The organism is Bradyrhizobium sp. SSBR45G (assembly GCF_030159255.1).
Classification (GTDB): Bacteria; Pseudomonadota; Alphaproteobacteria; order Rhizobiales; family Xanthobacteraceae; genus Bradyrhizobium.
On record NZ_BSCT01000014.1, the window covers coordinates 112,362 to 161,238 of the forward strand.

Below are 48,877 nucleotides of genomic sequence, written 5' to 3' on the forward strand. Positions count from 1 at the left end.
CGCCTCGTCAACGAAGCGGGCCAGGACGTGCCCGACGGCGAGGTCGGCGAGATGCTGGTGCACGCGCCCTCGGCGGGCGAAGGCTACTGGAACCAGCGCCACAAGACCCGCTCCACCTTTGAAGGCTACTGGACCCGCACCGGCGACAAATATGTCCGCGACGGCGAAGGCCGCTATACCTTCTGCGGTCGTTCCGACGACATGTTCAAGGTCTCCGGCATCTGGGTCTCGCCGTTCGAGGTCGAGAGCGCGCTGATCACGCATCCCTCGGTGCTGGAGGCGGCCGTGGTGCCGGAGGCTGATCCGGAAGGGCTGTTGAAGCCCAAAGCCTATGTCGTGCTGCGCCCGAGCGTCGACCGCTCGACGCTGCACGAGGCGCTCAAGGAGCACGTCAAGCAGAAGATCGGCCCGTGGAAATATCCGCGCTGGATCGAAGTGGTGGAGTCGTTGCCGAAGACGGCGACCGGCAAGATCCAGCGCTTCAAGCTGCGCGAGGGGGCGCAATAGTTCGATCTCCTGCTCAGGCCTCGGTGCGCTGCCTCTCCCCGTTCTTACCGGGCCGCGACGCGCTTCGCTCGCGCGTACAACACGAACTTCAGCGTGGAGATCGCGATGACTTTGACTGCATCAGGCTTTCTCACCATCGACTCCGCCGCGCTCGAATATCGCCTGATCGGTCCGCAGCCTTCCGACGCCCCATGCATCGTGCTGCTGCATGAAGGGCTCGGCTCGGTCGGCCTGTGGGGCGACTTCCCCGACAGGCTGCAAGCCGCCACCGGCGCCGCGGTGTTCGGCTATTCCCGCGCCGGATACGGCGCCTCAAGCCCGGTAACGTTGCCGCGGCCGCTCGACTACATGCACCGCGAAGCCAATGACGTGCTGCCGAAGCTGCTCGATGCGATCGGCTTCCAGCGCGGGCTGCTCGTTGGCCACTCCGACGGGGCCTCGATCGCGGCCATCTACGCCGGCAGCCATGCCGATTATCGCCTCGACGGCGTCGTGCTGATCGCGCCGCACGTCATCGTCGAGGACGTCTCGGTCTCCTCCATCGCTGCCATCAAGACCGCCTACGAGACCACGGAGCTGCGTGCCAAGCTGGCGCGCTGGCACAAGGACGTCGACAACGCCTTCTATGGCTGGAATGGCGCCTGGCTCGATCCGGCCTTCCGGGCCTGGGACATCACCGATTGCCTTGCCTACATTCGCGTACCCGTCGCCGTCATCCAAGGTGCCGACGACCAGTATGGTACCGTTCGTCAGGTCGAGATCATTCAGCAGGAGTGCTACTGCCCGGTGGAGGTCACGATGCTGCCCGGCACCGGCCACTCGCCGCATCGCGAAGCGGCCGACGCGACACTCGTGACGATCTGTGATTTTGTCGCTGCAAGTCGTCAGCCCCAGATCGCCAGAGCCTAATCGCCTTCGATCCGTGTTAGGATTGCGTTGAAACTTTGGCTGTGGTCTCTGATCCCACCGCAAGTTTCGCCTGTTGTGGTTGTCGCCGCGCGCTGGCGAACGAATTGCCGCCCGATCAGTATTTCTATTTGTTTTGGAGTTGATTGGCCTCTTCATGTCCGTTTTTCGAGGTTTTTGGCACGGATCCCAGCTCGGCCCCTATGAATTGCTGTGCATGCGGAGCGCCGTTCTTCGCGGGCACCGCTTCGAATTGTTCACCTACGACGAGGATATCCGCGCGCCTGCCTGGGTCGCGCGCCGCGATGCGCGCGAGATTCTGCCTGCATCGCGGGTGCTGGTCTACCGCAATGGAATAGGCGCAGGCAGTCCCGCGTTACATGCCAACGTCTTTCGCTACGAGATGATGCATCAGCTCGGCGGCTGGTGGGTCGATCTCGACATGCTCGTGCTGCGCGCGGATCTGCCTCGCGGCGACGAGTTCTATGCCTGCGATCCGCGCGGCGTGGTGCTGACCGGCGTGCTGCGTTTCCCGGCTGGTAGTCCGCTGCTGGCGGAGGCGATCCGGCGTTGCCAGGAGGTCGGCGAGGACACCGCGGCCTGGGGGCAGACCGGGCCTGAGCTGATCACCGATCTGGTCGCGGCCTTCGGGCGCGAGGGGCGCGTCGCCTCCGCCGCGACGGCCTATGCGTTGGACCATGGCGACCTTGAAATGGTGTTCGATCCCGCGCGGTGCGAGGAGATGGAGAAGCGCATCGAGGCGTCCTCGTTTCTGCATCTCTACAACGAACTGCGCCGCCGCGCCGGCTTTCCGCGCGAGGCGGGACCTCCGCCGGGCAGCTATCTCGACCGGCTGTTCAAGACCTCCGGGCTGGACATCACATTTCCTTACCGCCTGCAGCTGCCGGAGCTCAGGCGCTGGCTCAACAATCATTTCGACGCCAACACCTACAAGACGCTCTATGAGACCAGGCAGCCTGAGCTGAAGGGGGAGTTCGAGCGGGAGTTCGAGCGTCGAGCTCTGGCGTTGGAGCAGCAGAGTGCAATCATCCGTGAACTCGAGCGGCGTCTCGCACCGAAGGGGCCGCTCACGAGGCTGCGTGCTTGGCGACGCCAGACCCAGGATCGGGTCCGGGCGCGGCTTCACCGACTGGTCGATTGACTGCAGACATCTGATGCGCCAGGCAACCCGTGCCGTCGCGCTGTTGTTGCTGATCGCCCTCTGGGTAAGCGCGGCGCGGGTTTCAGGCGCCGGCGCGGCTCCGGCCTCGCTGCGAGCGATCGGCGAGGCGCAGTCGCTGGCTGAAGCGTTTGGCGATGGCCGCACGCTGATCGTGTTCGCCCACCAGGACGATGATCTCCTGTGGATGCTGCCGTTCTGGCCGGTCGCCGATCGGTTCGTGCTGGCGGCCTATCCCGCGGCTCCGGCGGTCCGGCGCCTGATTCAGACCTTCCCGAGTGAGCTGAACTACGCAGGTCGCTGGTCGCCGGCCTGGGGGGAGACCGACGACGACACCTTCGCCGAGATCTTCACCGACCGCTGCAAGCGTGCGGCGATCGTCAACGTTGCAACGATCGAGGCGCGGCTCCGGCCTCTCGTCACCGCCGATATCCGGCGCATCGTGACTCACAACAATTGGGGCGAATACGGCCATGCGGAGCATCGCGCCGTGAACATCGCGGTGCGCACGCTCGCGGTCGAGCGGGGGATTGACGTCTGGGCGCTTGGCGACCGGGTCACGGTCAACGGCGAAGCTCCATCGGATTACGTCGATGTTGCAGCGGAGACCGGCCTGCCGGCCATCACTGGTCATGTTGATCCCGAATTGCTTCGCGCGCTGCGCAGCCGCTATCTCGCCAGCATCCCCGTGGCTTCCACAGCCGAATTGACCACCCGCCTGCGTCGCTGGTCGCCGACCCTCTGGACCTGGTCGGGCGCGCCGGAGGCCTTCCCGATGGGCTGGCAGCCGTTCATTCAGCTGGTCGCCCGCGGCCGCGACCTGACGGTTGGAAATCCGGTCGTTACCCGCCTCGTTAGGGAGATCGCGCCGCACAACCAGTGCCCATCGCGCCCGATCCTCCCCTCGCCTTAAGTCTTCGTGAGCCTATGAAGGAAAGTGCATGTTCTGGCGTTTTTCCGTAGACGCCGGCCGTAACATGAATTATTGTGCATCTCAACGATAAGGCACTCCAACGTAAGGGTGGCTCATGGCCGGGGAAGACCGCGTGCTCGCGGGAGGCAAGACGTTCATCGATTTTCAGACCGATCCCTCCCGTTACAGGCATTGGAAGCTGTCGATCGACGGCGACGTGGCGACGCTCGCCATGGATGTCGACGAGAATGGCGGCCTGTTCGAGGGCTATCAGCTCAAGCTCAATTCCTATGATCTCGGTGTCGACATCGAACTCGCGGATGCCGTCCAGCGGCTGCGCTTCGAGCACCCCGAGGTCAAGGTCATCGTGCTGCGCTCGGCCAAGCCGCGCGTGTTCTGCGCCGGTGCCAACATCCGTATGCTCGCGGGCGCCACTCACGCCCACAAGGTGAACTTCTGCAAATTCACCAACGAGACCCGCAACGGCTTCGAGGATTCGTCCGAGAATTCCGGCCAGCGCTTCATCACGGTCGTGAACGGCACTGCTGCAGGCGGCGGCTATGAGCTCGCGCTTGCCACCGACCACATCATCCTCGCCGATGACGGCTCATCTTCCGTATCGCTGCCGGAGGTGCCGCTGCTCGCGGTGCTGCCGGGCACCGGCGGTCTCACCCGCGTCGTCGACAAGCGCAAGGTGCGCCGCGACCGTGCGGATGCATTCTGCACGACGGAGGAGGGCGTCAAGGGCAAGCGCGCCGTGCAATGGCGCCTGGTCGACGAGATCGCGCCGAACTCCAAGGTCGATGCCAAGGTCGCCGAGCGCGCCAAGGAATTCGCGGCCGCCTCCAAGCGCAACGGCACCGGCAAAGGCGTTCAGCTCACGCCGCTCAAGCGCGTGATCGACGCGACCAGCGTGCGTTACGGCTTCGTCAACGTCGACATCGACCGCAATGCGCGCATCGCGACCATCACGATCTCAGCGCCTGAAGCGGCGCCGCCGGCCGATATCGACGGCCTGATCGCGCAGGGCGCCTCGTTCTGGCCGCTGCAGGTGGCGCGCGAGCTGGATGACGCCATCCTGCATCTGCGCATCAACGAGCTCGGCATCGCGATGCTGGTGTTCAAGTCGCATGGCGAGCGCGCCCATGTCCTGGCCCACGACGCCTTCCTCGAAGCCAACAAGGCGCATTGGCTGGTCAACGAGATCCGGCATTACTGGAAGCGTGTGCTCAAGCGCATCGACGTCACCTCGCGCACGCTGGTGACGCTGGTCGAGCCCGGCTCCTGCTTTGCCGGAACGCTCGCCGAGCTCGTGTTCGCCTCCGATCGTTCCTACATGCTGGTCGGCACCATCCAGGGCGACAATCGTCCGGCGCCAGCGATCGAGCTGTCGGCGATGAATTTCGGTCCCTATCCGATGAGCCACGGCCTGACCCGGCTGGAGTCGCGCTTCCTGGCCGATACGGCCGAGCTGGACCGCGTGCGTGCGCATGTCGGCAAGCCGTTGGAGGCCGACGAGGCCGAGGAGCTCGGGCTGGTCACCTTCGCGCTCGACGACATCGACTGGAACGATGAGATCCGCGTTTATTTCGAGGAGCGCGCCAGCTTCTCGCCGGACAGCCTCACTGGTCTCGAAGCCAATCTGCGCTTCGCCGGTCCCGAGACGATGGAATCGAAGATCTTCGCCCGCCTGACCGCCTGGCAGAACTGGATCTTCCAGCGTCCCAACGCGGTCGGCGAGGAGGGCGCGCTGCGACGCTACGGCACCGGCGAGCGGCCGAACTACGATATGACGAGAGTGTAAGGGAAGCGAATAGGGAGTGGCGAGTAGCGAATAGGGAAGAAAGTGACGAACCCCCATTCGCTGCTCGCCTCCAACAGATCAGAGCCCCCGGGAGGTCTCCATGAACATGAATATCATGAACGTTGACTACTCGACCAAGATTCCGAACAACGTGAATCTCGCCGAGGACCGCCAAGTCTTGAAGGCGCTGGAAGGCTGGCATCCCGGCTATGTCGACTGGTGGAACGACATGGGGCCCGAGGGCTTCCAGCAGTCGCTCGTGTATTTGCGCACGGCCTATTCGGTCGATCCGCGCGGCTGGGCCAAGTTCGACTACGTCAAGATGCCCGACTATCGCTGGGGCATCCTCCTCGCCCCGCAGGAAGAGGACCGCAAGATCCCGTTCGGTGAGCACTACGGCGAGCCGGCCTGGCAGGAGGTCCCCGGCGAATACCGCGCGCTGATGCGCCGCCTGATCGTGATCCAGGGCGACACCGAGCCGGCCTCGGTCGAGCAGCAGCGCCATCTCGGCAAGACCGCGCCGTCGCTTTACGACATGCGCAACCTGTTCCAGGTTAACGTCGAGGAGGGCCGTCACCTCTGGGCGATGGTCTATCTGCTGCAGAAATATTTCGGTCGCGACGGCCGCGAGGAGGCCGACGAGTTGCTGCGCCGCCGCTCGGGTGACGCTGACAGCCCACGCATGCTCGGCGCGTTCAATGAGAAGACGCCGGACTGGCTGTCGTTCTTCATGTTCACCTACTTCACCGACCGCGACGGCAAGATGCAGCTGCACAGCCTCGCGCAGTCCGGTTTCGATCCGCTGTCGCGCACCTGCCGCTTCATGCTGACCGAAGAAGCGCACCACATGTTCGTCGGAGAGACCGGCGTCGGCCGCGTCATCCAGCGCACCGTGGAAGCGATGCGCGCCGCCGGCATCGATGATCCCTCGGACATTGCCAAGGTGCGCGCGCTCGGCGTGATCGACCTGCCGACCATCCAGAAGAAGCTGAACCTGCACTACACGCTGTCGCTCGACCTGTTCGGCTCGGAGGTTTCGACCAACGCCGCCAACGCCTTCAATTCGGGCATCAAGGGCCGCTATCACGAGACCCAGATCCAGGACGATCACCAGCTCAAGAACGCGACCTATCCGGTGCTGAAGTTCGTCGATGGCGAGATCAAGCGGGTCGACGAGCCGGCGCTGACCGCGCTCAACATGCGCCTGCGCGACGACTATTCGCAGGACTGCATCAAGGGCCTGCTGCGCTGGAACAAGATCATCACCACGGCCGGCTACGAGTTCGAGCTCAAGCTGCCGCATACCGCCTTCCATCGCGCGATCGGTGAGTTCAAGGACATCCATGCCACTCCGGATGGCATCTTGATCGACGAAGGTACCTGGCAGAAGCGCAAGGGCGACTGGCTGCCGTCGACCGACGACGGCGCCTACATCGCCTCGCTGATGAAGCCCGTCACTGAGATCGGCGAATACGCCTCCTGGATCGCGCCCCCGAAGGTCGGCATCGACAACAAGCCCGGCGACTTCGAATACGTGAAGATCGAGACGTGACGAGAAGCGAATAGGGAGTTGCGAGTAGCGAATAGGGATAGCAGCCTATTCGCTATTCGCTATTCGCTATTCGCTATTCGCTATTCGCTATTCGCTATTCGCTAGCTTCGGCTCCGCGCGACGGCCTCTCCAAACCTCTCCCCGCCCTTTGCGGGGAGAGGTCGGATTGCGCAGCAATCCGGGTGAGGGGCATGGCACATACGCGGCCGCGGCGCAGGTCCAACGGACGGGCACGACGGCGCTACTCAGTTTCTAACGTCCTGGAGATGAGCCAAGGTCCGGCCAAATCACTCGAGATAAGACGCACTTCCCGTGCGGCTGCCCCTTACCCCAGCCCTCTCCCCGTGAAGAACGGGGACAGGGAGCTTGCCATCCTTGTAGCGACAGCTCGGGCTCAACTATCCCATCCCGCGCCGGGAATGCCTGGGTTCGCATACACGATGCCGCCGTCGACGGCGATCGTGTTGCCGACCACGTAATCGCCCGCGCGCGAGGCGAGGAAGATCGCCGTGCCGGCCATGTCCTCATCGGTGCCGACGCGTCCCGCTGGCACGCGCGCGGCGACCTCGTCGGCGTTGTCGCGCGCCGCCTTGTTCATGTCGGACTTGAACGGACCTGGCGCGATCGCCGTCACCACGATGTGGTCGTGGATCAGCTTGGCCGCCATGCGCCGCGTCAGATGGATCAGGCCAGACTTGCTCGCCGCGTAGGAATAGGTCTCGAGCGGATTGACGAAGATGCCGTCGATCGAGGCGATATTGATCACCTTGGCCGGCCGCTCGGCGCTCGCCGCCGCGCGCAACGGGGCCGCCAGCGCCTTGGTCAGGAAGAACGGCGTCTTGAGGTTGAGGTTCATCACCTTGTCCCAACCGCTCTCGGGGAATTCGTCGAAATCGGCGCCCCACGCAGCGCCGGCATTGTTGACGAGGATGTCGAGCTTGGGCTCGCGCTTCTTGATCTCGGCCGCCAGCATGTCGATGCCGGCCATCGTCGAGATGTCGATCGGCAGAGCGATGCATTCGCCGTCATATTCTGCGGAGAGCGCCTTGGCCGTCTCCTCGCACGGGCCGGCCTTGCGCGCGGTGATGTAGACCCGCGCGGCGCCATGCGCGAGCAGGCCGGTCGCGATCATCTTGCCGATGCCGCGCGAGCCGCCGGTCACGAGCGCGATGCGCCCCTCGAGCGAGAACAGGTTCCTGAGCATGACGCCTCCCTTGATTGATTGTCGATTGCGCTTGTGGGCGTGGCGCATCGGCACTGTCAAGTGAGACGCAGTCGCATGGCCGAGCGAGCGCCTCGTCCGGGGACCTGATGGCGGTGGGAAGGAGCGATTATGCCGCGTCGATGCGGCGGAAGCCGTTCCACATTGCGGTGGCCGCGCCGGAGGTCAGCACGGGCAGCACGCGGGCGTCCTGGTAGTGGCCGTTCAGCGAAACCCGCGACAGCGCGGTGAGGTGATCGGCACTCTCGGCGAAGATCATGCCAGGGCGGGTGGTGACGGCGGTCTTGTAGCCGCTGGCGGCCGCCAGAACGAACTCGCGTTGCGCCGCGGCGGCACGGTCGCCATAGGGATAGGCCATGTGCAGCACCGGGCGTTGCAACTCGCGCTCGATCCGGGCACGGCTTTCGGCGATCTCGATGCGGGCCGTCTCCTCGGTCTGCTTGGCGAGATTGCAGTGGCTGATCGAATGCGCGCCGATCGACACCAGGGGCTCAGCCGACAATGCGCGGAGCTCATCCCACGACATGCAGAGCTCGCGGCAGATCGAGGCTTCGTCGATGCCGTGCCTGGTGCACAACGCGCCGAGTTCGCGGTGGATGTCGTGTTCGCCGGGCAGCGAACGCAGCCAGTCGTGCAGGCGCTGAAACGTCACACATTTGGCCGTCGGCGATGACGCATCGAGCCGGAGGGCGAGGCCACCGATCTCGATCTCGATCTCCTGCGCCTTGGCGACCACGAGCTCCAGCGTGACCCACCACAGCCGTCCGCGGCCTTCGGCGAACTCGCTCGTCACATAGATCGTGAACGGGGCCTCGAACTCGCGCATGACAGGCAGCGCGAAGTCGCGGTTGTCGCGATAGCCGTCGTCGAAGGTGAAGCAGGCAAAGCGCCGCTCGAAGTTTCGCTCCACGAGCCGGTGATGCAACTCGTCGAGCGTGATGATCTCGATGTCGTTGTCGCGCAGATGCGACAACATTTCGCGCAGGAAGTCGGGGGTGACCTCGAGATGGCAATTGGGCTGGAAGTCGGCGTCGCGCGGCGGCCGCACATGGTGCAGCGTATAGATTGCGCCGACGCCGGAGAAAATCGGTCGCAGCCAGACATGCGCGCCGCTGAGATACAGCGCTTCCAGGCCGGCGCGGATAAAGGTTTTGCGAAATCGCCTCATCTGAAATAAGCGGCCCGGTGGATGTCGGGACAAGGTTACCTACGAATGATTGAAGAAAACCTTAGCCCCACGGTCGCGGTGTACCGCATGGCGCTCTTCATTTCCGGTTTGACAGGCCTGCAAGGGTTTGTTTTCTCTCTGCTTCCTCGATGCGACGGTGACGAATGCGCGGACTTTTAAGGTGGAGCGGCAAATGGTGGCCTGGCGTCATCCCGCTGATCGTGCTTTGGGGCTTTGCCGCCTGGACCAGCACCGTTCCCCTCGAAAATGATCTCGCAAGCCGCAGTTCGGCCGCGCTCAGGGGCTCGGTGCTGGACAGGACCAGCATCACGGTCGATGGTCGCGACGTGTCTCTGCGGGCGGACGCGTTCTCCGAGGCCGGACGCCGCGACGCCGTGGCCGCCGTCGATGCCGTGGCCGGCGTGCGGCTCGTCAACGACCAGACCCGGCTGGTGCCCGAGGCCAAGCCCTTCGTGTGGTCGGCCGAGCGCGACGTCGTGCGGGTGACCCTGGGCGGCAATGCGCCGCTGCCGGCGCTCAAGGGCCGCCTGGTCGAGGCGACGCGTGCGGCGCTGCCCGGCGTGGAAGTGGCGGATCAGATGGGGCTGGCGCGTGGCGCGCCGTCCCGCTTCGAGGACGCCGCGCTGCTGCTGATCGGCCAGACCGGCAAGCTGAAGGACGGCAAGTTCACGATCTCCGACGGCGACGTCACGCTGACCGGCATGGCTCGCGAGCTCGGTGGCCGCGAAGCGATCGCCGCGGCGCTCGGCAAGCTGCCGGACGGCTTCAAGGTCGCCAGCAACGAGGTCAAGGCGCCGCCCTACATCTTCCAGGCCTACAAGGACCCGGTCGCCGTCACCGTGACGCTCTCCGGCAACGTGCCCGACGAGAACATCCATGCCGTCGTCGTCGGCTCATCGTCGCGCAAATTCTTCAACGAGAAGGTCGTCGACAATCTCAAGAACAGCGTCGGCGCGCCGGTGAATTTCGTCAACGCGGTGGTGCCGGCGCTCGGCGCGCTGTCGCGGCTGTCGACCGGCACGCTGGTGGTGTCCGACCGCGACATCAAGATTTCCGGTGACGCACTGTATGACGCCGCCGCCGCCCAGATCCGGACCGGGCTCGCCAAGGATGTGCCGCAAGGCTGGCAGGTGAAGGCCGACATCACGGTCAAGCCGGCGGCCGCGCCGGTCGACCCGACGGTCTGCCAGCAGCTGTTCTCGGACGTGCTCGGCAAGGCCAAAATCCGCTTCGAGACCGGCCGCAGCGACCTCGATCGGGATTCCACCGGCCTGCTCGACCGCCTGGTCGAGATCGCGTTCCGCTGCCCCGCCGCCACCGTCGACATCATCGGCCATACCGATGCCGACGGCGATGCCGCCGCCAATCAGGTGCTGTCGCAGAAGCGCGCCCAGGCCGTGGCTGACTACCTGGTCAGGGCCGGGCTGCCGGCCGACCGCTTCACCCCGATCGGCTATGGCAGCACCCAGCCGATCGCGTCAAACGATACCGGCGAGGGCCGGGCGCAGAACCGGCGCATCGAATTCCTGGTGAGGTGACGTCATGGCGTATCTTGTTGCCTTTCACTGGGGTTGGCTCGCCGGGGCATTCGCCATCGGGCTGGCGATGGGCTGGGTCGCCGTGGTGCACCGCGCCCCTGGCGTGTCGCGGCTGCTGACCTGGCTGATGGCAGCACTGGCTGTGGGGCTGGTGGCTGCAGCCGTGGCGTGCTGGATTCCCGGCCGGGCGGGCTATTGGCTCGAGCTGCTGCTGATCCTGTTCGTGCCCTATCTCGTCGGCTGCGGCATCGGCACCTGGCTGCGGGCGATGGTGGTGATGCGCAGCATGCGTCAGCGTTCGGCGTCCTGACGCGGCGCAGCGCGACCGATCGCAGGCCGTCCTCCGCCGCGCACAGCGAGACACGAAGGTTTGACAGCAGCTTGGCCTGTCAAAGCGGCAGTGGGCGCTTATCGTCTAGCCATGCGCCGTCCACCCCCGCGTGCGGGCCCCCGAAAACTGCGGAGGTTGCCGCTCCTCATCGAAGTTTAACCCGGGGTCCGCAGGTTGAACGGGGCCAAGGTCGGCCCCATGTCAGCCCCGACGACCTGCCCCATGTGCGGCAAAACGGTGCACCGCATTTTCGCGAAGCCTGCTAAGTATATCCATGTGTACGCTTTTGTTCACACGCCCCGTGTTCCCCAAGGCGCCGAAACGCGCTACCAGGGCGTTGGTTGCGCACATGACATGGCGACCTCCAGGGCGTCCCGTCCCGGCCGTCGTGATTGGATCACGGTGAGAGGTGTAGATGCTTGAAGCCATACGCAGAGCGGCCACGTTCCTGCGCGAGAAGCAGGTCCTGCACAAGCTCGGCGTGCTGATCAGCGTCGCCGTGATCGCGGTCGCCTGCTACGTGCTCTACCACATGCTGCGTGGCATCGACACCTACGAGGTGCTCGAGGCGATCAAGAGCACGGAGCCGCACCAGATCCTGCTCGCAGCGCTGTTCGTCGCCGCCGGCTATTTCACGCTGACCTTCTACGACCTGTTCGCGGTGCGCGCGATCGGCCACGACCACGTGCCCTATCGCATCAATGCGCTGGCCGCCTTCACCAGCTATTCGATCGGCCACAATGTCGGCGCCAGCGTCTTCACCGGGGGCGCGGTGCGCTATCGGATCTATTCGGCGCATGGGCTGAACGCGATCGACGTCGCCAAGATCTGCTTTCTTGCCGGCCTGACCTTCTGGCTCGGCAATGCCGCCGTGCTCGGCCTCGGTATCAGCTATCATCCGGAGGCCGCCGCCTCGATCGATCAGCTGCCGCCCTCGGTCAACCGCATGGCCGCGATCGCCATCCTGGTCGGGCTGATGGGCTATGTCGCCTGGGTCTGGACCAAGCCACGCGTGGTCGGCCGCGGGCCCTGGACTGTGGTGCTGCCCGGTGGACCGCTGACGCTGCTGCAGATCGCGATCGGCATCATCGATCTCGGCTTCTGCGCGCTCGCGATGTACGTGCTGGTGCCCGACGAGCCCAATCTCGGCTTCGTGGTCGTCGCCGTGATCTTCGTCTCCGCGACCCTGCTCGGCTTCGCCAGCCACTCGCCGGGCGGCCTCGGTGTGTTCGACGCCGCGATGCTGGTCGGGCTGTGGCAGATGGACCGCGAGGAGCTGCTGGCCGGAATGCTGCTGTTCCGCATTCTGTATTATTTGGCGCCGTTCCTCATTTCTGTAATCCTGCTGACGTTTCGCGAGGTTATCATCAGTGCCAGGTCGAAGCGGCTGCGCCAGGCGGCGCTCAGCCTCGATCCGGGCCCCCCGCCTGAGGCCGCTTATGTGAGGAAGCGCAGCGATTCCGGTGCCTGACGCGACCACAAGGGAACAGTAGGACTGCAATGGCCCTCGACGCTCCCGCCGCAACTCCGCTCTCGATCTTCACCCCCTGGCCGGACCGGCTGCGCCATTCGGCGATCATCCTGCTCGCCGCGGCGCTGGCGCTGGCCGGACTGGTGCTGCTCGACGAGCTGCTGCCGCTGCGGGCGCTGGCGGTATTCCTGTGTATCGCCGGTGCGGCCCTGGTGCCGTGGCGGCTGCACAGCGCCGTCGCCAAGCGGGAGGAGGAGCGCCACGCCAATCCGGTCGAGGCGCCGGCCGTGAGCGCCGTGGTCGAAGGCATTCCGGACCCCGCCGTGCTGCTCGACCGGGCCGGTCGGGTCATCCATCTCAATGCCGCCGCCGCCCAGCTCGCGCCCGCCTTGCGCAAGGGCGAACTGGCCCAGTTCGCACTGCGCACGCCCGAGATCATCACCGCGCTGCGCGAGGCCATCGCCACCACCGAGATCCGCCGCGCCAGCTATCACGATCATGTGCCGGTCGACCGCTGGATGGAGTTGGTCATCACTCCCGTTCCGGTGCCGACCGCGTTCGGCGGCACCGACAAATGCATGCTGATGACGTTCCACGACCTGACGCCGCTGCGCCGGGTCGAGGAGATGCGCGCCGATTTCGTCGCCAATGCCAGCCACGAGCTGCGCACGCCGCTCGCCGCGCTGTCAGGTTTCATCGACACCTTGCAGGGACCGGCCAAGGATGATCCCAAGGCGCGCGAGCGCTTCCTCGGCATCATGCATACCCAGGCGACGCGCATGGCGCGGCTGATCGACGATCTCCTGTCGCTGTCGCGGGTGGAACTGTCGGCGCATGTGCAGCCCCACACCATGGTCGATGTCGTCGCCATCATCCGCCAGGTCACCGACGGGCTGGAATCGCTGGCGCGCGAGCGTCAGGTGGTGATCGAGACCAGCCTGCCGGACTCTCCAGTCACCATCGCGGGCGACCGCGAGGAGCTGTTGCGTGTGTTCGAGAACCTGATCGAGAACGCGCTGAAATACGGCGCCTCGGGCGAGCGCGTGATCGTGTCGCTGGAGCAGGCCGTCTCCGCCGAGAACGCGCCGGAGATCAGGGTCAAGGTGCGCGATTTCGGACCGGGGATCGCGCCCGAGCATCTGCCGCGGCTGACAGAGCGCTTCTATCGCGTCGATGTCGGCGACAGCCGCGCACAGGGCGGCACCGGGCTCGGCCTCTCGCTCGTGAAGCACATCCTCAACCGCCATCGTGGCCGGCTGCTGATCGAGAGCGTGCCGCGCAACGGCGCCGCCTTCACGGCGTGCTTTCCGCAGTCCCGGCCGGCGCGCGGAGGCTGATCCCGGACATACAGCAGAAATGTAAAAGGCCCGGCGCTGGCCGGGCCATCCTCATCAGTTGTTAGTTGCAGCTTTGCGCGAGGCCGGGAGCGGAGGCGGCGTACGACCGTCCTCATTGCTCGCCATGGGTTTGCTCAGCGCGGCGTCGACTTCGACGGCTGCCGGCGGCGGTCGGCCGCAGGCTGATAGGCGACGCGCGAATGCTGCGCGCAATAGGGCAGGCCGGCGAGCGCCTTGCCGCCGCAGAAGAAGAAGTCCGGGCTCGATGGATCGCCGACCGGCCAGTGGCAGGTCGCCTCGTTGAGCTCCAGCAGCGACAGCCGCTGGTTCATCGGCACGACGTTGTCGAATGCAACCGGATCGGGCTCTGCCTCGACTTCGAAAACCTGTGCGAGCGCAGTGTTGCCCCGCGCCACCGGACGCGCCACGCGCATCATCGGCTGCGCCGGACGGGCCGCCTTGCGCTGGCGCGGTGCCGCGGTGGCCGGGCTCTTGGCGCGGCCGGACAAACCCAGCCGGTGCACCTTGCCGATCACGGCGTTGCGCGTCACGTTTCCGAGTTCCGCGGCGATCTGGCTGGCCGAAAGTCCGGCCTCCCAGAGTTTTTTCAACTGCTCGACGCGATCGTCGGACCAGGTCAATACCGTCATCGAACCCTTCCCTTCGCGGTGCGCCGGCCAATTCTGGGACGGCGCTGCGATCTCTGTCTCAAGAAAATCCCTGACGGCAGAATCCCTTATCCCTCGCCGGGAGCGCGCATGGCACCCGGACGTCACGCGAACAACGAACTCCTAGAGGGATCAGAACTGCCGCACGAGATGTCGTACTCGACGTTGAAAACGCTACAATATGGCGTGACTCTCGCGCAAGAGTCGGCGGCCACCGTCCACACATTCCGCGGTTCCGTGTGGCATGTTTGGAGCAGCGTCACGCGCCCGCAATCTCACGGACCGGCGGGGATGCGGATCGGACGACGCGTAGTTGACTCCGAGCGCCGCCAGCATACAATAGGTGCACGTGCCGCCTTGAAAAGGCGGCACATTTTGTTTTCCAGGGTGGGGTCCCTGATGCGCGATGACGCCGCATGGCGCGTGTCTCGGCCAGCCCGTCAGCTCATGTGATTGCCATGACAAGTGTTGCTGCTACGCATCTCCTCCCCGTATTCGCCCGGGTCGATCTTTCGTTCGAGCGCGGCGAAGGCGCGTGGCTGATCGCGACCAATGGCGATCGCTATCTCGACTTCACCTCCGGCGTTGCCGTCAATTCGCTCGGCCATGCGCATCCGCATCTGGTGAAGGCGCTGCAGGAGCAGGCCACCAAGCTCTGGCACATGTCGAACCTGTTCAAGAGCCCGGACGGTGAGCGCCTCGCCGCACGGCTTTGCGAGCAGAGCTTCGCCGACTACGTCTTCTTCGCCAATTCGGGCGCCGAGGCGATGGAAGGCGCGATCAAGATCACGCGCAAATATCACGCCGCCAAGGGCCATCCCGAACGTTACCGTATCATTACGTTCGAAGGCGCGTTCCACGGCCGCACTCTGGCGACGCTGGCTGCGACTGGTTCCGCGAAATATCTCGAAGGCTTCGGCCCCCCGATGGACGGCTTCGACCAGGTTCCGCTTGGCGACCTCGAAGCTGTGAAGAAGGCGATCGGCCCGCACACCGCCGGCATCCTGATCGAGCCGGTGCAGGGCGAGGGCGGCGTGCGCACCGCGCCGCTGACCTTCTACAAGGCGCTGCGCCAGCTCTGCGACGACAACGGTCTCCTGCTTGTCGTCGACGAGGTTCAGACCGGCATGGGCCGCACCGGCGACCTGTTCGCGCATCGCTGGCTCGGCGTGACTCCTGATGTCATGTCGCTGGCCAAGGCACTCGGCGGCGGCTTCCCGATCGGCGCGGTTCTCGCGACCGCCGAAGCCGCCTCCGGCATGACGCCCGGCTCGCACGGCTCGACCTTCGGCGGCAATCCGTTGGCGGTGTCCGCGGCCAATGCCGTGCTCGACGTGATGCTGGCGCCCGGCTTCTTCGATCATGTCCGCAGGATGTCGCTTCTCTTGAAGCAGAAGCTCGCCTCGGTGGTCGATCGTCATCCGGATGTCATTTCGGAGATCCGCGGCGAAGGCCTGCTGATCGGCATCAAGGCGGTGGTCCCCTCGGGCGATCTGGTGGCGGCGCTGCGCGATCAGAAGCTGCTCACGGTCGGCGCCGGCGACAACGTCGTGCGCTTCCTGCCGCCGCTGATCGTCACTGAATCGGAAATCGAACAATCGGTCGAGATGCTCGATCGCGCCTGCACGGCGCTGTCGGGCGGCCCTGCAAAGCAGGCGGCCTTATCATGAGCAAGACCATGGGCAATACGCCGCGCCATTTCCTCGATCTCACCGAGATGCCGGTCGAGGAGCTGCGCAACATGCTGGCGCTGTCCAGCGCCATGAAGAAGACCTTGAAGTCGCGCGAGCCGGCGAAGAAGCCGCTTGAGGGCAAGGTTCTGGCGATGATCTTCGACAAGCCGTCGACCCGCACCCGCGTATCATTCGACGTCGGCATGCGCCAGCTCGGCGGCGAGGCGATCATGCTGACCGGCACCGAGATGCAGCTCGGCCGCGGCGAGACCATCGCCGATACCGCCCGCGTGCTGTCGCGCTATGTCGACGCGATCATGATCCGCATTCTCAGCCACGAGGCGCTGCTCGAGCTCGCGGCCCACGCCACCGTGCCGGTCATCAACGGTCTGACGCGACGCTCGCATCCGTGCCAGGTGATGGCCGACGTGATGACCTTCGAGGAGCATCGCGGCTCGATCGAGGGCCGCACCGTGGCCTGGACCGGCGATGACAACAACGTGCTGGCCTCCTGGGCGCACGCCGCCGAGCGTTTCAAGTTCCGCCTCAACATCGCCACCCCGCCGCAGTTGTCGCCGGGCAAGCCGATGAAGGACTTTATCCGCACCGCCAAGGCGGACATTCATCTCGGCCACGATCCCGAGGTCGCCGTCGCCAACGCCGATTGCGTCGTCACCGATACCTGGGTGTCGATGGGCGACAAGGACGGCGAGCACCGTCACAATCTGCTGAAGCCCTATCAGGTCAATTCCAAGCTGATGTCGCTGGCCAAGCCCGAGGCCATCTTCATGCACTGCCTGCCCGCCCATCGCGGCGAGGAGGTCACCGACGAGGTCATCGACGGCCCGCAGTCGGTGGTGTTCGACGAAGCCGAGAACCGCCTCCACGCGCAAAAGGGCATCCTGGCCTGGTGCTTCGGCGAGCGGGCGTAGGCGCTGATACATAGGACGTACATTCGTTGCCCCCTCGTCTTGAAGGCGGCGGGATGTTCAGCATTGCTGCCGTGGGCTGACAGCTCGTTCGATGGCAGTAGGGCCTCACCAGGGCGAGTGCGTCGCGGGCGACGCACGAGATCTCTTCCCTTCCCGCCGGGACAATGGCGATCGCACAGGCCGCCAAGCGCAGCATCATCTGCCGCCTGTCCCGGACCGATGACGGCCGTCGACCGTCAATGCGCCTCGTCCCAATTGTCGGCGGCGCGGGCGTCGACGTGCAACGGCACGGACAGCAGCACGGCCGGGAACGGTGCGTCCTGCATCACATGCTGCACGACCGGCAAGGTTGCCGCGACCTCGTCGTCGGGGACCTCGAAGATCAGTTCGTCGTGCACCTGCAGCAGCATCTGTGCGGAGAGCTTCTTCGCAGCCAGCGCGTCCTCGACGCGCGTCATGGCGCGGCGGATGATGTCGGCGGCGGTGCCCTGCAGCCGCGCGTTGATCGCGGCGCGCTCGTTGAAGGCGCGCACGGAGGCGTTGGACGCCTTGATCTCGGGGTAATGACATTTGCGGCCGAACAGCGTGGTGACATAGCCGTGCTTGCGGCAGAACTCGCGGGTCTCATCCATGTAGGCGCGGATGCCGGGGAAGCGCTCGAAATAGCGCTTGATGTAGGCCCCGGCCTCCTCGCGGGCGATGCCGAGCTGGTTGGCGAGGCCGAACGCCGAGATGCCGTAGATGATGCCGAAATTGATCGCCTTGGCGCGGCGGCGCACCTCGCTCGGCATGTCCTTGATCGGCACGCCGAACATTTCGGAGGCCGTCATCGCGTGAATGTCGAGCCCGTCCTGGAACGCCTGCTTCAGCACGGGAATATTCGCGATCTCCGCGAGCAGGCGCAGTTCGATCTGCGAATAGTCCGCCGACACCAGTTTGTGACCGGGCGACGCGATGAACGCGCGTCGGATCTTGCGGCCGTCCTCGGTCCTGACAGGGATGTTCTGCAGGTTCGGCTCGTTCGACGACAGCCGCCCCGTGGTGGTCGCGGCCAGCGCGTAGGTCGTGTGCACGCGATGGGTCTGCGGGTTGACATAGGTCGGCAGCGCATCGGTGTAGGTCGATTTCAGCTTCGAGACCTGGCGCCACTCGAGAATCTTCTTCGCGAAGTCATGGCCCTGCTCGGCGAGGTCGTCGAGGATCGAGGCGGAGGTCGACCAGGCGCCGGTCTTGGTCTTGGTGCCGCCGGGAATGCCCATCTTGCCGAACAGGATATCGCCGATCTGCTTCGGGCTGCCGACATTGATCGGCTCGCCGGCCAGCTCCTGCAGTTCGGCCTCGACCCGCGCCGCGGTCTGGGCGAAGTCGCCGGACAGCCGCGACAGCACCTGCCGGTCGATCGAGATGCCCCTGCGCTCCATGCGGGCGAGCACGGTCACCAGCGGCCGCTCCAGCGTCTCATAGACCGCGGTCATGCGCTCGGCCACCAGCCGCGGCTTCAGCACGCGCCAGAGACGATGGATGACGTCGGCGGCTTCGGCCGAATGCGCCGTCGCGCGGTCGATCGCGACCTGCTCGAAGGTCAGCTTGTTGCGGCCGCTGCCGATCAGCTCGCCTTCACTGATCATGGCGTGGCCGAGCACGTGCTCGGACAGCGAATCGAGCTTCTGCGAGCCGCGTCCGGCATCGAGCGCGTAGCTCATCAGCTGGACATCGTCGGTATTGACCAGGGTGATGCCGGCCTGCGCCAGCATCACGGCCGTGAACTTGATGTTGAAGCCGATCTTGAGGATCCCTGCGGATTCCAGGATGGGCTTCAAAGCATCGAGCGCGTCGCTGTATTTGATCTGGCCGGGCGCGAGACCGGCATCGAACAGTCCGCCGCCGTCGCCGGCCTGGCGATGTGCCAGCGGGATGTAGCAGGCGTCGTTCGGCGCCAGCGCCAGCGAAATGCCGCACAGAGTGGCCTGCATCGGATCGATCGAGCTGGCCTTGATGTCGATGGTGACCCGGCCAAAGTCATGCACGCGCGAGAGCCAGGCGTTCAGCTCGGTCAGGCTGCCCAGCGTCTGATACTTGTCACGATCGATCCGAGCGCTCTTCGCAGCCTCGGCCCTGGACTCGGCGAGGCTGGCGGGCGTGCCCTTGCTCATCGCCGATTTGTCGGTGCGCGGATCGCCGCTCCGAGGTGCGGCGGGCGCCGGCTTGCTCGGTGCGCGCCCTTCCCCGCTTGTGGGGGAGGGCGGGGTGGAGGCCGCGGCTGGGCTCGATCCACTCTTCAGATGCTCATCCGCCGACACGTCGGCTGGATCGATATGCGAATACTCCGCCACACGCCGCGTCAGCGTGGTGAACTCCATCGCCTTGAGGAAGGCGATCAGCTTGCGCGGGTCGGGCTCATGCACTGCGAGGTCGTCGAGCGGCACCTCGAGCGCGACCTTGTCGTCGAGCAGCACCAGCTGGCGCGAGATCCGCGCCTTCTCGGCATTCTCGATCAGCGCCTCGCGCCGCTTCGGCTGCTTGATCTCGCCCGCGCGGCTCAGCAGGCTTTCGAGATCGCCATAGTCGTTGATGAGCTGGGCGGCTGTCTTGATGCCGATGCCCGGCACACCCGGCACGTTGTCGGTGGAATCGCCGGCCAGCGCCTGGACTTCGACGACCTTCTCCGGCGGCACACCGAACTTCTCGATCACCTCGGCGATGCCGATGCGGCGGTCCTTCATCGTGTCGTACATCGTGACGCAGTCGTTGACGAGCTGCATCAGGTCCTTGTCGGAGGACACGATCGTGGTGGTGGCGCCGCGCTCGCAGGCGAGCCTTGCATAGGTCGCGATCAGATCGTCGGCCTCGAAGCCGCCCTGTTCCAGGCACGGCAGGTCGAAGGCGTGCACGGCTTCGCGGATCAGCGCGAACTGCGGGATCAGGTCATCCGGCGCCGGCGGCCGGTGCGCCTTGTAGTCGCCATAGATCTTGTTGCGGAACGTAACCTCGGACTTGTCGAACACGATGGCCAGGTGCGTCGGCCGGTCGGACTCGGGCATGTCGCGCAGCAGCTTCCACAGCATGTTGCAGAAGCCGAGAACTGCGTTGACCTGCAGCCCGTCGGATTTGCGGTTCAGCGGCGGCAGCGCGTGATAGGCGCGGAAGATGTAGGACGAGCCGTCGACCAGGAACACGTGGTCGCCCTTGCTCGCGCTCTTGGCGGCAGCAGGCACAGGGGCGGCGGGGCTGGTAACGACGGCTTTCTCGGGGGCTTTGGGCATGGGCGCAATGTAGGGATTTTCGCTCATATTGACAGCCGTGCCGACGACGTGCGCACCGGATTTTTCCACCCCTCAGTTCGGCCGAGTGCAGCGGATCAGGAAGTCCATGACGGCCCGAATGAGGGGCGTGCGCCTGAGGTCGCGGTGAACGACGAGCCAGATATCGCGGTTGACGCCCTCGTGACCCTGGTCCAGGCGGACGAGGCCGGGATCATCGTCCCCCAAAAAATGCGGCAGGGCGGCGATGCCGAGGCCCGCTCGCGCCGCTGCGGCTTGACTCTCGAGATCGCCCGTCTGGAACACGATCGCGCGTGGGCCGGCGACGCCTTTCAACCATTGCTGCTGGGGCGCCGAGTCCATGCTGGCATCATAGGCGATGAAGCCGAACGAATGTTGCGGCGTCTCCTTGAGATAGCGAGGCGCGCCATAGAGGCTGAAACCGAAGCGGCCGACCTTGCGTGCGATCAGGCCGGGTTCGTCGGGACGCGACAGCCGCAGGGCAATGTCGGCTTCCCGGCGGTTGAGCGATGCGATGCGCTTCTCGCCGATCAGCTTGATGGTGATGGCGGGATGCTGACGGTGGAGTTCGACCAGACGTGGCGCGATCATCCTGTTGGCAAGCGTCGGCGGCGCACTGATCGAGACCTCGCCCGCCAGGCCCGGACGCGATGCGACCACGGCGCGTTCGATCGCGAAGGCGGCCTGCTCCATCGGACTGGCGGCGGCGGCAAGGTGGCGGCCGTCCTCGGTCAGCGCATAGGTCCGCGCGCGCCTGTCGACCAGCTTCAATCTCGTGGCGCGCTCCAGTGCCGCGACGCGGCGCGCGACCGTAACATGATCAACGCCGAGGGCGCGTGCGGCTGCCGACAGCGTGCCTTCACGGGCGAGCATCAGGAAGTGATGGAGGTCGGTCCAGTCGATCTGCATGTTTAAATAATCACAATGGTCGAGACGAGATGGGCAATTCCGCAGACCAACAACGCTGACCATAATCTCTCGATGCAAGCAAGATGCAGGGAGGCCGAGATGGCCGTTGTCGTTCGAGTGAAGGCGCCGGGCGGCGCAGCAAATCTGATGCTGGAAACCGTCGAGCTGCCGGCGCCGCGGCCGGGTGAGATCCGTCTGCGCCAGATCGCGATCGGTGTGAACTTCATCGACATCTATCAGCGCAGCGGTCTGTACCCGCTTCCGGACGGCGTTCCCGGTGTCGAAGGCGCGGGCGTCGTGACGGCGACAGGCGCCGATGTGACCGGCCTGTCCGTCGGGGACCGGGTTGCCTATGCCGGGGCGCCGGTGGGCGCCTATGCATCCGAGCGAAATCTGCCGGCCTGGCGTGCGATGCCGCTGCCCGACGCCGTTTCGGAAGCGTGCGCGGCATCGACCTTGCTGAAGGGCATCACCGCCGCGATGCTGCTCGGTCGAACCTATGTCGTCGGACCCGGAACGACGCTGTTGGTGCACAGTGCCGCCGGTGGGCTCGGCCAGGTGCTGACGCGGCTAGCCCACCTGCGTGGCGCGACCGTCATCGGCACGGTGAGTTCGGAAGCCAAGGCCGAACTCGCGCGCGCCGCTGGTGCGCATCATCTGATCGTCGGGCGAGACACGGACTTCGCTGCTGCCGTCAGGGAACTGACCGGTGGGCGCGGCGTCGACGTGGCCTATGACGGCGTCGGTGGCGGCACACTGGCGCGGACGCTCGCCTGCGTCAGGCCGTTTGGGACGGTCGCCAGCATCGGCCAGTCTGCCGGCCCGATCCCGGAGATTGCCGTCGAAGATCTCGGGCCGCGGCGTAGCCTGTCTTTGGCACGCCCAAGCGTGATGGCCCATGTGAACGATGTCGCTGACTATCGCAGGGACGCCGAGATCGTTCTCGCCGCGCTTGCCGATGGCCAGCTCGGCGGTGGTGGCACCGCCTATCCGCTCGCGCAGGCCGTCCAGGCCCACATCGATCTCGAAAGCGGCCGCAGTCGTGGCGCGCTGTATCTGGTGCCGTGATGGCCGCGCTATTCGGCCGGCTGCAACACGGCCTTCGGCTTCGGCGGCGCGATCCAGAAGGCGATGGGGCGCTCGAACAGGAAGCGGGCGCCGACGCGCAGCGCCAGGCGCCAGATCACGAGCGCGCCGAGGACGCCGGCGATGGTCACGAGCAAAGAGATGGTCCCGATGTCGGTGATCACGCCGGTCTTGAGCAGCACCGTGCGGGTTGCCGCCATCGGCAGGAAGAACGCCAGATAGATCACGATCGAATGCTCGCCGCAGAAGCGCAGCGCATTGAGAAGCTGGGCACGTGCCAGCAGCGTGCCGGCGATGATGATCGCGACCGCGCCGGCGTAGCCGAGGAGCAGCGAGACGGCGGGCCATTCGCTGACGCCGAGATCGACCAGGCCCTGGTTGATCACGGCCCAGGCGAGCAGTCCGATAATGGCGAGCGCGGGCCTCGCCCGCGCCCGATCGGACAGCGCAAAAATGGAGGTCGCGAACAGATAGCCGGAGTAGATGTAGACGAAGCGCGCGCAGAACTCGTCGATCACGGTCCAGCCGGTGACGATATGTGACATTTCGAGCCCCGCTGCGACACCCCAGATCACGGGCGCCGGCAGCTTTCGTGTCAGCTTGATGACGACGAAGAAGATCGGCAGCAGGTAGATGAACCATAGCGTGCCGAACGGCTCGATGAAGGACTCGAGATAGAGATAGCCGGCATGCTGCCAGCCGCCGGCGGCGGCAAAGCCGGGAGCCTTGAAGCCGAACTGGATCGTCACCCACAGCACATAGAAGTAGGCGAAATGCACCACCTTGCGGTCGAGATAGGTGCGCCAGTCGCGGTCGATTACCAGCGGCAGGAACAGTCCCGAGATCAGGAAGAAATCCGGCATCCGGAACGGCTTGGCGAAAGCGACGACGGCGTGCATGAAGCCGGTCTCGCCGGCCGCGAGCTCGACGCCCAGCACCGAGTGCATCATCACGACCATGATGATGCAGATACCCTTGGCGTAGTCGACCCAGTCGATGCGTGCCTCGGTTCCGGCCGTTTTCGGCGTGCCATTTGCGGTCATGCTGTCCCTCTTTGGCGCGGAGCTGCCGCATCTTCAGGCAGAGCCGTTAATACTCCTTCTTGTCATCCAAACGTCATGCCGTTTTCTAAATTCCCCTTGGACCGCAAATGGTTTAAGACGCCAAAGTATTAACCACGAAGGATGGATTTCGATGCGAATTGCGATGATCGGCACGGGCTATGTGGGGCTGGTGTCCGGTGCCTGCTTTGCCGATTTCGGTCACCAGGTCACCTGCGTGGACAAGGACGACAGCAAGATCGCTGCGCTCCATCGCGGAGAAATCCCGATCTTCGAACCCGGGCTGGATGCGCTGGTCGCGGCCAATGTGAAGGCCAAGCGGCTCGATTTCACCACCGATCTCAAGCAGCCGGTCGCGGAAGCCGACGCCGTGTTCATCGCTGTCGGCACGCCGTCACGGCGCGGCGACGGTCATGCCGACCTCACCTATGTCTACGCCGCCGCGCGCGAGATCGCGGCGTCGCTGACCGGCTTCACGGTTGTCGTGACCAAGTCGACCGTGCCGGTCGGCACCGGTGACGAAGTCGAGCGCATCATCCGCGAGACCAATCCTTCGGCCGACGTCGTCGTCGCCTCCAATCCGGAATTCCTGCGCGAGGGCGCGGCGATCCGTGATTTCAAATGGCCTGATCGTATCGTGGTCGGCACCTCCGACGAGCGCGGCCGCAAGGTGCTCGGCGACATCTACCGGCCGCTGTCGTTGAACCAGGCGCCGATGATGTACACCGAGCGCCGCACCGCGGAGCTGATCAAATACGCCGCCAATGCATTCCTCGCGACCAAGATCACCTTCATCAACGAGGTGGCCGATCTCGCCGAGAAGGTCGGCGCCGACGTGCAGGAGGTGGCGCGCGGCATCGGCCTCGACAATCGCATCGGCGCGAAGTTCCTGCATGCCGGTCCGGGCTTCGGTGGCTCGTGCTTCCCGAAGGATACGCGCGCGCTGATCAAGATCGCGCAGGACTACGACACGCAGCTGCGCATCGTCGAATCGGTGCTCGCCGTCAACGACAACCGCAAGCGTGCGATGGCGCGCAAGGTGGCGCATGCCGTCGGCGGCAGCCTGCGCGGCAAGACGGTCGCGGTGCTCGGCCTCACCTTCAAGCCGGAAACCGACGACATGCGCGAGGCGCCGTCGATTCCGCTGGTGACCGGGCTGCTCGACATGGGCGCCAAGGTGCGCGCGCATGATCCGGTCGGCATCGAGCAGGCCAAGAAGGAGCTGCCGGAGATCGCCTATTTCGACGATCCGTATGAATGCGCGACCGGTGCCGATGCCATGGTGCTGGTGACGGAGTGGGTGCAGTACCGCGCCATGGATCTCGATCGCCTCAAGGAGGTGATGGCCCATCCGGTCGTCGTCGACCTGCGCAACGTCTACCGGCCCGAGGAGATGGCCGCGCACGGCTTCGTCTATGAGAGCGTGGGGCGGCCGGGCGTGAAGGGAAGCTGACACCTTGTTGTCATCCCCCGCGCAGGCGGAGTATCCAGGGCGCCCGATCTTCGTGATCCGCGAGGTCTGCGTCTACTGGGTCACCCGCCTTCGCGGGTGACGACGGGTTAGGATATTGCCCCTTCGCTTCGATACGCCGCTACCCATCGATGCCGTGCTGGAGGAACTGTCCGGCACGCTCGAACGCAGCAACACCGCCGTGCTGGTGGCGCCCCCGGGGGCCGGCAAGACGACGCGGGTGCCGCTGGCGCTACGCGATGCGCCGTGGGTCGGGAACAAGAAGATCATCGTGCTGGAGCCGCGCCGGATCGCGGCCCGCGCCAGCGCCGAGCGGATGGCGAAATCGCTCGGCGATCGCGCCGGCGACACCGTCGGCTACCGCGTCCGCTTCGGCTCGAAGATTTCGCGCGCGACCCGTATCGAGGTCGTCACCGAAGGCATCTTCACGCGCCAGATCCTGGATGATCCCGAGCTGACCGGCGTCGCCGCCGTGCTGTTCGACGAATTCCACGAGCGCTCGCTGGATGCCGATCTCGGCCTTGCCTTGGCGCGCGATGCGCAGCAGGGGCTGCGCGAGGATCTCCGCATCCTGGTGATGTCGGCGACGCTCGACGGCGCCCGGGTCGCCAAGCTGCTCGGCGATGCGCCGGTGGTGGAGAGCGAAGGCCGCGCTTTTCCGGTCGAGACGCGCTATGTCGGCCGCAAGCCGGATGCGCCGGTCGAGCGGCAGATGGCCGAGACGATCGCGAGCGCGCTGCGCGCCGATGCCGGCTCGGTGCTGGCGTTCCTGCCGGGCGCGGCCGAGATCCGCCGCACCCAGACCATGCTGGCCGAGCGCGTCCATGATGCTGGAATCGAGATCGTGCCGCTGTTCGGCGCCCTCGATGCCGCGGTCCAGGACCGTGCGATCTCACCGGCGCCCAAGGGCAGCCGCAAGGTCGTGCTGGCGACGTCGATCGCCGAGACGTCGCTGACCATCGAGGGCGTCCGCATCGTGGTCGATTCCGGTCTCGCCCGCGTGCCGCGCTACGAGCCGGACATCGGCTTGACCCGGCTCGAGACGGTGCGCGCCTCGCGCGCCGCCGTCGACCAGCGCCGCGGCCGCGCCGGCCGCACCGAGCCGGGCGTCTGCTACCGTCTCTGGGACGAGCCGCAGACGTCGTCGCTCCCAGCCTATACGCAGCCGGAGATCCTCAGCGCCGATCTGTCATCCCTGGTGCTCGACCTCGCGCAATGGGGCGTCAGCGATCCCGCCACGCTCAGCTTCCTCGATCCGCCGCCGCTGCCGGCCTGGAAGGAGGCCCGCGATCTGCTGACCGAGCTCGGCGCACTCGATGCTGACGGCCGCCTGACGGACGAGGGCCGGCGGCTACGGGCGCTGGCGCTGCCGCCGCGGCTCGCCCGCATGATCGTCGATGCAGCCGATCATGGTGCGGCCCTGGAGGCCGCCGACATCGCGGCCATCCTGACCGAGCGAGGGCTCGGCGGCGACAGCGTCGATCTCGAGGTCAGGCTCGATCAGTTCCGCCGCGACCGCTCGCAACGGGCGCAGAGCGCGCGTGACATGGCGCGGCGCTGGGCGCAGCAGGTCGGCACATCGTCGTCATCGCAAGGGGCAGGGGACCTGACCACCGGGCTGATGCTCGCCTTCGCCTTCCCCGACCGGGTCGCGCGCAACCGCGGCAATGGCAGCTTCGTGCTCGCCAATGGCCGCGGCGCCGCCGTCGAGCAGACCTCCTCGCTGGCGCGCGTGCCCTATATCGCGGTCGGCGAACTGACCGGGACGGCCGCCAGCGGCCGCATCCTGCTCGCGGCGCCGCTCGCGATCGACGACATCGAGCGCCACTTCGCCGCTCATATCGAGGCCAAGGATGAGGTCAGCTTCGACCCGAACGCGATGGCCCTGCGGGCGCGCCGCAGGCGCAAGCTGCACGCGATCACAATGGCCGATGCGCCGGTTGCGCTAACGCCGTCCGAGGACACCGCGCGCATCTTCGCCGAGGGGATCTGCGCCGCGGGCCTCGACCGGCTGCCCTGGTCGAAGGCCGCCAGGCAATGGCGCGACCGGGTCACCTTCCTGCGCAAGGCGGAAGGGGACAGCTGGCCGGATCTGTCGGATGCGGGCCTCGCCGAGCGGCGCGAGGACTGGCTGGTGCCGCTGCTCGCCGACAAGACCTCGCTCAAGGATGTCTCGCCCGGCGACGTCTCGGACGCCGTGATGGCGCTGTTGCCCTGGGATCTGCGCGCCCGGCTCGATCGCGAGGCACCGACCCATTTCGAGGCACCGACCGGCACCATGCTCGCGATCGATTACGAGGCCGAGCAGGGGCCGACCATCGCCGTACGCCTGCAGGAGCTGTTCGGGCTGAATGTCCACCCGTCGATCGCGAAGGGAAAAGTGCCGTTGGTGCTGGAGCTGCTGTCGCCGGCCCAGCGGCCGGTGCAGGTGACGCGCGACCTGCCGGGCTTCTGGCGCGGCTCCTATGCGGCCGTCCGCACTGACCTGCGCGGCCGCTATCCGCGCCATCCCTGGCCGGAGGATCCGGCCCGGGCCGAGCCGACCCGGCGGGCGAAGCCGCGCGGGACCTAGCTCAGGCAAATTATACCGTCCGCAAGGCCGTCATTAACGCTTCGCTCATCGTTTTCGTCAAAATGACGGAGGCAGCCGCTCCGCTTCAGTCGCCCGTCAGCGGCTTTCATGGTCAAGTCGGTTGCGGGGTAAAGTCGGGCGTTGCGTAATGCGTAACATAATGATCTTCGCGGCCGTTCTCGTCGGCCTCGGCACCTTCATGGCGCAACTGGCCGATCGCCTGACGCCGGCCCCGGCGTCCGCGACGACGTCGGTGCGGAGCGCGACGGTGGATAGCGCGGCCGCAGGACAGCGCAGCCTCAACATCCCGACCGACCGCCGCGGCCATTTCCGCGCCGATGGCCGCATCGATGGCCAGCGCATCAGCTTCATGATCGACACCGGCGCCTCGATGGTGGCGCTCAACGAAAGCTCGGCCGCCCGCTTCGGCCTGCGCCCTGCGCGCAGCGAGTACACCGCGAACGTGACGACGGCGAACGGGACCGTGAAGGCGGCGCGGGCGAGGCTCGCGCTGGTCGAGCTTGGCGAGCTCACCGTGCGTGACGTCGATGCGCTGGTGCTGCCCGACACGGCGCTGTCGGAGAACCTGCTCGGCCTGTCGTTCCTGTCCAAGCTGAAGCGCTTCGCCTACGCCAACGGCCAGATGGTCCTGGAGCAGTAGACTGCGCCCTGGCGGGGACTTGCTCCATCCCTCGCCCGCCCCCTATACCGTTAGGCGGCCGGTCCTGAGCTGCAGTGATCGGATGGTTGTCTCATGACCGGCCTGACGGGCGGTCCTGCCTGATTGTTGCCTGCATTCATCGGCCTTCTGCCATTGTCATATGACGTCGTGCGGCGCATGGCTGCATTCTTCCATTGATGCCGATATTCCGAGGCCCCTCCTGATGTTTCCCAAGCCGAAGCCCGTTCTGTTTCCCAATACCTACGCCTTCGAATCCGAGCCGATGGTGAAGCCGACAGGCTTCCGCGAATATGACGCGCGCTGGCTGTTCAACAAGGAGATCAACCTGATGGGGGTTCAGGCGCTCGGCATGGGGCTGGGCGCGCTGATCGCCGAACGCGGCGTGAAGCAGGAGATCGTGACCGGCCACGACTTCCGCGGCTACTCCGCCTCGATCAAATACGCGCTGATCTCGGGCCTGATGGCCGCCGGCTGCAAGGTGCACGACATCGGCCTCGCCGTGACGCCGATGGCCTATTTCGCGCAGTTCGATCTCGACGTGCCCTGCGTGGCGATGGTGACGGCCTCGCACAACGACAATGGCTGGACAGGCGTCAAGATGGGGGCCAACCGTCCGTTGACCTTCGGCCCTGAGGAGATGACCCGGCTCAAGGAGATCGTGCTCAACGCCGAGTTCAAGAACGGCAGCGGCGGCTCCTATCAGTTCCATGAGAATTATCCGGCGCGCTACATCGCCGACCTCACCAACCGTCCCAAGCTGAAGCGCCGGCTCAAGGTGGTCGCGGCCTGCGGCAACGGCACCGCTGGCGCGTTCGCGCCTGACGTGCTGGAGGCGATCGGCTGCGAGGTGATCCCGCTCGACACCGAGCTCGATCACACCTTCCCGAAATACAATCCGAACCCCGAAGACATGGAGATGCTGCACGCCATCCGTGACGCCGTGCTCGCGCACAAGGCCGACGTCGGCCTCGGCTTCGATGGCGACGGCGACCGCTGCGGCGTGGTCGACAACACCGGCGAGGAGATTTTCGCCGATAAGGTTGGCGTGATGCTGGCGCGTGACATGTCGGCGATCCACAAGGACGCGCAGTTCGTCGTCGACGTGAAATCGACCGGCCTGTTCATGACCGACCCGGTACTGCAGGCGCAAGGCGCGCGGACCGCCTATTGGAAGACCGGCCATTCCTACATGAAGCGCCGGACCAACGAGCTCGGCGCGCTCGCCGGCTTCGAGAAGTCAGGCCACTTCTTCTTCAACCGTCCCTTCGGCCGCGGCTATGACGACGGTCTGGTCTCGGCGATCGCGATCTGCGAGATGCTCGATCGCGCGCCTGAGAAGTCGATGGCCGACCTGAAGAACGCGCTGCCCAAGACCTGGTCGTCGCCGACGATGTCGCCGCATTGTGGCGACGAGGTCAAATACGGCGTCGTCGATGCCGTGGTGAAGCACTTCCAGGCCCTGCAGCAGCAGGGCGGCAAGGTGGCCGGACAGCCGATCCGCGATCTCGTCACGGTGAATGGCGTCCGCGTCACGGTCGAGGACGGCAGCTGGGGCCTGGTGCGGGCGTCATCGAACAAGCCGGAACTCGTGGTCGTGGTCGAGAGCCCGGTGTCCGACCGCCGCATGCACGACATGTTCGACGCGGTCAACGCGGTGCTGCGGACGCATCCCGAGGTCGGCGCCTACAACCAGACGATCTGACGCGAGCTCAGACCGGCGGCACCGGCAGTGCCGTCACCGACTTGATCTTCTCCATGGCGAAGCGCGAGGTCACGTTCTTGAGCGGCACCGCGCTGATCAGCTTCTTGTAGAAGACGTCGTAGCTCTGCATGTCCGCGACCACCACACGCAGCATGTAGTCGACGTCGCCGGCCATCCGGTAGAACTCCATCACCTCGGGCATCGAGCTGACGGCCTCGGCGAATTTCCTCAGCCAGGCCTCGGAATGGTCGGCGCTCTCCACCGACACGAACACGGAGATGCCCAGCCCGATCTTGTTCTGGTCGACCAGCGCGACGCGGCGCAGGATGACGCCGTCGGCCTCCAGCCGCTGGATGCGCTTCCAGCACGGTGTCGACGACAGGCCGACCCGGTCGCCGATCTCGGCGACCGACAGGGAGGCATCCTCCTGCAGGACCATCAGGATCTTGCGGTCGATGGCGTCGAGCCGGCGGTTGGCTTCGGGGCCCTGGGCGGTGACATCGGTCATGGAGAAATTTGTTCCATATGAAGGTCAAGAAACCCTCATATAGAGAAAATCGTTCCAAGGCAAGAAAGCGACGTTCAGCCTTTCCGGGCAAACCTTTGGAAAGGCTTGAATGAGGTGTTTTAATACCCCTGGTCGCTTTCCTTCAGCCAGCGGCCGACCAAGTGATGAGCAATGGCGAAGGGATGCGGTCCGGCCAGCCCTTCGGGATGCTGCCGCAGCAGCATCTGCCGGGCCTCGTCGCGGGTGAACCAGCGCGCATCCTCGAGCTCGGTCCGGTCGATGACGATGTCCTCGTTCAGCGCCCGCGCGCTGCAGCCGATCATCAGCGACGACGGATACGGCCAGGGCTGGGTCATGTAGTAGGCGACATCGGTGCAGCGGATGCCGGATTCCTCGAACACCTCGCGGCGAACGGCGTCCTCGATCGTCTCCGCCGCCTCGACGAAGCCGGCCAGGCACGAATACATCCCGGCCGGAAACTGCTTCTGCCGGCCGAGCAGGCACTTGTCGCCGGAGGCGACCAGCGAGATCACCACCGGGTCGGTGCGCGGGAAATGCTCGGTCTTGCAGCTCGGGCATTCGCGCTTCCAGCCGCCCTCGCGCATCGCGGTCTTGGTGCCGCAATTGGCGCAGAAGCCGTGGCGCTGATGCCAGGAGACCATGGACTTGGCCATCGCGATGGTCGCCAGCTGGTCCACCGGGATCGCGCCCTGCATCGCCATGCCGCGCAGCTCGGTGACCGAGACGTCCTCGCGGCCGGCGAGCTTCTCGACCGCCGCTGGCGAAATGCCCATGCCGAACACGGCCGCGCCGTCCTGCAGGCCGAGAAAGATCGTCCCTGGATTGGCGCCGAAGCCGAGCGCCTCGTCGATCGACAGCAGCGGACGCAACTGGTCGCCATCACGCTTCAGCACCAGCGAATCGCGGTGAACGACATAGGCGCGCGTCGACGGCTTGCTTTCGAAGGCGAGAAGCTTGTCGTCGTGGAAGCGCAGATGGGCAGCGCGCTCGATCGGATGGCCGACGAAGGCAGGGCTGCCCAGCGGAAACAAGTCGAATGGCGACATTTCTCACCCTAACCAGATCTTGCGCCGGACAGCGCTGATAAAATGCTGCACCTCCTGCGCATCATGCGACAGGGGCGGGGCGACGCCCCACACGGGACGCGGCCAGGCCACGTCGCTCGTGCGGCGTGCGATGATATGAATATGCAGTTGCGGCACCATGTTGCCCAGCGCGGCGACATTGAGCTTGTCGCATTTCGTGATCTCCTTGACCGCCCGCGACACCCGCGTGATCTCGGTCATCAGCTGCGCCTGGGCGACCTCGTCGAGATCGATGATCTCGACCGCGCCTTCCCGTCGCGGCACCAGCAGCAGCCAGGGATAGTTGGCGTCCTTGATCATCAGCACGCGCGACAGCGGCAGGTCGCCGATATCGATCGTGTCTTTCGTCAATTGCGGATGCAGCGACCAGGCGGATTCGGGCATGCGGGCAGGTTCCTGCAGGCGGTCATGCGGGGGGAGTTCGACGGCACCTAAAGCCTTTCCTGGCTGCGGCACAAGCCCGCGGGGTGGCGGGCCGGGCCGGCGAAGCTCGCGCTTGCTTTCCGGACCGTTTGGCCCCAAATAGGCGTCGGGAGATTGGCGGTGGACGAGCCACTCGCCAACCGGGTCAGGTCCGGAAGGAAGCAGCCCTAACGAGGTCCGGATCGGGTCGCTCGTCAGTCTCCTACCTGTTTTCTCGAGCGAATCGCGCACAGATGGCGGGGACCCCGCGCAGGGCGGGCGCTCGACCGCACTCCGGTTGATTGTGTCGAGGCTGATTGCGTCGACGATCGCGATCGATGCCGGCCTGGAATGCTCACTCGCGGATCGCTCGATGACTGACGCTGGCGCCCCACCCGTTCCGCCCGACAGCGCCGACGCTCCCGCCAAGCCCTACCGGGTGCTGGCGCGCAAATACCGCCCCTCCAGCTTCGCGGATCTGATCGGCCAGGAGGCCGTGGTGCGCACCGTCTCGAACGCCTTCGAGACCGGCCGTATTCCGCAGGCCTGGATCCTCACCGGCGTCCGCGGCGTCGGCAAGACAACCACCGCCCGCATCCTGGCCCGTGCCCTGAATTACGAGCTGCCCGACGGCTCGGTGAAGGGGCCGACCATCCACATGCCGGTGCTCGGCACGCATTGCCAGGCGATCATGGAAAGCCGGCACATGGACATCCTCGAGATGGACGCGGCCTCGCATACCGGTGTCGACGATGTCCGCCAGATCAATGACAGCGTCCGCTATGCGCCGGCCAGCGCGCGCTACAAGGTCTACATCATCGACGAAGTCCACATGCTGTCGACGGCGGCGTTCAACGCCTTCCTGAAGACGCTTGAGGAGCCGCCGGAGCACGCCAAGTTCGTGTTCGCCACCACCGAGATCCGCAAGGTTCCGGTGACGGTGCTGTCGCGCTGCCAGCGCTTCGATCTGCGCCGCGTCGAAGCCGACGTGCTGATGAAGCATCTCGCGGGCATCGCGACCAAGGAAGGCGTGACGATCGAGCCCGAAGCGCTCGGCATCATTGCGCGCGCGGCGGAAGGCTCGGTGCGCGACTCGCTGTCACTGCTCGATCAGGCGATCGCGCACAGCGCCGGCGAGGTCCGCGCCGACGATGTCCGGCAGATGCTGGGCCTTGCCGACCGCACCCGCGTCATCGACCTGTTCCATCATCTCGCCAGCGGCGACATCGCCGCCGCCTTCAAGGAATTCCGCGAGCAATACGACGTCGGCGCCGATCCCGTCGTGGTATTGTCTGACCTCGCCGAGTTCGTGAACTTCGTCACCCGCGTGAAGGTCGTGCCGGCGACGGCAGACAACGTTGCCTTCAGCGAGACTGAGCGACTGCGCGCGCGCGATTTCGCCACCAAGCTCTCGATGCGCGTGCTGTCGCGGATGTGGCAGATGCTGCTCAAGGGCATCACGGAGACGCAAGGCGCGACGCGGCCTGCGGCTGCTGCAGAAATGGTGCTGGTGCGCATTGCCTATGCAGCCGATCTGCCGACGCCGGATGAGGCCATCCGCATGATCGAGCAGAACGGCGGGGGATCACCTGTTGTCACCAATGGCGGTGGTGGGCGCCCTGCGCCTGCACCGAGCATGAGTGCGGGAGCTCCGTCGGTGATGACATCTGCGCCGATGCAGGCGCCGCGCGCGCAAGGCCCGACGCTCGCCGCGGTCGGCGGCGGGATGCGTCCGCAGGCAATGTCGTCGCAGCCGTCGCCGTCACAGCAGGAGCAGCCCGCGCTGCGGCTGGGGAGCTTCCAGGAGCTCGTCGCGCTCGCCGGCAAGAATCGCGACCTGATCACCAAGAGCGCGCTCGAGATGGACGTCAGGCTCGTTCGTTTCGAGGAGGGACGGCTCGAGATCGCGCTGGAACGGACGGCGCAGCGCTCGCTTGTCTCGGACCTCGGCCGCAAGCTCGAGGACTGGACCGGCCGGCGCTGGACCGTGATCGTGTCCAACGAGGCTGGACAGCCGACCTTGCGCGAGCAGAACCTGCGCGCCAAGAGCGAGCGCGAGGCGGCCGCAGAGGCCGATCCACGTGTTCAGGAGGTCCTGGCGCGGTTCCCCGGCACCAAGGTGGTCGAAGTGCGCAGGCTCGCCCCCGAGCCGCCCGAATCGGACGCCAGTGCTGTCGAGCCGCCAGACGAGTCCGACGATGATGATGATTTCTAGAGCATGATCCGGAAAAGTGGAAACCGGATTTCCTCGCGACAAACGCCAAAGGCGTTTGCGCGGAGATCATGCTCAACAAGATGAAGGCTGATGATGAGGTGCTCCGATGGCTGACTTTCTCGGCATGATGAAACAGGCGGCGCAACTGCAAACCAAGATGCAGGAGATGCAGGCGGAGCTCGGCAATATCGAGGTCGAAGGCATTTCCGGCGGCGGCCTCGTGGCCGTGCGCATGAGCGCCAAGATGGACGTGAAGGGCATCAAGATCGATCCCTCGCTGCTGAAGCCGGAGGAGGCCGGGATCCTGGAGGATCTGCTGGTGACGGCGCATGGCGATGCGCGCCGCAAGGCGGAAGCCGCGATGCAGGAGAAGATGCAGGCCATCACCGGCAAGCTCGGCCTGCCACCCGGCTTCGGCTTCGGCTAGTCAACGAATGACATTCGTGAACTGATGGCCGTCGCCGGTCCCGAAATCGAGCGCCTGATCCAGCTGCTTGCGCGCCTGCCCGGCCTCGGGCCGCGCTCGGCGCGACGTGCCGCCTTGCACCTGATCAAGAAGCGCGAGGCGCTGATGGTGCCGCTTGCCTCGGCGATGCAGGTCGCGATCGAACGCATCCAGGTCTGCAAGACCTGCGGCAACATCGACACGCAGAGCCCCTGCACGGTGTGCACCGACCCGCGGCGCGATCCGGCGATGATCGTCGTCGTCGCCGATGTCGCCGACCTCTGGGCGCTGGAGCGCGCCAAGGCCAGCAATGGCCGCTATCATGTGCTCGGCGGCACCTTGTCGCCGCTCGACGGTGTCGGGCCGCAGGATCTCACCATCGACGCGCTGGTGCAGCGGGCGCATGCGCCCGAGGTCTCCGAGATCATCCTGGCACTGAACGCGACGGTCGACGGCCAGACCACCGCGCACTACATCACCGACCTCCTGCAGGAGGCGAACGTCAAGGTCACGCGACTGGCCCATGGCGTGCCGGTCGGCGGCGAGCTCGACTATCTCGATGAAGGCACGCTGTCAGCCGCGATGCGGCAGCGGACTTTGTTCTAAGCACAGACGGAAGTGGAATGATGACGAAACGCGGATTCGGCAGACGGCTGGCTTTGGGCGCGATTTGGATGGCGCTCACAGCGCCATCCGTGCTGGCGCAGCAGGGCGAAGCGCCGCAGAAGGCCGGCAAGCTGCTCAATGCCGGCGACGTGCTGTCGGGCGAGTTGAGCGCCCTGAAGGTCAAGGGCGCCAAGCCCGGCCAGCCGTCATCCGCCTATCAGATCACCAGCGAGCCCCGCCGCCTGCCGCCGCCGAGCGGGCTGTGCAATCTCGAGACCGGCCCGGAGACGTTCCAGCTCGTCACCGCCAGCCCTGCCCAGCTCTCGCAGCTGAAGGGTCTGCTGGGCAAGCAGATCGCGGTGAAGGTCGACGAGATCACCTGTGCCCAGGATGCTGGCCAGATCAGCGAGGCTGTGGTGACGAAGTGGAGCCTGGTGAAGCGCTGAACAAGCTCAAAACAGCCTCGTTCAAGTTGCACGCTCCAGGTCTGCCTCCTAGCATGGAAAGTGCCCGGCCATGCCTTGATGGCCGTTTTCGGGGAGGGCGGTGTGCCGTTCATTTTCGACCAGACCGAGATCGAGTGGCCTGAGGATGACTCAGAGCCTCCGGCGCCCCGGGTCAAGGATTTCGTCTACCTGCCGTCGCCGGAGTTCACTGGGATTAAGGAGCCGGTTCGATTCTCTCCCGATCCTCCTGCCGAGGTCGCTGAGCCCGGGCCTCCCGCCGCCAGCGAGCCGATTGCGACAGCCGCGCCGGCCAGGCGAAGCCTCCTGGATCGCCTTTTCAGGCGCGCGCCCAGAAGCGAATCGCCCCAGCCCGATCGCTCAACGCTCGAGGAGCGCAGGCGCCGCGATCAGTTGGAGCGCGACCGGCGGAGACAGCTGCTGCTGAGCACGATGGTGCCGGCGCTGCGGGCCGCTGGCGCGAAGCGTGCCTATTGCCGCTACGATGGCGGAAACGATGAAGGATTTTCTTGGCTTGATCACTACGTCGGTGACAATGGTGATCGTCTCGATCTCGACTTGCTGGCGGTGCGATTGTGGGACGCGGGCCTTCATGGTCAGCTGCGTGCTGCTGGATACGGCAGCCATCTGACGGAGACCTTGAAGAAGCCGCAGGTCCTTGAGCTGAAAAACTTCCTTTCCAGCTGGCTGACCGATGAATGGGCAACGCTGCTTCTCGGGAGAGGATTCGGGACCGGCGAATACACCATGTATGGCGCGTTCTGGGTGGATCTTGAGACATGCACCATCTCGGATGATCGCAACGCCGATCCAGTCGTGGAAAACATCACGATTGCTGATTAGGTCGGTCCATGGCGCATCCCTATCATCACGCCGTCCGATCCGCCCGCCTGTTCGGAGGAGAACCTGCCGACTATCTGGCGATCCACGACTGGTTCGACGAGAGCAAGGCGCATCTGGCTGACGTTCGCCACCGGGCTCTGCGCCACCACAGCGAAGGGATATTCCTGTGCGAGGCGATCTTCGGCGCCACTCTGACCAACAGCATCGGCAAGGTCGTTCCCGTGAGGACGATCGGCGAGCAGCATGTCAAGGACGATCTGGGCTGGATCCCGACCGTCAAGGATTGGCTGCAGCATCTGGAGGTCCAGCCCTGGATGGGACGAACGCCATTCCGTCCGCAGACGGACGAGCGACAGGCTGTCGGCTTATCAACCGACGATCAGAAGCAGGACGAGGCGGCTCCGCAGCGTTGAGCTGCTGATGCGTCAGACCTTGACCGGCCCCAGCTCATCGAAATGCCCGCGCCGCTGTAGCCAGGCGAGCAGCACGAGGCTTGGGATCGCCACCAGCACGCAGATCACGAAGAACGCGGGCCAGCCGGTGGCCTTGGCGACATAGCCCGCTCCCGACGACAGGTAGGTCCGGCCGACGGCGGCGAGCGCTGTCAGCAGCGCATATTGGGTCGCGGTGTGCAGCGGGTTCTTGCACAGCGCGGAGAGGTAGGCGACGAAGATCACGGTGCCGATCGCGCTGGTGAAGTTCTCGGCCGAGATCGCCAGCGCCAGCGCCCATTGGTTGACGCCGACGATGGCGAGCCAGGAGAACGACAGATTGGCGAGCGCCTGCACCACGCCGCCAATCCACAGGCTTGTCGCCAGCGAATAGCGCCGCGCGACGAAGCCGCCGGCAAAACCGCCGGCGAGCGTCGCACCTAAACCGACCCCCTTCACGATCGCGGCGTAGTCGACCTTGGTGAAGCCGAGATCGATCACGAACGGCGCAGTCATCGTGCCGGAGAAGGCATCGGTGAACTTGAACAGCACGACGAAGGCCAGCGCTGCGAGGGCGTCGCGCCGGCCGAGGAACTCGACGAAGGCGCCGGCCGCCGCATGCATCACGCGGGCGAGCGCGGTGTCCGCGCCCATCGCGGCCTCCGCCTGCTGCGACTGTGCCGGCTCGGTCGCCGCGAGGGCCGTGATCGTGCCGATCAGGACCAGACCGGCCATCGCGACATAACCCCACATCCAGGCGGATGAGCGCGCGAAGCCGCTGCTTTCGAACGCACTGACCACCACCAGCGCGCCGGCGGTCGAGACCAGCATGCCGATGCGGTAGGCGGCCACATAGGCGGCCATGCCGGCGGCCTGCTCGCTTTCCGGCAGGCTCTCGACGCGGAAGGCATCGACCACGATGTCCTGGGTCGACGACATCGCCGCCACCAGCAGCGCGGCCAGCGCGACCATGAACGGGCTGCGCGCAGGATCGGTCAGAGCGAGCAGGAGGATGGCACCGATCAGCAGCAGCTGCGCGAACACCAGCCAGCCGCGCCGCCGTCCGAAGGCGCGCGAGAGCAGCGGCACGTGCAGCGCGTCGACCAGCGGCGCCCACAGGAATTTCAGCGTGTACGGCGTGCCGACCAGCGCGAACAGCCCGATCGTGCCGAGGTCGACGCCGAGCTCGCGCATCCAGATCTGCAGGGTCGAGCCCGACAGCGCCAGCGGCAGTCCCGAGGAGAAGCCGAGGAACAGCACCACGAGCACGCGCGGCTGCAGATAAACGGCCATGCTCTCGCGCCAGGTGGGGGCGGGCTTGGCGGCGTCGGGCTTTGGAGCGGCAGCAGTGATCTCGGAAGCGGCGTCAGGTGCGGTCATCAGAACCTGCTAGCAGATTTGCGCAAGAAACGCTCCCCATCTCCACTGTCATCGGCCGCGTGGATGACACCGCAGTTGCCGCGAACCGTATCGGTCCAAAACGCCCCGATCACTCCCCCGCCTGCACGCGCCCCGTCATCGGAAACAAATCCGGTGTCGGGCCGCCGGCCGGCGCAATCCGCGGCGAGTCCACCGGCGCGTCCTGCTTGCTGAAATCGAGCTCCTCGATGCGGGCGGCGCGCTTTTCGATTTTGTCGGCGGAGATGAGGATCTGCCGGATGTCCTCGCCGACGTCGCCAAAATGCTTCTGCAGCTTGAGCACGCGCTCGCGCAGGCGGCCGAGATCGTCGCCGAGATGGATCACTTCGTTGCGGATCTGGTCGGCGGCGTCGCGGATGCGGGCATCCTTCATGATCTGCTGCATGACCTGGATCGCCAGCATCAGGAGCGACGGTGACACCAGCACCACGCGGGCGCGATAGGCCTTCTGGATCACGTCGTCGAAGCCGTCGTGGATCTCGGCATAGACCGATTCCGACGGCACGAACATCAGCGCGGTGTCCTGCGTCTCGCCGACGACCAGATACTTCTCGGCGATGTCGTTGACGTGGCGCAGCACGTCGGAGCGCAGGCGTTGCGCGGCGGCGCGTTTCTCTTCGTCCGTTTCCGCATCATGCAGCGCAGTCACGGCCTCCAACGGAAACTTGGCGTCGATGCACAGCGGCCGCGTGTCGGGCAGGAACACGACGCAGTCGGGCCGCTTGCCGCTGGCGAGCGTGTACTGGAATGCGTAGCTGCCCTTCGGCAGCCCGTCCTGCACGATCGCCTCCATCCGCGCCTGGCCGAACGCGCCGCGCGACTGCTTGTTGGCGAGCACGTCGCGCAAGGTGGTCACCTGCGTCGTCAGCTCGCTGAGATCGCGATGGGCGCTATCGATGATGCCGAGCCGCTCGTGCAGCACACGCAGGGAATCCATGGTGTGGCGCGTGCTCTGCTCCATCGATTGGCCGACGCGATGGGTGACGGCATCGAGCCGCTCGTTGACGCTGCGGGCGAGATCCACCTGGCGCCCGGCGAGCAGCTGCGCCATCGCATCGACCCGGCCGGAGGCCTCGCTCTGGACGCGGATCATTTCGCCGAACCGTTGTTCGAGCTCGCCGGCGCGCATCGCCTGGACGGCGGCGAGCTCGGCGCCGCGCCGGCCGGAGCGGGCCACCGCTGCGGCGATCATGACGAGCAGCAGCAGCACCAGCACGCCGAATCCGATCAATGCGTCGCTGGCGCGGATCGGAAGGTCGCCGATCATGACGATGATGGGATTGAGGGACTGGCTGGCGGTCATCGCCCTCGTCTATCCGATTCGTGCAAGCGCGCGAACGAAGAGAGAACATTTATGGTTAATGGCGAGTAAAGAAACGTGGTTAACGAGACGTTGAAATTCATGGTCAACGAATCCTTAACGGCAAGCCATCACATTGACCGCGCCGGTTCCGCGGCTTAAATCGCGCGCCATGTCCTTAAGAGAAATCATCATCCTGCCGGACAAGCAGCTGCGGCTGGTGTCCAGGCCTGTCGAGAAGGTTACGCCGGAGATCCGGCAGCTGGTCGACGACATGTTCCAGACCATGTACGACGCGCCCGGCATCGGGCTCGCGGCGATCCAGGTCGCGCAGCCGCTGCGCGTCATCACCATGGATCTGGCCAAGCCCGATGCGAACGGGGAAGGCAAGCGCGAGCCGCGCGTCTTCATCAATCCCGAGGTCATCGCCAGGTCCGACGAGCTGTCGGTCTATGAGGAAGGCTGTCTGTCGATCCCCGAATATTATGAGGAGGTCGAACGGCCGGCGCGGGTGCGCGTGCGCTTCACCGATCTCGACGGGGTGGTCCGCGAGGAGGATGCCGAGGGGCTCTACGCCACCTGCATCCAGCATGAGATCGACCATCTCAACGGCGTCCTCTTCATCGACTATCTGTCGAAGCTGAAGCGCGACCGCGTGATGAAGAAGTTCACCAAGGCCGCCAAGCGCGCGGGCGAGTAGTCGACGAACTCTTTCCTCCGTCATGCCCGGGCTTGACCCGGGCATCCACGTCCTGCCTCTCGCGCTGGCATTGAGACGTGGATGGCCGGGACAAGCCCGGCGATGACGCGGAGGGTTGAGGCTTTGCAGGTCTCCGAACAGATGCCGCTTCGCCTGATCTTCATGGGCACGCCGGATTTCGCCGTGCCGACCCTGCTCGAGCTCGCCGGCCACGGCCACGAGATCGCGGCCGTATACACGCGAGCGCCGAAACCCGGCGGCCGGCGGGGCCTTGCGCTGCAGCCGACGCCGATCGAGACCGAGGCGCGCCGGCTCGGCATCCCTGTCTTCACGCCGAAGACGCTGAAGACCGAGGAGGCGCTGGCCGAGTTCCGCGCCCATCAGGCGGATGCCGCCGTCGTCGTCGCCTACGGCATGATCCTGCCGCAGGCGATTCTCGATACGCCCAAGCTCGGCTGCTACAATCTCCACGCCTCGCTGCTGCCGCGCTGGCGCGGTGCCGCGCCGATCAACCGCGCCATCATGGCCGGCGACGCCGAGAGCGGCGTCATGGTGATGAAGATGGATGTCGGGCTCGACACCGGCGACGTGGCCATGGCCGAGCGTCTCGCCATCACCGATGCGATGACGGCGTCCGATCTCCACGACCGGCTGTCGCGGATCGGCGCCGATCTGATGGTGCGCGCGATGGCGGCACTGGAGCGCGGCGCGCTGACGCTGTCCAGGCAGGCCGAGGACGGCGTCACCTACGCCGCCAAGATCGACAAGGCGGAGGCGCGGATCGACTGGACGAAGCCGGCGCACGCCGTGCTGCGCCACATTCATGGACTGTCGCCATTTCCTGGCGCCTGGAGCGAGGTCAGCATGGATGGCGAGGCGGTACGGCTGAAGATCCTGCGCTGTGAGCTGGCCGGTGGCAGAGGCGTGCCCGGCACTGTTCTGGACGAGCAGCTCACCATCGCCTGCGGCGGCGGCGCCATCCGCATCACCGAGCTGCAGCGCGCCGGCAAGGCGCCGATGAAGGCCACGGATTTCCTGCGCGGGACGCGGGTCGCTCCGGATCTGCGCTTCGGGTAGGCCCGACCGTGTCCTTTCGCGCCGCTGTCATACCCTGCGAAAGCGGGGTATCCAGGACGCCGAGACGATCATTGTCGAACCGCGAAGCCGGCGAAGTTTGGGTCGCCGCATTCGCGGGCGATGACACCATCGAGTCAGATGCCCCGCTACAAGCTCATCATCGAATATGACGGCGCGCCGTTCTGCGGCTGGCAGCTGCAGGAGACACTGCCGTCCGTGCAGGGCGCGCTGGAGGCGGCGGTGCAGGCCACCTGCGGCGTGCCGACCCGGGTGCATGGCTCGGGGCGCACCGATGCCGGCGTCCATGCCACCGGCCAGGTCGCGCATTGCGATATCGCCAAGGAGTTCCGGCCCGACAAGCTGCGCGACGCGCTCAACGCGCATCTGCGGCCCAATCCGGTCGCGGTGCTCGACACCGAGATCGTGCCCGACAGCTTCGAAGCGCGGTTCTCGGCGCGCAAGCGGCACTATCGCTACCGCATCGTCAACCGCCGCTCCAATCTGGCGCTCGAACTCGGCCGCGTCTGGCGCGTGCCGCAGCGGCTGGATTCCGACGCGATGCATGCCGCCGCGCAGCGGCTGATCGGCAAGCATGATTTCACGACGTTCCGCGACACAGAATGTCAGGCGAAGTCGCCGGAGAAGACGCTCGATCAGCTCGATGTCGTCAGGGATGGCGATGCGGTGACCATCCTCACGTCGGCGCGGTCCTATCTGCATAGTCAGGTCCGCTCGATGGTCGGCTCATTGGTTTGGGTCGGGCAGGGACGCTGGGATGCAGACGATCTCGCCACGGCTCTTGCTGCACGCAATCGTGCCGCTTGTGGAGTCGTCGCGCCGCCGGACGGACTCTATCTGGTCAGAGTCGACTACTGACATCTGCGGCACGACGCATCGGATCGTGCAACTCATCCGCGATATTTCCGCGTCACTCTCGTGTGCATCAAATGCACCTCGCTTAACTTATAATTGAGTGGTCGGCGGTATTTTTGAGACTTCCGTGGTCCTCACGTCAGTGAAGTCTCATCATGCGCATTCGCCAAGTCTTCCTGCTCTCGCTCATGCTCGGAGCCGCGATCGGCTTCATCGCGACCTTGCTGTTCGCCTGGCAACAACTGGCTTCGCTCCAGACGGCGCGTGCAGTGGCAGCCGACACGCAGCTGCTTGGCGCCATGGTGCGTCTTCCGGAAAAGTTGAACCTGGAACGCGCCTGGATCAACCCGCGACTGAACTCGGCCAACGTCGCCACGACCGATGAGCTCGCAGCGTTGCAGAACTACACGCGCGGCTCCGACGAGGCACTGGCAAAGGCGCGCAGTCTCGCACAATTGCGCGAGGATCTCGCTGCGCTCGACGCGATCGAGCAGCGGCTGCGGTCGCTGCGCTCTGCGGCGCTCGACGCCGTCGTGCAGCCGAAGCAGGCGCGGCCGGAAACCGTGGTCCGGGACTACGTGCCGCAAATGTTCGGGGTTCAGGAGACCACCGGCACTCATATCGACGTCGTCCGTCGCCGCATCAATGCCGCCAACCCGGCGGTCGGCCAGGCTGCCCGTCTCGCCGTGCTGGGCTGGGATCTGCGCGACTGGGCCGGACGGGCGACGACGACGCTGGTCCGCTATATTGCCACCCGTCAGCCGATGGTCGGCGAGCCGGCCGAGACGATGGCGACGTTCAAGGGGCGGCTCGACCGGATCTGGTCCGCTGTGAAGGTCGCGGCAACCGAAATCGATCAGAGGCCGATCTATGCCGCGCTCGCGGATGTCGAGAGCGGCTATTGGGCGCGCGGCGGCGAACTCTATACGTCGCAGGTGGTGCCGAACCGCGGCAAGGTGCTCGATCTCGACCCCGATCAATTCCTGCGCATGATCTTCCCGACCCTCGACACCATCCAGCCGCTGCGCGACGCCGCGGTCACCGAAGCATTGCGCCAAAGCGAGGTCGCCATCGCCGATTCGCAGTTCCGCTTCGTGCTGGCCGTCGTGCTGTTGCTGGTCAACGCGGTCGCTGCCGCGCTCGGCACCTGGTACTTCAATGCCCGCGTGATCAAGCCGCTCTCCAACCTGACCGCTCTCATCCGTCGCATCGCCGATGGAGCGCGAGATGTCGACGTCACCTACCGCGACCGGACCGACGAGATCGGCACGCTCGCCAATGCGATCGGCGTCTTGAAGGACAAGTCGGCCGATGCGGACCGGCTGGCGCTCGAGGGCGCCGAGACCGAGGCGCGGCGCGAAGCACGCCGGCAGAAGATCGAGGCTTTGACCAGCCGTTTCGGTGAGCTCATCGACACGCTGTGCGGCCGGCTCAGCGATGCCGCCAGCGGCCTCAAGCATTCCGCCGAGGCGCTCGACGGCTCGGCCAATGCCACCGCGGCGCGTGCCACGGCCGTGGCCGAGGCGGCTGCGCACGCGACCTCCGGCGTCAACACCGTCGCGGCAGCCTCCGAGGAGCTGGACACGTCGATGAAGGAGATCACCCGGCAAATCGCGGAAGCCGCCTCGGAGTCGTCCAACGCCACCACGCAGGCGATCGACACCACCGACAAGGTCCGCACGCTCGCGGGCAGCGCCACCCGCATCGGCGATGTCGTCCAGCTCATTCGCGCGATCGCCTCGCAGACCAATCTGCTCGCGCTGAACGCCACCATCGAATCGGCGCGCGCCGGCGAGGCCGGCAAGGGCTTCGCTGTCGTCGCTGCGGAGGTGAAGAACCTGGCATCGCAGACCAGCAAGGCCACCGAGGAGATCGAGAGCCAGATCGCGGCGATCCAGAGCGAGACCGGCAGCACCGTTGCGGCGATCGAGAAGATCGCTGCCGTCGTCAACAGCATCAGCGGAGTCACCAGCTCCGTGGCGGCTGCGGTCAGCCAGCAGAGCGCCACGACACGGGAGATGGCGCGCAGCGTGCAGCAGACCGCGACCGGCACCCGCGAGGTGTCCTCGTCGATTTCGCTGGTCAGCGCGGCCGCCGACGACACCCGCGGCTCGGCCCGCTCGCTGCTCGATTCGGCGGCCAGCCTCGCCGGTCAGGCCACCGACCTGCGCCGCGAGGTCGATCAGTTCCTCGCGGAGGTGAAGGCCGCCTGAGCCAGCGCAGACCTACCGAGGTGAAAGATCCGTCGAGCAGTCTCGACGGATCTTCGCCTAGGCTGCGGCGACGACTTCGATCTCGAGCAGCCAGGCGCTGTCGAAGATGCCAGCGATGATCACGGTCAGCGCCGGCGAAAGATCGTGAAGAACTTCGTTGCGGATGTCACGGTTCTCGCCGCTGTATCGCCGGTCGGACAGGAAGGTGGTGACCTTGACGACATTGGCGAGGGTCATGTCCACCGTCCGAAGCTGTGCTTCGACGTTGCTCCAGACCAGACGGGCCTGTGAGGCGAAGTCAGTTGGCACCACACCGTCCACCGACTGCGGAGTCTGGCCGCTGACGAATGCCCAACGCACCGGGTTGGAAATCTCGCAAACCTGGGCGTAACCGCCGGCAGGTTGCGGCGCGTCGGTCGCGTTCGCGGATCGTTTGTCCATGTCGACCCTCTGGCAGATGATCTACCCGAAATACCGGTCGAGAATGCCGCGATAGATCTTCGTCAAGGTCGCGATGTCGGCAATGGAGGCGCGCTCGTCGATCTGGTGCATGGTCTGGCCGACCAGGCCGAACTCGATCACCGGGCAGTAGCTCGAAATGAATCGCGCGTCTGACGTGCCGCCGGTGGTGGAGAGCTCCGGCTTGCGCCCGGTCACGCTCTCGATCGCAGCAACAGCCAGATCTGTGAACGGCCCGGGCTTGGTCAGGAACACGTTGGAGTTCGACGGCAGCCAGTCGATGCGGGCGCGGATGCGGTTGCCGCAGGCGACTCTGAGCCGCTCCTCGACCAGCGCGCGCAGCGACTCCTGCGTATGGCAGTCATTGTAGCGGATGTTGAACTTCGCCCGCGCGACGCCCGGGATGACGTTGGTGGCGGTGTTGCCGACATCGACGGTGGTGAATTCGAGATTCGACGGCTGGAACTGCGCGCTGCCATGATCGAGCGGCTCGTCTGACAGCGCAACGATCAGGCGCGAGATGTCCGGCACCGGATTGGCGGCGCGGTGGGGATAGGCGACATGGCCCTGCTTGCCCTCGACGACCAGGGTGCCGGACTGCGAGCCGCGGCGGCCGATCTTGATGCAGTCGCCCATGACTTCCTGATTCGACGGCTCGCCCAGCACGCAATGATCGAACCGTTCGCCGCGTTCGGCCGCCCACTGCAGCAGCTTGATCGTGCCATTGATCGAGATGTCTTCCTCGTCACCGGTGATCAGGAATGAGATCGAGCCCTTGCCGTCCGCACGGGGCTTGCCGTCATGGCTGCGCAGATAGTCGAGCACGGCCGCAACGCTGCAGGCGATGCCGCCCTTCATGTCGACCGCGCCGCGGCCATGGATGTAGCCGTCCTTCACCTCGCCCGAGAACGCGCCGACGCTCCACGCGGCTTCGTCGCCGGGCGGCACCACGTCGGTATGGCCGGCGAAGGTGATGTGCGGCCCCTCGGTCCCGATGCGGGCGTAGAGGTTGTCGATATCAGCGGTGCCTTCTTCCGAGAAGGTGACGCGATGGGTCGTGAAGCCCGCTTGTTTCAGCAGGGCCTCGAGCACGCCGAGCGCCCCGGCATCGGCCGGAGTGACGGAGGGACAGCGGATCAGGTCGCGGGTGATCGTGAGGGCATCGGTCATGCCCTTCGCTTAACATGCTATTTTGGCGGCGGGCTAGTGCCGCCGATTGCCGCTTCCGCCAGGGGCGGGCTTGCGACGTGCGGGGTGAGCTCCAGCTCCTTGTGCTGGTCCCAGGCGGCAGGCGGCGTTGTCGGCGGCCGGGAGCGTTCGCCGGATCGGACCTCCGGCAACGGGCTGGACCCGAAGCGGTTGGTCGAGGGACTGCCGGCAAGACAGTACAATTCGACGAAGCCCCACAGCGAGAGCAGGGTCGCGGCGCCGCCGACGATCATAGGCAGGGTCGTGCCGGGCATGCGGTCCGCGTATTGGTTGAACAGCCCGGGAACGACGAAGAGCGGCGCCATCCACCAGCCGCTCTTGTTGCGGTCATGCAGCCGCTTGATGGCGGCGGCGGCAAACACCCAGACGAACAAGGGGGTGAGGATGAGGTGGAAGACGACGGGGACGATATCGTCGCGGGTCAGGCCGCGAAAGGTGTCGGGGTCGAGGACCGCGAAGATGTCAGCGATGTTGAAGCTGGCGGCTGCCGGTCCGCCCAGCAGCTTGCGGGCCCCGGCCGACAGCGCTGCGGCAAAGGCCATCCAGCACAGGATCACCAGCAGCGACAGCCAGAGCTTGGCGCGGTTGATGCGGCCGTGGAAGCGGAACAGAAACCAGGTCCAGTCCATGGACGTCCTCCGGACCGATGGCTTGGCCGGTCCGGAGATTCGTTGCCGCGGCAGCCGCCGCGGTTCAATCAGTCGCGCAGCAGCTCGTTGATCGAGGTCTTGGAGCGGGTGCGCTCATCGACGCGCTTGACGATGACGGCGCAGGCGGTCGACGGGCCGATCTGGCCGTTCTTCATGGGCTTGCCCGGCAGCGCGCCCGGCACCACCACCGCATACTCCGGCACCTCGCCGACGAAGGTCTCGCCGGTCTCGCGGTCGATGACCTTGGTCGAGGCGCCCAGGAACACGCCCATCGCCAGCACCGCGCCCTTGCGCACGACCACGCCCTCGGCGACCTCCGAGCGTGCGCCGATGAAGCAGTCATCCTCGACGATCACGGGGCCGGCCTGCAGCGGCTCCAGCACGCCGCCGATGCCGACGCCGCCGGAGATGTGGACACGCTTGCCGATCTGGGCGCAGGAGCCGACCGTCGACCAGGTGTCGATCATGGTCGCCTCGTCGACATAGGCGCCGAGATTGACGAAGGACGGCATCAGCACGACGTTCTTGGCGATGAAGGCCGAGCGGCGCACGATCGCGCCGGGCACGGCGCGGAAGCCGGCCTCGCGAAAACGGTTCTCGCCCCAGCCCTCGAACTTCGACGGCACCTTGTCCCACCATGAGGCCTGACCGGGCCCGCCGGGGATCACGCTCATGTCGTTGAGGCGGAACGACAGCAGCACGGCCTTCTTGAGCCACTGGTTGACGCTCCACTTGCCGTCCGAGCCGCGCTCGGCGACCCGCGCCTCGCCCTTGTCGAGCAGCTCCAGCGCGCTCTCCACGGCGTCGCGAACCTCGCCCTTGGTCGTCGTCGAGATGCCGTCACGGGCATCGAAGGCGCTGTTGATGGTGGATTCCAGGGCGGACAGTGACATCGGTCGATCCTCGCTTGGTCCCGGGCGGGTCGCCTGGGGTCGGTGATGTACGAGCATGATGGGCAGGCGCGCTTTTTCCGGGTTTGGGGCAGGGGAGTCAAGGCACCCCCAACCGTCGTCCCGGACAAGCGGAGCGCCACGCCGTCCGTTTACGCGAAGGCTCTCTCGCGCGAGCGGGTCAAGCCCGGGACGACACCGAATTTGGCGGACCGCCGTCGCGACTCATGAGCAGCCAGCCGGTCGCGTGACCGGGATGACGTCGAGGGTTACGCGGCGACCAATCGCTGCAAAAACCCAGTCAGATCATCCGTGACATGGTCGACATGCGGATCCTCGCGGCCGGACAGCTCCCAGTCCTCGCGCACCACCTCCTTGGTCCCGTCAGGCACCACCAGCACCGTGGTCATGCCGAGGTCGTGCGGGACGACGAGGTTGCGGGCGAGGTCCTCGAACATGGCGGCGCGCGTCGGATCGACGGTGTGGAGCTTGAGGAATTTGTCGTAGGTCTCGCGCGCCGGCTTCGGCGTCAATTCGGCGGCGACGATGTCGAACACGCCGTCGAAATGGCCGGCAATGCCGAGCCGGGCCAGCACCGCGTCGACATGGTCGACGGAGCCGTTGGTCAGGATCAGCTTGCGTCCGGGCAGCTGCTCGATCGCCGCGCCCATCGCCGGGTTCGGCTCCAGCGGCGAATGGTCGATCTTGTGCACGTAGGCCAGGAAGTCGTCGGCATGCACGCCATGCTCGGTCATCATCCCGCGCATCGTGGTGCCGTAGCGGCGGTAGTAGTCCTTCTGGACCCGCCGCGCCTCCTGGGCATCCACCTTCAGCCAGTTGGAGACGAACTCGCCGATCCTGGTGTCGACCTGCTGCCACAGATTGACGTGATGCGGATACAGCGTGTTGTCGAGATCGAACACCCAGGTGTCGACGTGGTCGAAGCTGCGGCGATTTTTCGTCATGTCTGCCTCGGTCGGTCTTGCCTGGTCGGCGCGGCATATTCCGCTGTCGTCCCGGCGAAAGCCCATAGGCGCTAAGATAGTTTTAGCATCATTTGATAGCGACGTTTTCTTCTCG

The 48,877-nt window shown here is 65.9% G+C and carries 43 protein-coding genes and 1 other RNA gene (1 of these 44 running past the window's edge); 28 read left to right on the forward strand and 16 right to left on the reverse strand.

Translation table 11 applies throughout. From position 1 onward, the window contains the following. The 6 genes from QQL87_RS18120 to boxB all read left to right on the forward strand — a co-directional run. Positions 1-507, forward strand: the 3' end of a protein-coding gene (locus QQL87_RS18120; protein WP_284421543.1) for a benzoate-CoA ligase family protein. The gene continues 1,011 nt to the left of window position 1, outside the view; only the last 507 of its 1,518 coding nucleotides appear in the window; the start codon falls outside the window, past its left edge; the stop codon is at positions 505-507. Positions 508-612: 105 nt separating this feature from the next. Next, a complete protein-coding gene (locus QQL87_RS18125) occupies positions 613-1,416 on the forward strand; it encodes an alpha/beta fold hydrolase (protein WP_284421444.1) in 804 nt (267 codons plus the stop codon). Between the two features lie 214 nt (positions 1,417-1,630). After that, entirely contained in the window at positions 1,631-2,575 is a 945-nt protein-coding gene (locus tag QQL87_RS18130) for a glycosyltransferase family 32 protein (RefSeq protein WP_284421443.1), read from the forward strand. 13 nt (positions 2,576-2,588) lie between these two features. After that, entirely contained in the window at positions 2,589-3,506 is a 918-nt protein-coding gene (locus QQL87_RS18135; RefSeq protein ID WP_284421442.1) for a hypothetical protein, read from the forward strand. Positions 3,507-3,621: 115 nt separating this feature from the next. Then, entirely contained in the window at positions 3,622-5,310 is a 1,689-nt protein-coding gene (boxC, locus tag QQL87_RS18140; RefSeq protein ID WP_284421441.1) for a 2,3-epoxybenzoyl-CoA dihydrolase, read from the forward strand. A 100-nt stretch (positions 5,311-5,410) separates the two neighbouring features. Next, on the forward strand, positions 5,411-6,862 hold the full coding sequence (gene boxB, locus QQL87_RS18145) for a benzoyl-CoA 2,3-epoxidase subunit BoxB (protein ID WP_284421440.1): 1,452 nt from the start codon (positions 5,411-5,413) through the stop codon (positions 6,860-6,862). 394 nt (positions 6,863-7,256) lie between these two features. On the opposite strand, the gene QQL87_RS18150 is transcribed toward boxB, so the two are convergent. Together QQL87_RS18150 and QQL87_RS18155 are read right to left on the reverse strand one after the other, a co-directional pair. Then, positions 7,257-8,066, reverse strand: coding sequence for an SDR family oxidoreductase (locus QQL87_RS18150; RefSeq protein WP_284421439.1), 810 nt, complete (start codon positions 8,064-8,066; stop codon positions 7,257-7,259). Positions 8,067-8,193: 127 nt separating this feature from the next. Next, positions 8,194-9,252, reverse strand: a complete 1,059-nt coding sequence (locus tag QQL87_RS18155; RefSeq protein WP_284421437.1) for a polysaccharide deacetylase family protein — start codon at positions 9,250-9,252, stop codon at positions 8,194-8,196. Between the two features lie 164 nt (positions 9,253-9,416). Here QQL87_RS18155 and QQL87_RS18160 point away from each other — a divergent pair, with 164 nt between their 5' ends. From QQL87_RS18160 to QQL87_RS18175, 4 genes are all read left to right on the forward strand, one after another. After that, positions 9,417-10,811, forward strand: a complete 1,395-nt coding sequence (locus QQL87_RS18160; protein ID WP_284421436.1) for an OmpA family protein — start codon at positions 9,417-9,419, stop codon at positions 10,809-10,811. A gap of 4 nt (positions 10,812-10,815) precedes the next feature. Next, on the forward strand, positions 10,816-11,121 hold the full coding sequence (locus tag QQL87_RS18165) for a hypothetical protein (RefSeq protein ID WP_284421435.1): 306 nt from the start codon (positions 10,816-10,818) through the stop codon (positions 11,119-11,121). A gap of 436 nt (positions 11,122-11,557) precedes the next feature. Continuing rightward, the gene (locus tag QQL87_RS18170) at positions 11,558-12,613 is read left to right on the forward strand and encodes a lysylphosphatidylglycerol synthase domain-containing protein (RefSeq protein WP_284421434.1); all 1,056 of its coding nucleotides are present in this window, start codon (positions 11,558-11,560) and stop codon (positions 12,611-12,613) included. 29 nt (positions 12,614-12,642) lie between these two features. Beyond that, complete coding sequence (locus QQL87_RS18175) at positions 12,643-13,950, forward strand: ATP-binding protein (protein ID WP_284421433.1); 1,308 nt, start codon at positions 12,643-12,645, stop codon at positions 13,948-13,950. A gap of 134 nt (positions 13,951-14,084) precedes the next feature. On the opposite strand, the gene QQL87_RS18180 is transcribed toward QQL87_RS18175, so the two are convergent. Beyond that, positions 14,085-14,600 carry a GcrA family cell cycle regulator gene (locus QQL87_RS18180; RefSeq protein WP_284421432.1) on the reverse strand — a complete coding sequence of 172 codons (516 nt, stop codon included), beginning with the start codon at positions 14,598-14,600 and terminating at the stop codon, positions 14,085-14,087. Positions 14,601-15,076: 476 nt separating this feature from the next. On the opposite strand from QQL87_RS18180, the gene QQL87_RS18185 reads away from it, so the two are divergent. Together QQL87_RS18185 and argF are read left to right on the forward strand one after the other, a co-directional pair. Then, positions 15,077-16,288 (forward strand): aspartate aminotransferase family protein, encoded by a 1,212-nt coding sequence (locus QQL87_RS18185; RefSeq protein WP_284421430.1) that lies wholly within the window; start codon positions 15,077-15,079, stop codon positions 16,286-16,288. A gap of 8 nt (positions 16,289-16,296) precedes the next feature. Next, positions 16,297-17,223 (forward strand): ornithine carbamoyltransferase, encoded by a 927-nt coding sequence (argF, locus tag QQL87_RS18190; RefSeq protein ID WP_284421542.1) that lies wholly within the window; start codon positions 16,297-16,299, stop codon positions 17,221-17,223. Positions 17,224-17,459: 236 nt separating this feature from the next. On the opposite strand, the gene polA is transcribed toward argF, so the two are convergent. Next, on the reverse strand, positions 17,460-20,486 hold the full coding sequence (gene polA / locus QQL87_RS18195) for a DNA polymerase I (RefSeq protein ID WP_284421428.1): 3,027 nt from the start codon (positions 20,484-20,486) through the stop codon (positions 17,460-17,462). A gap of 72 nt (positions 20,487-20,558) precedes the next feature. After that, positions 20,559-21,413 carry a LysR family transcriptional regulator gene (locus QQL87_RS18200; RefSeq protein WP_284421426.1) on the reverse strand — a complete coding sequence of 285 codons (855 nt, stop codon included), beginning with the start codon at positions 21,411-21,413 and terminating at the stop codon, positions 20,559-20,561. Positions 21,414-21,512: 99 nt separating this feature from the next. Between QQL87_RS18200 and QQL87_RS18205 the strand changes: the two genes are divergently transcribed. Continuing rightward, complete coding sequence (locus QQL87_RS18205) at positions 21,513-22,481, forward strand: quinone oxidoreductase family protein (RefSeq protein ID WP_284421424.1); 969 nt, start codon at positions 21,513-21,515, stop codon at positions 22,479-22,481. Between the two features lie 8 nt (positions 22,482-22,489). Here the strand turns inward: QQL87_RS18205 and QQL87_RS18210 are convergent, their stop codons facing one another. Next, the gene (locus QQL87_RS18210; RefSeq protein ID WP_284421423.1) at positions 22,490-23,542 is read right to left on the reverse strand and encodes an acyltransferase family protein; all 1,053 of its coding nucleotides are present in this window, start codon (positions 23,540-23,542) and stop codon (positions 22,490-22,492) included. Positions 23,543-23,693: 151 nt separating this feature from the next. On the opposite strand from QQL87_RS18210, the gene QQL87_RS18215 reads away from it, so the two are divergent. The 4 genes from QQL87_RS18215 to QQL87_RS18230 all read left to right on the forward strand — a co-directional run bounded on the left by QQL87_RS18215 (position 23,694) and on the right by QQL87_RS18230 (position 29,987). Continuing rightward, a complete protein-coding gene (locus QQL87_RS18215; protein ID WP_284421422.1) occupies positions 23,694-25,013 on the forward strand; it encodes a UDP-glucose dehydrogenase family protein in 1,320 nt (439 codons plus the stop codon). A gap of 115 nt (positions 25,014-25,128) precedes the next feature. Then, entirely contained in the window at positions 25,129-27,603 is a 2,475-nt protein-coding gene (gene hrpB, locus QQL87_RS18220) for an ATP-dependent helicase HrpB (protein WP_284421421.1), read from the forward strand. A 160-nt stretch (positions 27,604-27,763) separates the two neighbouring features. Beyond that, positions 27,764-28,264: a TIGR02281 family clan AA aspartic protease gene (locus QQL87_RS18225; protein WP_284421541.1), complete on the forward strand. Its 501-nt coding sequence runs from the start codon at positions 27,764-27,766 to the stop codon at positions 28,262-28,264. Between the two features lie 223 nt (positions 28,265-28,487). After that, on the forward strand, positions 28,488-29,987 hold the full coding sequence (locus QQL87_RS18230) for a phosphomannomutase/phosphoglucomutase (RefSeq protein ID WP_284421420.1): 1,500 nt from the start codon (positions 28,488-28,490) through the stop codon (positions 29,985-29,987). Positions 29,988-29,994: 7 nt separating this feature from the next. Here the strand turns inward: QQL87_RS18230 and QQL87_RS18235 are convergent, their stop codons facing one another. The 3 genes from QQL87_RS18235 to QQL87_RS18245 all read right to left on the reverse strand — a co-directional run bounded on the left by QQL87_RS18235 (position 29,995) and on the right by QQL87_RS18245 (position 31,985). Further along, positions 29,995-30,495, reverse strand: a complete 501-nt coding sequence (locus QQL87_RS18235) for an Lrp/AsnC family transcriptional regulator (RefSeq protein WP_284421418.1) — start codon at positions 30,493-30,495, stop codon at positions 29,995-29,997. Positions 30,496-30,614: 119 nt separating this feature from the next. Beyond that, positions 30,615-31,562, reverse strand: a complete 948-nt coding sequence (nudC, locus tag QQL87_RS18240; protein ID WP_284421417.1) for an NAD(+) diphosphatase — start codon at positions 31,560-31,562, stop codon at positions 30,615-30,617. Positions 31,563-31,565: 3 nt separating this feature from the next. Next, the gene (locus QQL87_RS18245; RefSeq protein WP_284421416.1) at positions 31,566-31,985 is read right to left on the reverse strand and encodes an HIT domain-containing protein; all 420 of its coding nucleotides are present in this window, start codon (positions 31,983-31,985) and stop codon (positions 31,566-31,568) included. 148 nt (positions 31,986-32,133) lie between these two features. Between QQL87_RS18245 and ffs the strand changes: the two genes are divergently transcribed. The 7 genes from ffs to QQL87_RS18280 all read left to right on the forward strand — a co-directional run bounded on the left by ffs (position 32,134) and on the right by QQL87_RS18280 (position 36,989). Next, positions 32,134-32,230: signal recognition particle sRNA small type (gene ffs, locus QQL87_RS18250), an RNA gene on the forward strand. Between the two features lie 146 nt (positions 32,231-32,376). Further along, the gene (locus QQL87_RS18255; protein WP_284421415.1) at positions 32,377-34,218 is read left to right on the forward strand and encodes a DNA polymerase III subunit gamma/tau; all 1,842 of its coding nucleotides are present in this window, start codon (positions 32,377-32,379) and stop codon (positions 34,216-34,218) included. Between the two features lie 106 nt (positions 34,219-34,324). Next, positions 34,325-34,645 carry a YbaB/EbfC family nucleoid-associated protein gene (locus QQL87_RS18260; protein WP_284421414.1) on the forward strand — a complete coding sequence of 107 codons (321 nt, stop codon included), beginning with the start codon at positions 34,325-34,327 and terminating at the stop codon, positions 34,643-34,645. A gap of 24 nt (positions 34,646-34,669) precedes the next feature. Next, a complete protein-coding gene (recR, locus tag QQL87_RS18265; protein WP_012047111.1) occupies positions 34,670-35,269 on the forward strand; it encodes a recombination mediator RecR in 600 nt (199 codons plus the stop codon). 20 nt (positions 35,270-35,289) lie between these two features. Beyond that, positions 35,290-35,715, forward strand: coding sequence for a hypothetical protein (locus tag QQL87_RS18270; RefSeq protein ID WP_284421413.1), 426 nt, complete (start codon positions 35,290-35,292; stop codon positions 35,713-35,715). A 102-nt stretch (positions 35,716-35,817) separates the two neighbouring features. After that, positions 35,818-36,576 carry a hypothetical protein gene (locus QQL87_RS18275; RefSeq protein ID WP_284421412.1) on the forward strand — a complete coding sequence of 253 codons (759 nt, stop codon included), beginning with the start codon at positions 35,818-35,820 and terminating at the stop codon, positions 36,574-36,576. Positions 36,577-36,584: 8 nt separating this feature from the next. Then, a complete protein-coding gene (locus QQL87_RS18280; protein ID WP_284421410.1) occupies positions 36,585-36,989 on the forward strand; it encodes a DUF6915 family protein in 405 nt (134 codons plus the stop codon). A gap of 12 nt (positions 36,990-37,001) precedes the next feature. Here the strand turns inward: QQL87_RS18280 and QQL87_RS18285 are convergent, their stop codons facing one another. Then, positions 37,002-38,387, reverse strand: coding sequence for an AmpG family muropeptide MFS transporter (locus QQL87_RS18285; RefSeq protein WP_284421409.1), 1,386 nt, complete (start codon positions 38,385-38,387; stop codon positions 37,002-37,004). Positions 38,388-38,496: 109 nt separating this feature from the next. Further along, positions 38,497-39,729, reverse strand: coding sequence for a DNA recombination protein RmuC (locus tag QQL87_RS18290; RefSeq protein WP_284421407.1), 1,233 nt, complete (start codon positions 39,727-39,729; stop codon positions 38,497-38,499). 169 nt (positions 39,730-39,898) lie between these two features. Between QQL87_RS18290 and def the strand changes: the two genes are divergently transcribed. The 4 genes from def (at position 39,899) to QQL87_RS18310 (ending at position 44,589) form a co-directional block, all read left to right on the forward strand. Further along, on the forward strand, positions 39,899-40,426 hold the full coding sequence (def, locus tag QQL87_RS18295; RefSeq protein WP_284421406.1) for a peptide deformylase: 528 nt from the start codon (positions 39,899-39,901) through the stop codon (positions 40,424-40,426). 141 nt (positions 40,427-40,567) lie between these two features. Then, a complete protein-coding gene (gene fmt, locus QQL87_RS18300) occupies positions 40,568-41,503 on the forward strand; it encodes a methionyl-tRNA formyltransferase (protein ID WP_284421540.1) in 936 nt (311 codons plus the stop codon). Between the two features lie 138 nt (positions 41,504-41,641). Continuing rightward, positions 41,642-42,379 carry a tRNA pseudouridine(38-40) synthase TruA gene (gene truA / locus QQL87_RS18305; protein ID WP_284421404.1) on the forward strand — a complete coding sequence of 246 codons (738 nt, stop codon included), beginning with the start codon at positions 41,642-41,644 and terminating at the stop codon, positions 42,377-42,379. Positions 42,380-42,531: 152 nt separating this feature from the next. Continuing rightward, positions 42,532-44,589 carry a methyl-accepting chemotaxis protein gene (locus QQL87_RS18310; protein ID WP_284421403.1) on the forward strand — a complete coding sequence of 686 codons (2,058 nt, stop codon included), beginning with the start codon at positions 42,532-42,534 and terminating at the stop codon, positions 44,587-44,589. A 57-nt stretch (positions 44,590-44,646) separates the two neighbouring features. Here QQL87_RS18310 and QQL87_RS18315 read toward each other — a convergent pair whose 3' ends face one another. The 5 genes from QQL87_RS18315 to QQL87_RS18335 all read right to left on the reverse strand — a co-directional run bounded on the left by QQL87_RS18315 (position 44,647) and on the right by QQL87_RS18335 (position 48,762). Next, positions 44,647-45,030: a RidA family protein gene (locus QQL87_RS18315; RefSeq protein WP_284421402.1), complete on the reverse strand. Its 384-nt coding sequence runs from the start codon at positions 45,028-45,030 to the stop codon at positions 44,647-44,649. 21 nt (positions 45,031-45,051) lie between these two features. Continuing rightward, a complete protein-coding gene (gene dapE / locus QQL87_RS18320) occupies positions 45,052-46,218 on the reverse strand; it encodes a succinyl-diaminopimelate desuccinylase (RefSeq protein WP_284421401.1) in 1,167 nt (388 codons plus the stop codon). A gap of 17 nt (positions 46,219-46,235) precedes the next feature. Then, positions 46,236-46,886, reverse strand: coding sequence for a DUF805 domain-containing protein (locus tag QQL87_RS18325; RefSeq protein WP_284421399.1), 651 nt, complete (start codon positions 46,884-46,886; stop codon positions 46,236-46,238). Between the two features lie 68 nt (positions 46,887-46,954). Next, complete coding sequence (gene dapD, locus QQL87_RS18330; RefSeq protein ID WP_284421397.1) at positions 46,955-47,800, reverse strand: 2,3,4,5-tetrahydropyridine-2,6-dicarboxylate N-succinyltransferase; 846 nt, start codon at positions 47,798-47,800, stop codon at positions 46,955-46,957. 266 nt (positions 47,801-48,066) lie between these two features. After that, positions 48,067-48,762, reverse strand: coding sequence for a pyrimidine 5'-nucleotidase (locus tag QQL87_RS18335; RefSeq protein ID WP_284421396.1), 696 nt, complete (start codon positions 48,760-48,762; stop codon positions 48,067-48,069). Positions 48,763-48,877: the final 115 nt, after the last annotated feature.

Bases quoted from the DNA above. Each gene is read 5' to 3' on its own strand.
- QQL87_RS18125 (WP_284421444.1), top strand. From the start codon at position 613: ATGACTTTGACTGCATCAGGCTTTCTCACCATCGACTCCGCCGCGCTC.
- QQL87_RS18130 (WP_284421443.1), top strand. From the start codon at position 1,631: ATGCGGAGCGCCGTTCTTCGCGGGCACCGCTTCGAATTGTTCACCTAC.
- QQL87_RS18135 (WP_284421442.1), top strand. From the start codon at position 2,589: ATGCGCCAGGCAACCCGTGCCGTCGCGCTGTTGTTGCTGATCGCCCTC.
- boxC (WP_284421441.1), top strand. From the start codon at position 3,622: ATGGCCGGGGAAGACCGCGTGCTCGCGGGAGGCAAGACGTTCATCGAT.
- boxB (WP_284421440.1), top strand. From the start codon at position 5,411: ATGAACATGAATATCATGAACGTTGACTACTCGACCAAGATTCCGAAC.
- QQL87_RS18150 (WP_284421439.1), bottom strand. From the start codon at position 8,066: ATGCTCAGGAACCTGTTCTCGCTCGAGGGGCGCATCGCGCTCGTGACC.
- QQL87_RS18155 (WP_284421437.1), bottom strand. From the start codon at position 9,252: ATGAGGCGATTTCGCAAAACCTTTATCCGCGCCGGCCTGGAAGCGCTG.
- QQL87_RS18160 (WP_284421436.1), top strand. From the start codon at position 9,417: ATGCGCGGACTTTTAAGGTGGAGCGGCAAATGGTGGCCTGGCGTCATC.
- QQL87_RS18165 (WP_284421435.1), top strand. From the start codon at position 10,816: ATGGCGTATCTTGTTGCCTTTCACTGGGGTTGGCTCGCCGGGGCATTC.
- QQL87_RS18170 (WP_284421434.1), top strand. From the start codon at position 11,558: ATGCTTGAAGCCATACGCAGAGCGGCCACGTTCCTGCGCGAGAAGCAG.
- QQL87_RS18175 (WP_284421433.1), top strand. From the start codon at position 12,643: ATGGCCCTCGACGCTCCCGCCGCAACTCCGCTCTCGATCTTCACCCCC.
- QQL87_RS18180 (WP_284421432.1), bottom strand. From the start codon at position 14,600: ATGACGGTATTGACCTGGTCCGACGATCGCGTCGAGCAGTTGAAAAAA.
- QQL87_RS18185 (WP_284421430.1), top strand. From the start codon at position 15,077: ATGACAAGTGTTGCTGCTACGCATCTCCTCCCCGTATTCGCCCGGGTC.
- argF (WP_284421542.1), top strand. From the start codon at position 16,297: ATGGGCAATACGCCGCGCCATTTCCTCGATCTCACCGAGATGCCGGTC.
- polA (WP_284421428.1), bottom strand. From the start codon at position 20,486: ATGCCCAAAGCCCCCGAGAAAGCCGTCGTTACCAGCCCCGCCGCCCCT.
- QQL87_RS18200 (WP_284421426.1), bottom strand. From the start codon at position 21,413: ATGCAGATCGACTGGACCGACCTCCATCACTTCCTGATGCTCGCCCGT.
- QQL87_RS18205 (WP_284421424.1), top strand. From the start codon at position 21,513: ATGGCCGTTGTCGTTCGAGTGAAGGCGCCGGGCGGCGCAGCAAATCTG.
- QQL87_RS18210 (WP_284421423.1), bottom strand. From the start codon at position 23,542: ATGACCGCAAATGGCACGCCGAAAACGGCCGGAACCGAGGCACGCATC.
- QQL87_RS18215 (WP_284421422.1), top strand. From the start codon at position 23,694: ATGCGAATTGCGATGATCGGCACGGGCTATGTGGGGCTGGTGTCCGGT.
- QQL87_RS18225 (WP_284421541.1), top strand. From the start codon at position 27,764: ATGATCTTCGCGGCCGTTCTCGTCGGCCTCGGCACCTTCATGGCGCAA.
- QQL87_RS18230 (WP_284421420.1), top strand. From the start codon at position 28,488: ATGTTTCCCAAGCCGAAGCCCGTTCTGTTTCCCAATACCTACGCCTTC.
- QQL87_RS18235 (WP_284421418.1), bottom strand. From the start codon at position 30,495: ATGACCGATGTCACCGCCCAGGGCCCCGAAGCCAACCGCCGGCTCGAC.
- nudC (WP_284421417.1), bottom strand. From the start codon at position 31,562: ATGTCGCCATTCGACTTGTTTCCGCTGGGCAGCCCTGCCTTCGTCGGC.
- QQL87_RS18245 (WP_284421416.1), bottom strand. From the start codon at position 31,985: ATGCCCGAATCCGCCTGGTCGCTGCATCCGCAATTGACGAAAGACACG.
- QQL87_RS18255 (WP_284421415.1), top strand. From the start codon at position 32,377: ATGACTGACGCTGGCGCCCCACCCGTTCCGCCCGACAGCGCCGACGCT.
- QQL87_RS18260 (WP_284421414.1), top strand. From the start codon at position 34,325: ATGGCTGACTTTCTCGGCATGATGAAACAGGCGGCGCAACTGCAAACC.
- recR (WP_012047111.1), top strand. From the start codon at position 34,670: ATGGCCGTCGCCGGTCCCGAAATCGAGCGCCTGATCCAGCTGCTTGCG.
- QQL87_RS18270 (WP_284421413.1), top strand. From the start codon at position 35,290: ATGACGAAACGCGGATTCGGCAGACGGCTGGCTTTGGGCGCGATTTGG.
- QQL87_RS18280 (WP_284421410.1), top strand. From the start codon at position 36,585: ATGGCGCATCCCTATCATCACGCCGTCCGATCCGCCCGCCTGTTCGGA.
- QQL87_RS18285 (WP_284421409.1), bottom strand. From the start codon at position 38,387: ATGACCGCACCTGACGCCGCTTCCGAGATCACTGCTGCCGCTCCAAAG.
- QQL87_RS18290 (WP_284421407.1), bottom strand. From the start codon at position 39,729: ATGACCGCCAGCCAGTCCCTCAATCCCATCATCGTCATGATCGGCGAC.
- def (WP_284421406.1), top strand. From the start codon at position 39,899: ATGTCCTTAAGAGAAATCATCATCCTGCCGGACAAGCAGCTGCGGCTG.
- fmt (WP_284421540.1), top strand. From the start codon at position 40,568: ATGCCGCTTCGCCTGATCTTCATGGGCACGCCGGATTTCGCCGTGCCG.
- truA (WP_284421404.1), top strand. From the start codon at position 41,642: ATGCCCCGCTACAAGCTCATCATCGAATATGACGGCGCGCCGTTCTGC.
- QQL87_RS18310 (WP_284421403.1), top strand. From the start codon at position 42,532: ATGCGCATTCGCCAAGTCTTCCTGCTCTCGCTCATGCTCGGAGCCGCG.
- QQL87_RS18315 (WP_284421402.1), bottom strand. From the start codon at position 45,030: ATGGACAAACGATCCGCGAACGCGACCGACGCGCCGCAACCTGCCGGC.
- dapE (WP_284421401.1), bottom strand. From the start codon at position 46,218: ATGACCGATGCCCTCACGATCACCCGCGACCTGATCCGCTGTCCCTCC.
- QQL87_RS18325 (WP_284421399.1), bottom strand. From the start codon at position 46,886: ATGGACTGGACCTGGTTTCTGTTCCGCTTCCACGGCCGCATCAACCGC.
- dapD (WP_284421397.1), bottom strand. From the start codon at position 47,800: ATGTCACTGTCCGCCCTGGAATCCACCATCAACAGCGCCTTCGATGCC.
- QQL87_RS18335 (WP_284421396.1), bottom strand. From the start codon at position 48,762: ATGACGAAAAATCGCCGCAGCTTCGACCACGTCGACACCTGGGTGTTC.